This is a genomic window from Micromonospora sp. WMMD987 (assembly GCF_029581435.1).
In the GTDB taxonomy this organism is placed as follows: Bacteria; Actinomycetota; Actinomycetes; order Mycobacteriales; family Micromonosporaceae; genus Micromonospora; species Micromonospora rifamycinica.
On the sequence record NZ_CP120861.1, the window covers coordinates 4,945,684 to 5,002,142 of the forward strand.

At 72.7% G+C, this 56,459-nt stretch carries 54 protein-coding genes (1 of these 54 running past the window's edge); 20 read left to right on the forward strand and 34 right to left on the reverse strand.

The window, feature by feature from the left end; all coding sequences use genetic code 11:
• The first annotated feature begins 4 nt into the window (after positions 1 to 4).
• Entirely contained in the window at positions 5 to 1,687 is a 1,683-nt protein-coding gene (locus tag O7612_RS20750) for a hypothetical protein (RefSeq protein ID WP_282266708.1), read from the forward strand.
• A 101-nt stretch (positions 1,688 to 1,788) separates the two neighbouring features.
• Here the strand turns inward: O7612_RS20750 and pulA are convergent, their stop codons facing one another.
• From pulA to O7612_RS20775, 5 genes are all read right to left on the reverse strand, one after another.
• Entirely contained in the window at positions 1,789 to 7,284 is a 5,496-nt protein-coding gene (gene pulA, locus O7612_RS20755) for a pullulanase-type alpha-1,6-glucosidase (RefSeq protein WP_282266711.1), read from the reverse strand.
• Between the two features lie 123 nt (positions 7,285 to 7,407).
• Positions 7,408 to 8,091, reverse strand: a complete 684-nt coding sequence (locus tag O7612_RS20760) for a cellulose binding domain-containing protein (RefSeq protein WP_282273977.1) — start codon at positions 8,089 to 8,091, stop codon at positions 7,408 to 7,410.
• A 194-nt stretch (positions 8,092 to 8,285) separates the two neighbouring features.
• Entirely contained in the window at positions 8,286 to 9,041 is a 756-nt protein-coding gene (locus O7612_RS20765) for a hypothetical protein (protein ID WP_282266713.1), read from the reverse strand.
• A 137-nt stretch (positions 9,042 to 9,178) separates the two neighbouring features.
• A complete protein-coding gene (locus tag O7612_RS20770) occupies positions 9,179 to 9,568 on the reverse strand; it encodes a hypothetical protein (RefSeq protein ID WP_282266715.1) in 390 nt (129 codons plus the stop codon).
• A 37-nt stretch (positions 9,569 to 9,605) separates the two neighbouring features.
• Positions 9,606 to 10,280: a hypothetical protein gene (locus O7612_RS20775; RefSeq protein ID WP_282266717.1), complete on the reverse strand. Its 675-nt coding sequence runs from the start codon at positions 10,278 to 10,280 to the stop codon at positions 9,606 to 9,608.
• Between the two features lie 19 nt (positions 10,281 to 10,299).
• Here O7612_RS20775 and O7612_RS20780 point away from each other — a divergent pair, with 19 nt between their 5' ends.
• From O7612_RS20780 to O7612_RS20790, 3 genes are all read left to right on the forward strand, one after another.
• Positions 10,300 to 10,482: a hypothetical protein gene (locus O7612_RS20780; protein WP_282274116.1), complete on the forward strand. Its 183-nt coding sequence runs from the start codon at positions 10,300 to 10,302 to the stop codon at positions 10,480 to 10,482.
• A gap of 90 nt (positions 10,483 to 10,572) precedes the next feature.
• The gene (locus tag O7612_RS20785; RefSeq protein WP_282266719.1) at positions 10,573 to 11,298 is read left to right on the forward strand and encodes a hypothetical protein; all 726 of its coding nucleotides are present in this window, start codon (positions 10,573 to 10,575) and stop codon (positions 11,296 to 11,298) included.
• 357 nt (positions 11,299 to 11,655) lie between these two features.
• Complete coding sequence (locus O7612_RS20790; protein WP_282266721.1) at positions 11,656 to 12,312, forward strand: C39 family peptidase; 657 nt, start codon at positions 11,656 to 11,658, stop codon at positions 12,310 to 12,312.
• A gap of 91 nt (positions 12,313 to 12,403) precedes the next feature.
• Here the strand turns inward: O7612_RS20790 and O7612_RS20795 are convergent, their stop codons facing one another.
• From O7612_RS20795 to O7612_RS20805, 3 genes are all read right to left on the reverse strand, one after another.
• Positions 12,404 to 13,060, reverse strand: coding sequence for a DedA family protein (locus tag O7612_RS20795; protein WP_282266723.1), 657 nt, complete (start codon positions 13,058 to 13,060; stop codon positions 12,404 to 12,406).
• Between the two features lie 91 nt (positions 13,061 to 13,151).
• Entirely contained in the window at positions 13,152 to 13,637 is a 486-nt protein-coding gene (locus tag O7612_RS20800; RefSeq protein ID WP_282266725.1) for a YcxB family protein, read from the reverse strand.
• A gap of 34 nt (positions 13,638 to 13,671) precedes the next feature.
• Positions 13,672 to 14,106, reverse strand: a complete 435-nt coding sequence (locus O7612_RS20805) for a VOC family protein (RefSeq protein ID WP_282266727.1) — start codon at positions 14,104 to 14,106, stop codon at positions 13,672 to 13,674.
• Positions 14,107 to 14,334: 228 nt separating this feature from the next.
• Between O7612_RS20805 and O7612_RS20810 the strand changes: the two genes are divergently transcribed.
• Positions 14,335 to 17,202: an aconitate hydratase gene (locus O7612_RS20810; protein WP_282266728.1), complete on the forward strand. Its 2,868-nt coding sequence runs from the start codon at positions 14,335 to 14,337 to the stop codon at positions 17,200 to 17,202.
• A gap of 99 nt (positions 17,203 to 17,301) precedes the next feature.
• Here the strand turns inward: O7612_RS20810 and O7612_RS20815 are convergent, their stop codons facing one another.
• The 4 genes from O7612_RS20815 to O7612_RS20830 form a co-directional block, all read right to left on the reverse strand.
• A complete protein-coding gene (locus O7612_RS20815; protein WP_282266729.1) occupies positions 17,302 to 17,913 on the reverse strand; it encodes an ATP/GTP-binding protein in 612 nt (203 codons plus the stop codon).
• Positions 17,894 to 18,280, reverse strand: a complete 387-nt coding sequence (locus O7612_RS20820; protein ID WP_282266730.1) for a DUF742 domain-containing protein — start codon at positions 18,278 to 18,280, stop codon at positions 17,894 to 17,896. Before O7612_RS20820 ends, O7612_RS20815 begins: the two co-directional genes overlap by 20 nt.
• Positions 18,281 to 18,285: 5 nt before the next feature.
• Complete coding sequence (locus O7612_RS20825; protein WP_282266731.1) at positions 18,286 to 18,708, reverse strand: roadblock/LC7 domain-containing protein; 423 nt, start codon at positions 18,706 to 18,708, stop codon at positions 18,286 to 18,288.
• A 78-nt stretch (positions 18,709 to 18,786) separates the two neighbouring features.
• Positions 18,787 to 21,468 (reverse strand): nitrate- and nitrite sensing domain-containing protein, encoded by a 2,682-nt coding sequence (locus O7612_RS20830; protein ID WP_282266732.1) that lies wholly within the window; start codon positions 21,466 to 21,468, stop codon positions 18,787 to 18,789.
• Positions 21,469 to 21,685: 217 nt separating this feature from the next.
• Between O7612_RS20830 and O7612_RS20835 the strand changes: the two genes are divergently transcribed.
• Positions 21,686 to 21,940 carry a DUF2630 family protein gene (locus O7612_RS20835; protein ID WP_282266734.1) on the forward strand — a complete coding sequence of 85 codons (255 nt, stop codon included), beginning with the start codon at positions 21,686 to 21,688 and terminating at the stop codon, positions 21,938 to 21,940.
• A 46-nt stretch (positions 21,941 to 21,986) separates the two neighbouring features.
• Here the strand turns inward: O7612_RS20835 and O7612_RS20840 are convergent, their stop codons facing one another.
• Both O7612_RS20840 and O7612_RS20845 read right to left on the reverse strand, forming a co-directional pair.
• A complete protein-coding gene (locus tag O7612_RS20840; RefSeq protein WP_282266736.1) occupies positions 21,987 to 22,910 on the reverse strand; it encodes an RIO1 family regulatory kinase/ATPase in 924 nt (307 codons plus the stop codon).
• Positions 22,911 to 23,066: 156 nt separating this feature from the next.
• The gene (locus O7612_RS20845; RefSeq protein ID WP_067304316.1) at positions 23,067 to 23,714 is read right to left on the reverse strand and encodes an HAD-IA family hydrolase; all 648 of its coding nucleotides are present in this window, start codon (positions 23,712 to 23,714) and stop codon (positions 23,067 to 23,069) included.
• 217 nt (positions 23,715 to 23,931) lie between these two features.
• On the opposite strand from O7612_RS20845, the gene O7612_RS20850 reads away from it, so the two are divergent.
• The 6 genes from O7612_RS20850 (at position 23,932) to mug (ending at position 28,352) form a co-directional block, all read left to right on the forward strand.
• Positions 23,932 to 24,504 (forward strand): TetR/AcrR family transcriptional regulator, encoded by a 573-nt coding sequence (locus O7612_RS20850; RefSeq protein ID WP_282266740.1) that lies wholly within the window; start codon positions 23,932 to 23,934, stop codon positions 24,502 to 24,504.
• 119 nt (positions 24,505 to 24,623) lie between these two features.
• Entirely contained in the window at positions 24,624 to 25,562 is a 939-nt protein-coding gene (locus O7612_RS20855) for a TIGR04222 domain-containing membrane protein (protein WP_282266742.1), read from the forward strand.
• Positions 25,559 to 26,377, forward strand: coding sequence for a DUF692 domain-containing protein (locus O7612_RS20860; protein ID WP_282266744.1), 819 nt, complete (start codon positions 25,559 to 25,561; stop codon positions 26,375 to 26,377). The genes O7612_RS20855 and O7612_RS20860 overlap by 4 nt, the downstream gene beginning before the upstream one ends.
• Positions 26,374 to 26,868, forward strand: a complete 495-nt coding sequence (locus O7612_RS20865) for a hypothetical protein (RefSeq protein ID WP_282266746.1) — start codon at positions 26,374 to 26,376, stop codon at positions 26,866 to 26,868. Before O7612_RS20860 ends, O7612_RS20865 begins: the two co-directional genes overlap by 4 nt.
• Before the next feature lie 33 nt (positions 26,869 to 26,901).
• On the forward strand, positions 26,902 to 27,654 hold the full coding sequence (locus tag O7612_RS20870) for an SDR family oxidoreductase (protein ID WP_282266747.1): 753 nt from the start codon (positions 26,902 to 26,904) through the stop codon (positions 27,652 to 27,654).
• A gap of 152 nt (positions 27,655 to 27,806) precedes the next feature.
• The gene (gene mug, locus O7612_RS20875; protein WP_282273978.1) at positions 27,807 to 28,352 is read left to right on the forward strand and encodes a G/U mismatch-specific DNA glycosylase; all 546 of its coding nucleotides are present in this window, start codon (positions 27,807 to 27,809) and stop codon (positions 28,350 to 28,352) included.
• Positions 28,353 to 28,355: 3 nt separating this feature from the next.
• On the opposite strand, the gene O7612_RS20880 is transcribed toward mug, so the two are convergent.
• From O7612_RS20880 to O7612_RS20895, 4 genes are all read right to left on the reverse strand, one after another.
• Positions 28,356 to 28,793 carry a hypothetical protein gene (locus O7612_RS20880; protein ID WP_282266748.1) on the reverse strand — a complete coding sequence of 146 codons (438 nt, stop codon included), beginning with the start codon at positions 28,791 to 28,793 and terminating at the stop codon, positions 28,356 to 28,358.
• Positions 28,794 to 29,026: 233 nt separating this feature from the next.
• Entirely contained in the window at positions 29,027 to 31,009 is a 1,983-nt protein-coding gene (locus O7612_RS20885) for an ABC transporter ATP-binding protein (RefSeq protein ID WP_282273979.1), read from the reverse strand.
• A 143-nt stretch (positions 31,010 to 31,152) separates the two neighbouring features.
• Positions 31,153 to 31,920 (reverse strand): enoyl-CoA hydratase/isomerase family protein, encoded by a 768-nt coding sequence (locus O7612_RS20890; RefSeq protein ID WP_282266750.1) that lies wholly within the window; start codon positions 31,918 to 31,920, stop codon positions 31,153 to 31,155.
• Positions 31,921 to 31,963: 43 nt separating this feature from the next.
• On the reverse strand, positions 31,964 to 32,191 hold the full coding sequence (locus O7612_RS20895; protein ID WP_007072022.1) for a helix-turn-helix domain-containing protein: 228 nt from the start codon (positions 32,189 to 32,191) through the stop codon (positions 31,964 to 31,966).
• A gap of 203 nt (positions 32,192 to 32,394) precedes the next feature.
• Here O7612_RS20895 and O7612_RS20900 point away from each other — a divergent pair, with 203 nt between their 5' ends.
• Positions 32,395 to 33,003, forward strand: a complete 609-nt coding sequence (locus O7612_RS20900) for a cadmium resistance transporter (protein ID WP_282266752.1) — start codon at positions 32,395 to 32,397, stop codon at positions 33,001 to 33,003.
• 60 nt (positions 33,004 to 33,063) lie between these two features.
• Here O7612_RS20900 and O7612_RS20905 read toward each other — a convergent pair whose 3' ends face one another.
• Positions 33,064 to 34,668 (reverse strand): ABC-F family ATP-binding cassette domain-containing protein, encoded by a 1,605-nt coding sequence (locus O7612_RS20905; RefSeq protein WP_282266754.1) that lies wholly within the window; start codon positions 34,666 to 34,668, stop codon positions 33,064 to 33,066.
• A 243-nt stretch (positions 34,669 to 34,911) separates the two neighbouring features.
• On the opposite strand from O7612_RS20905, the gene O7612_RS20910 reads away from it, so the two are divergent.
• Positions 34,912 to 35,829 carry a neutral zinc metallopeptidase gene (locus O7612_RS20910; RefSeq protein WP_282273980.1) on the forward strand — a complete coding sequence of 306 codons (918 nt, stop codon included), beginning with the start codon at positions 34,912 to 34,914 and terminating at the stop codon, positions 35,827 to 35,829.
• An 81-nt stretch (positions 35,830 to 35,910) separates the two neighbouring features.
• Here the strand turns inward: O7612_RS20910 and O7612_RS20915 are convergent, their stop codons facing one another.
• The 9 genes from O7612_RS20915 to O7612_RS20955 form a co-directional block, all read right to left on the reverse strand.
• Positions 35,911 to 36,624 carry an acVLRF1 family peptidyl-tRNA hydrolase gene (locus O7612_RS20915; RefSeq protein WP_282273981.1) on the reverse strand — a complete coding sequence of 238 codons (714 nt, stop codon included), beginning with the start codon at positions 36,622 to 36,624 and terminating at the stop codon, positions 35,911 to 35,913.
• A 155-nt stretch (positions 36,625 to 36,779) separates the two neighbouring features.
• Complete coding sequence (locus tag O7612_RS20920) at positions 36,780 to 37,235, reverse strand: metal-sulfur cluster assembly factor (protein WP_282266755.1); 456 nt, start codon at positions 37,233 to 37,235, stop codon at positions 36,780 to 36,782.
• On the reverse strand, positions 37,232 to 37,708 hold the full coding sequence (gene sufU, locus O7612_RS20925) for a Fe-S cluster assembly sulfur transfer protein SufU (protein WP_282266757.1): 477 nt from the start codon (positions 37,706 to 37,708) through the stop codon (positions 37,232 to 37,234). The genes O7612_RS20920 and sufU overlap by 4 nt, the downstream gene beginning before the upstream one ends.
• Positions 37,708 to 39,012, reverse strand: coding sequence for a cysteine desulfurase (locus O7612_RS20930; RefSeq protein WP_282266759.1), 1,305 nt, complete (start codon positions 39,010 to 39,012; stop codon positions 37,708 to 37,710). The genes sufU and O7612_RS20930 overlap by 1 nt, the downstream gene beginning before the upstream one ends.
• Before the next feature lie 26 nt (positions 39,013 to 39,038).
• Positions 39,039 to 39,812: a Fe-S cluster assembly ATPase SufC gene (gene sufC, locus O7612_RS20935; RefSeq protein WP_204926100.1), complete on the reverse strand. Its 774-nt coding sequence runs from the start codon at positions 39,810 to 39,812 to the stop codon at positions 39,039 to 39,041.
• On the reverse strand, positions 39,812 to 40,156 hold the full coding sequence (locus tag O7612_RS20940) for a non-heme iron oxygenase ferredoxin subunit (protein WP_067304347.1): 345 nt from the start codon (positions 40,154 to 40,156) through the stop codon (positions 39,812 to 39,814). Before O7612_RS20940 ends, sufC begins: the two co-directional genes overlap by 1 nt.
• 1 nt (position 40,157) lies before the next feature.
• Positions 40,158 to 41,354, reverse strand: coding sequence for a Fe-S cluster assembly protein SufD (gene sufD / locus O7612_RS20945; RefSeq protein WP_282266763.1), 1,197 nt, complete (start codon positions 41,352 to 41,354; stop codon positions 40,158 to 40,160).
• Between the two features lie 123 nt (positions 41,355 to 41,477).
• A complete protein-coding gene (gene sufB / locus O7612_RS20950; protein WP_067304352.1) occupies positions 41,478 to 42,908 on the reverse strand; it encodes a Fe-S cluster assembly protein SufB in 1,431 nt (476 codons plus the stop codon).
• Positions 42,905 to 43,732 carry an ArsR family transcriptional regulator gene (locus O7612_RS20955; protein WP_282266766.1) on the reverse strand — a complete coding sequence of 276 codons (828 nt, stop codon included), beginning with the start codon at positions 43,730 to 43,732 and terminating at the stop codon, positions 42,905 to 42,907. The genes sufB and O7612_RS20955 overlap by 4 nt, the downstream gene beginning before the upstream one ends.
• 151 nt (positions 43,733 to 43,883) lie before the next feature.
• On the opposite strand from O7612_RS20955, the gene O7612_RS20960 reads away from it, so the two are divergent.
• The gene (locus O7612_RS20960; RefSeq protein ID WP_282273982.1) at positions 43,884 to 44,849 is read left to right on the forward strand and encodes a COX15/CtaA family protein; all 966 of its coding nucleotides are present in this window, start codon (positions 43,884 to 43,886) and stop codon (positions 44,847 to 44,849) included.
• Between the two features lie 307 nt (positions 44,850 to 45,156).
• On the opposite strand, the gene O7612_RS20965 is transcribed toward O7612_RS20960, so the two are convergent.
• The 3 genes from O7612_RS20965 to O7612_RS20975 form a co-directional block, all read right to left on the reverse strand.
• Positions 45,157 to 46,083 carry a hypothetical protein gene (locus O7612_RS20965; protein ID WP_282266768.1) on the reverse strand — a complete coding sequence of 309 codons (927 nt, stop codon included), beginning with the start codon at positions 46,081 to 46,083 and terminating at the stop codon, positions 45,157 to 45,159.
• Positions 46,080 to 46,412, reverse strand: a complete 333-nt coding sequence (locus O7612_RS20970) for a hypothetical protein (protein WP_067304356.1) — start codon at positions 46,410 to 46,412, stop codon at positions 46,080 to 46,082. The genes O7612_RS20965 and O7612_RS20970 overlap by 4 nt, the downstream gene beginning before the upstream one ends.
• Positions 46,413 to 46,808: 396 nt before the next feature.
• Positions 46,809 to 47,768: a heme o synthase gene (locus O7612_RS20975; RefSeq protein WP_282266771.1), complete on the reverse strand. Its 960-nt coding sequence runs from the start codon at positions 47,766 to 47,768 to the stop codon at positions 46,809 to 46,811.
• A 263-nt stretch (positions 47,769 to 48,031) separates the two neighbouring features.
• Here O7612_RS20975 and tkt point away from each other — a divergent pair, with 263 nt between their 5' ends.
• The 5 genes from tkt to pgl all read left to right on the forward strand — a co-directional run bounded on the left by tkt (position 48,032) and on the right by pgl (position 55,185).
• Positions 48,032 to 50,161 (forward strand): transketolase, encoded by a 2,130-nt coding sequence (gene tkt, locus O7612_RS20980; RefSeq protein WP_282266773.1) that lies wholly within the window; start codon positions 48,032 to 48,034, stop codon positions 50,159 to 50,161.
• Positions 50,162 to 50,177: 16 nt separating this feature from the next.
• Positions 50,178 to 51,356 carry a transaldolase gene (tal, locus tag O7612_RS20985; protein ID WP_282266775.1) on the forward strand — a complete coding sequence of 393 codons (1,179 nt, stop codon included), beginning with the start codon at positions 50,178 to 50,180 and terminating at the stop codon, positions 51,354 to 51,356.
• 262 nt (positions 51,357 to 51,618) lie between these two features.
• Complete coding sequence (gene zwf / locus O7612_RS20990) at positions 51,619 to 53,184, forward strand: glucose-6-phosphate dehydrogenase (protein WP_282266777.1); 1,566 nt, start codon at positions 51,619 to 51,621, stop codon at positions 53,182 to 53,184.
• A gap of 46 nt (positions 53,185 to 53,230) precedes the next feature.
• Positions 53,231 to 54,247, forward strand: coding sequence for a glucose-6-phosphate dehydrogenase assembly protein OpcA (locus O7612_RS20995; protein ID WP_282266778.1), 1,017 nt, complete (start codon positions 53,231 to 53,233; stop codon positions 54,245 to 54,247).
• Positions 54,248 to 54,414: 167 nt separating this feature from the next.
• A complete protein-coding gene (pgl, locus tag O7612_RS21000; protein WP_282273983.1) occupies positions 54,415 to 55,185 on the forward strand; it encodes a 6-phosphogluconolactonase in 771 nt (256 codons plus the stop codon).
• A gap of 195 nt (positions 55,186 to 55,380) precedes the next feature.
• Here pgl and O7612_RS21005 read toward each other — a convergent pair whose 3' ends face one another.
• From O7612_RS21005 to tpiA, 3 genes are all read right to left on the reverse strand, one after another.
• Positions 55,381 to 55,725: an RNA polymerase-binding protein RbpA gene (locus tag O7612_RS21005; RefSeq protein WP_282266780.1), complete on the reverse strand. Its 345-nt coding sequence runs from the start codon at positions 55,723 to 55,725 to the stop codon at positions 55,381 to 55,383.
• A gap of 128 nt (positions 55,726 to 55,853) precedes the next feature.
• On the reverse strand, positions 55,854 to 56,114 hold the full coding sequence (secG, locus tag O7612_RS21010; protein ID WP_067304373.1) for a preprotein translocase subunit SecG: 261 nt from the start codon (positions 56,112 to 56,114) through the stop codon (positions 55,854 to 55,856).
• A gap of 95 nt (positions 56,115 to 56,209) precedes the next feature.
• Positions 56,210 to 56,459, reverse strand: the final stretch of a protein-coding gene (gene tpiA / locus O7612_RS21015) for a triose-phosphate isomerase (protein ID WP_067304376.1). Its footprint extends 542 nt past the window's final position; the window shows 250 of its 792 coding nt (coding positions 543-792); the start codon falls outside the window, past its right edge — the gene reads right to left on this strand; the stop codon is at positions 56,210 to 56,212.

Sequence of the window (56,459 nt, forward strand, 5' to 3'; positions counted from 1 at the left end):
TCCGATGTCCAACTACCTAACGAACAACGAAGCCTCCGCGCGGGCGACGGGGAGCAGGAGCCGTCGCAAGCTCTGGCTCGCCAGTGGCGTCGCCGGGTTGACAGGTGTGGTCAGTCTCGCCGCGGTCGGGTTCGCCGGCAGCGCCGGGGCGGTCGGGGTGAGCGGACTGACGTGGAACACCACTCAGCAGGTCACCAAGGACGGCGACCAGGGTCGCGGCGACGAGCGTCCGGACCGTGGCGGCAAGGACGACCGTGGCGGCAAGGACGACCGCGGCGGCAGGGACCACGAACGGGGAAAGGAGGTGCCCTGCGACACCGACCGGCTCATCCAGGCCATCGTCCTCGCCAACAGCCGCGACGGCGGGGTGCTGGACCTGGCCAAGGGTTGCACCTACAACCTGACCCGCAACCAGGACGGCAACGGCCTGCCGGTGATCACCCAGGACATCACCCTGCGGGGTGAGCACACCACGATCAGCCGGGACGCCACCGCCGACTACTTCCGGATCCTCAACGTGGGTCCGGGTGGTCACCTGAACCTCAAGGGCCTGACCATCAAGGGTGGGCAGACCATCGAGGCGTTGCAGCCGGTGGCACCGGCAGCGGTCTGGGGGGCCTACTCGGACTCCCAGGCGATCGCCGCGCAGGTGAAGGCCGGCACCCCGCTGGCCCAGGCGCTCGCCGCCCGCAAGGCGAACCCGAAGGCCGGCCTGAAGGCCGCGCCGAAGGCCGCCCGCAAGGCCGCCGTGAAGGCCGCGCCGAAGGCGAAGGCCAAGCCGGGCAAGGCCACCACGCTGATCGAGGAGCCGGGCGTCAACGACGGTGCCGGGATCCTGGTGCAGCCCGGTGGCGCCGCCACCCTGTTCGACACCTCGGTCGTGCTGAACCAGTCCGGCGGCAACGGCGGCGGGCTGGCCAACTTCGGCACCACGTCGCTGCGGCACAGCGAGGTCGCCCACAACACCGCCTTCTTCTTCGGCGGGGGCATCTTCAACGCCGGCCTGCTCACGGTCGACGAGTCCACGATCACCGACAACACCGCCATCGTCGGTGGTGGCGGGGTCGCCAACGGCGCCGCGGACATCTTCACCGAGGACGTCGACGGCGGCACCGTCCTGATCGAGAAGTCCAAGGTCACCGACAACGAGACGCTCGGCTTCGGTGGCGGTCTGCTCGACATCGGGGGCAACACCACCGTGCGCTACACCGAGCTGCTGTCGAACACCGCGGTGCTCGCCGGTGGCGGTCTGGCGGCGGCGGACGCCCAGGTCAACGTGCACGACTCGACGGTGGCCAAGAACAGCACCGCCGGTGTCGGCGGTGGCGTGGCCGTCGCCTTCGACAGCGCGGTCACCATCGAGAAGAGCCACCTCAAGGAGAACACCGCCGGCTTCTTCGGCGGCGGGCTGTTCAACGCGGACAGCGTCACCACGGTGCGGGAGTCCGAGATCGTCGCCAACCGGGCGCTCGGCCCGATCGGCGTCGGCGGCGGCATCTTCAACATCTTCGGCGAGGTCAACCTCAACCGGACGAAGGTCGCCAACAACTTCGCCACTCTCGCCCCGGGCGGGGTGTTCTCCTTCGAGGGCACGGTGAACGTGGACAACCGGTCCGCGATCGTCGCGAACCGTCCGACGAACTGCCTGGCCGTGCCGGGCGACACCATCCCGAACTGCTTCGGCTGAGCATCCTCGGATGACGTGCCTCCGGTGACGGCGGCACACCGGGCAGGACGCGAACCGGCCCCCCTCCGCAGCACGCGGAGGGGGGCCGGTCGTCGCCCGGGTCAGCGCTGGACGAAGACCGCCACGCTGCGCGCCGGCACGGTGAAGGTGCCCGCCGCCCGGTCGAACGAGGCGGTCCGCAGCACCGGGTCGGCCGAGTCGGCCAGCACCGGGTGCAGGGTGGTGTCGGTGCCCCTCAGCCCCGGCACCGTCTGCTTCGCCGCCGTCGGGGTGCCGTTGAGGACCACGGTCATCGACCGCCACCGGCCGCCCAGCCCCCGGGCGTCCAGGGTCATGGTGAGCACCCCCGGGGTCTCCTTCACCCCGGACAGCGGGAACGCGACCCGCTGCTGCACCTGCTCGGCGGTGGACAGCCCGAACACCGGCGAGGACCGCCGGATCCGCAGCAGTTCGGCGTACCGGGCGTCGGCCAGGTCGATCGCGGCGCAGTCCGGCACCAGGGCCGGGTCGGCCAGCAGCGGCTTCGCGTACGACCACTTGTCCTGGTTGTCCGCCGCCGGGGGGAGACCCGCGCCGAACCCGTTGCCCTGCGCGCAGTCCCAGCGGATCTGGTTGAACCAGTCCCCGGAGTTGTAGGAGTTGCGGTCCAGCGACTTCGACCGCAGCCGCTCGGATCCGGCCGCCACGAACCCGGTCCCCTGCCCGAGGACGGTGGTGGCCAGGGCCAGCACCTGCATCCGGGCCCGGTCCGTCGCCGAGGTGCCGGTCGGCAGCTTGTACGCCAGCGCGTCGTACAGGATCTCGTTGTCGTGCGCGTCGACGTAGGTGACCGCCTCGCCGGGGGCGGCGGTGTAGCCGGCCGGCGAGCCGTTGTAGTCGACCTGCGCCCCGGTGACCTTCCGTCCGGTGGAGTCGGTGAACCGGTAGCCGCGCAGGTTGCCGGTCAGCCCCACCTTGATCAGGTCCTGCTGGTGGCGCAGCCGGGCCTGCTGCTCGGCGGCGGTGCCGTTGACCGGGTCGCCGTTGGGGTCGGTGTAGAGGCCGGAGGCGAAGCCCTGCACCCGCGGGTTGCCGTCGAACGGGCCGCCGCCGCGGACCGCGTCGCGGAGCCGGTCGTTGAAGGTGCCGATCCCGGTGCCGGCCATGTTGGCCTGGGTGGCCTGCACGAACCGGGCGTCGTCGGCGACCTCGCCGAAGTTCCAGCCTTCGCCGTAGAGCAGGATCTTCTTCCCGTCGACGCCGTCGCGGGCCAGGGTCAGCCGGTCCAGCGCGGCCCGGACGGCCAGGATGTTCGCCTTCGGGTGGTGGCCCATCAGGTCGAACCGGAAGCCGTCCACCTTGTACTGCTTCGCCCAGACGACCAGCGAGTCGACCACCAGCTTGCCCATCATGGCGTGCTCGGGGGCGGTGTTGGCGCAGCAGGTCGAGTTGGCGACGGTGCCGTCGTCGAGCAGCCGGTGGTAGTAACCGGGCACCACCTGGTCCAGCACCGACTTCGCGTCGGTGCCGGCGGCGGAGGTGTGGTTGTAGACCACGTCGAGCACCACCCGCAGGCCGGCGCCGTTGATCCCGGCGACCATCCGGCGGAACTCGGTGGTCCGCCGCTCCCCGTCCGGGTCGACCGCGTAGCCGCCCTCCGGGACGGTGTAGTGCAGCGGGTCGTACCCCCAGTTGTAGCCGTCGGTGTCGGCGACCGCCGCGACGCACGCCTGCTGCCGGTCGGAGTCCGGCGGCAGCGCCGCCAGGTCGCAGTCGGGCTGCCGCTGGTCGGCCCGCTTCTCGGGGATGGTGGCGAAGTCGAACACCGGCAGCAGGTGCAGGTAGTTGACCCCGGCGTCGCCGAGCGCCCGCAGGTGCTTCATGCCGGCCGTGTCCGGGTCGGTGAAGGCCAGGTAGGTGCCCCGCCGGTCGGCCGGCACGGTGGTGTCGGCGATGGAGAAGTCGCGTACCGACAGCTCGGAGATCTGTGCCTGCGACGCGGGCGGCGCGGCCGGCTTGCGCAGCCCGGACCAGCCGGGCGGGGCGAGCGCCGGGTCGGTCAGGTCGACGATCCGGCTGTGCGTGGAGTCCGCCGCGAGCGCCACCGAGTAGGGGTCGGTGACCGACGCGGTGACGACCTTCTGGGCGGCCGGCTGCCAGGCTTCGACCCGGTAGCGGTAGTACCGGCCGGTCCAGTCGCGGCTGCCACGGACCGACCAGACGCCGGTACGGTCGTCACGGCGCATCGCCACCGTGCGCGGCTGCGCCGACGGCGTGTCGGACAGTTCGAGCGCGACGGTCCGGGCGGTGGGCGCCCAGACCGCGAGGGTGGGCACCCTGCCGGCGAAGGTGACGCCGAGCGTGGCGTCGGTGGCGGGCCGGTACACGTCGTCGAGCACGCCGGGGATCTGCACCCCGGTCGCGCCGAGCAGGGTGCCCCGGGCGTCGCGTTCGGTCACCACGAGCTGCCCACGCAGCGCCGCCGGCACCTTCGCCAGGTCGGCCCGGTCGAGGCGGAACGCCTGGTGGGACCACAGGTGCGGGAAGGCCGCCCGCTGGGCCTCGGTGAGCCCGTTGCGCTGCGCCCGCAACGGCAGCGTGGTGTACGTCCCGAACAGCTCGCCGTCGACCACGCCCAGCCCGCCCGCCGGTGCCGCCACCAGGGCGTACGCCTTGCCGTCGGTCGGGCCGGTCGGCCAGGCGACGGTGGCCCGGTCGATCCACTTCGCCTGCTGTTTCGTGATGTCGACGTGCTTCGCGGGGCCGACGGCCGAGGTGGGCAGCAGCCGGCCGGGCACCCCGCCCAGCAACCAGACCTCGTGGCCGACCCCGGTCAGGTCGAGGCGTTGGTCGTCGGGCTGGTCCTTGGTGTCGCCCCGGTGGATGATGTAGTTGAGTCCGGTCGCGCCGGCGGCCAGCGGCACCCGGAACAGCGCGCCGAAGGAGTCCACCTTCTCGGGCGGCAGCGGGCTGGCCCACTCGGTCGGGGTGGCCGCGCCGTCCCACACGTGCAGGCCCCAGCCGGCGTAGTCGTTGTCGGCCTTGCGCCAGTGGATGAGCGCGGTGCCCGGGTCGACGGGCGGATCGGGTTCGCCGGTGGCGGCCTGCCGGGTGGGATAGAGCGCCGGGTCGCCCTGCTTGACCCAGACCTCGCCGGTGGTGGTCACGTCGACGGTGCGGTCGTCGGCGACGTCCTTGGTGCCCGCCTTGTCGACCACCAGGAACCCGACAGACTTCGCGCCGGGCTTGAGCTTGACCCAGGCGAACCGGCCGTACGGGTCCTCCCCGGCGAACGGCTGCCCGGCCGGCCACTGCGTGACGTACGCCGGGTCGAGGTCACCCCAGGCGTAGAGCCCCCAGTCGGCGTAGTCCCCGGCGGGGCGCTGGTAGTGCACCACCAGCCAGTCCCGGGACGCGCCCTGCGCCGGGGTGCCGACCACCCCGGCCGACCGGGTGGCGGTGGTGCGCCCCTTCCCGTCGCGGACCACCGCCTTGTACTCGACCCGGGTGCCGCCGGCCAGCCCGGTCAGGTCGTGGTGCACGGTGTACGGCGCGGTGTGCGCGCTGCCCAGCAGGGTCCACTTCCCGCCCGCGACCCGGGCGGCGACGGTGACGGTGGCCAGCGGGTCACCGGTCACCCGCGCGGTGACGGCGGCCCGGGTGGCGACCGGGTCGCCACCCGGCTCGGTGAGGGTGACGGTCGGTCTGGCGGTGGCCTGCGGGACGGGCCGGGCGGCCCGGAGCACCACGGCCGAGCCGGCCGGCACGGTCAGGCTCAGTTTTCCGTCGGTGCCGGTGGCCGAGGTGGCCGTGCCGCCGTAGATGCCGGTGAAGGTGGTGCCGGGTGACCAGGTGTCCACCCGGACAGTCTGCGGGGTGTCGGCGTTGTTCACCGCCACCAGGTACTCGGTGCGGTCGGCCGGGGAGATCCGGGAGAAGGCGAAGACGCCCGGCCCGTCGGCGGCGTACCGGGTGACCTGCACGCCGTCGCGCAGGCCGGGGTGCGCGGCCCGGAGCCGGCCCAGCTCGGCGATGGTCCGGTAGAGCGGGTGGGTGGTGTCGAACTGGTCGCTGGTGTGGGTGCGGGTGGTGCCGATCAGGTCGTCGTCGAGGTAGTCCGCCGTCCGGCTGGCGAACATGTCCTGCCGGGCGTCCTTGTCCCCGCCCGGCCCGGTGAAGCCCTGCTCGTCGCCGGAGTAGACCACCGGCTGCCCCCGGGTGAGGAACATCAGCTGGTGGGCGAGCCGGTCCCGGCCGAGCTGGCGGGCGTCGTCACCCCCGGCGGCGGCGATGAACGAACCGATCCGGCCCATGTCGTGGTTGCCGAGGAAGGTGGGCAGCCGGCCGGCATCGGTGTCCCGGGCGGCGTACAGCGGGTCCTTGGCGTAGACGTCGGCCAGCGCCTTCGCCGATCCGTCGGCGGCGACGTAGCCGCGGGCCGCCTCCTGGAAGGAGAAGTCGAGGGTGGCCGGTAGTCCGCCGCGCCGCACGTAGGTGGAGGTGACCTCCTGGTCGGCGCTGTAGACCTCGCCGAACATGAAGAAGTCCTTCTTCCCCGCGGAGTCGGCGGCGCGCTTGATGCCCTGGCTGAACTGCGGCCAGAAGTCGAGGTTGACGTGCTTGACGGTGTCCAGCCGGAACCCGTCGACGTCGGTGCTGGCGATCCAGTCGCCGTACGCCTTGGTCAGGCCCTTGACCACCTCGGGCCGCTCGGTCCACAGGTCGTCGAGGCCGAAGAAGTCGCCGTACTCGCTGTTCTCGCCGGTGAAGGTGGAGTCGCCCCGGTTGTGGTACATCGTGGGGTCGTTGAGCCAGGCCGGCACCTTGACGCCCGCGTCGGCGGGGCTGGCGAAGGTCGGCGTGTACGGGCCGGCGTCGGCGGTCACCCTCGGGAAGTCCCGGGTGCCGTCGGCGTAGTTGCGGTCCTCGAACTCCCGCCCCTGCGCGTCGGTGTACGGCGACGTCTTCTTGTCGATGTACGCGTACTTGCCCTCGGCGTAGGAGATGACGTCGGCGGTGTGGTTGACGATGACGTCGAGGTAGACCCTGATGCCCCGCTGGTGGGCCAGCTTCACCAGCCGCTTCATCTCCTCGTTGGTGCCGAAGTGCGGGTCGACCTGGGTGAAGTCGGTGATCCAGTAGCCGTGGTAGCCGGCCGAGACGTCCGCGCCGCTGCCCTGCACGGGTCGGTTCTTGAACACCGGCGCGAGCCAGATGGCGGTGGTGCCGAGCCCCTGGATGTAGTCGAGTTTGTCGATCACGCCCTTGAGGTCGCCGCCGTGGTAGAAGCCCTTGTCGGTCGGGTCGAGGCCGGTCCGCAGCCGGTCGCCGGTCAGACCGCCGGTGTCGTTGCGGCGGTCGCCGTTGGCGAACCGGTCCGGCAGGACGAAGTAGAACTGTTCGGCGCGGCCCCGGCCGGTGCCGGCGGCGAGCAGCGCCTCGGTGGCGGGTTCGGCGTCCCACTGGGCGGCACCGGCCGCGGCGAGATCCTCGACGGTGGACGGCCGGTCGGTGGCGTCGGCACCGAGCTGGTGGACGGCGACCGGGAGGCCGACGAGGGCGAGGGTGAGGGTGGAGACCAGGGCGAGCAGCGCCTTGCGCGGCAGCGGGGGTTTCATCGACGGCCTTCCTATGGTCGTGATTCGCCCGCACGCTAGCCCTTGCTGAAACGTTCTGCAATACCTTGCAAACCAAGTCGCAACAAAGCAGCAACCTTGCAGAGACCCGGGCGGCGTCGCGCCTCAGAGACCGGAGCAGGCCACCCCGTCGACCGTGCAGCGTGACGGTCGGATGCTGCCACCGGTGTGCTCGAAGTGGAACCGCAACGGCACCGACGCGCCCGGCCCCACGTTCACCCCGCTGGTGTACGTGAACACCCCGCCGGACATCCGGGAACTGCCCTGCGGCGCACCCTCCACCCACGAGGTGACCAGCCGGCTACCGGGCGGCGGGACCAGCCGGACGGTCCACGGGCGGGACACCCGGTCCCGGTTGTACAGCAGCACCTCACCGATGAACGCCTCGTTGTTCCAACTGTCCAGCACGCGGAACCGGCCACTCATCGGCGACGACGGCGGCGGGGGCGGTGGAGGCGGCGGGGGCGGAGGTGCCGTGGTCGGCCCGGCCGGCGCGGTCTGCGCCACCGGCGGCGCGACGACCCCGCCGGCCGGCGGCGGAACCGCCTCGCCACCGGTCGACGGCACGTCCGGCACCACGTCGTCGGGCGGTCCGCCCGGGGGCGGATCGGTGCGGCGGGGCGTCAACCCGGGGACGACCGGTTCGGGCAGGTTCGCGGCCACCCGCGCCGGATTGGTGGCCGTCGACTCGGACAGCGGGTAGGGGGGTGCCGGGTCGACCGGTCGGGCGTCGAAGCCCGGCCCACGGCTGCGGTACGACGCCAGCGCCACGATCAGGAGCACGACCATCACCAGGACACCCGTGCCGACCACCACCCATGGCGACGACGCCAACGCACCCGCTCCGTGTGCCCGCGGTTGCGCGCGACGCATGCCGGACATGACCCTCCCTGGTCGGCCCCGTCCGAGAAGAGTAACGATTCAGGCGATTGCCGGAAAGTACCCAACGTCCGGAGTTTGTCCTAACCGGACAGTTCGCCGGATCAGCCGCGAACCCGCAGCGCGTCCACCTGGAAGTAGACGCCGTTACGCTTCACCGCCCAGATGGTGTACCGCCCGCGGGGCAGGTCCCGGACGCTGAAGACCGTCTGCTGCGGCAGGTACCGGTCCGCCCGCGCGCTCACCCGCTGCTGTCGCACCGGCCGACCACCCGCGTCGACGACCCACACGTCGGCGTCCCCGTACTCGGGATCCCGCGAGGTGACGTAGTCCAGCCCGGTGCCGGTGAACGTGAAGCTGAAGGAGTCCCCGTCGTGCACCGTGTAGTGCACGTCGTCACGATGGTCGCCGTACGGCCGCCCCCGCGACACCGCCCACCGGCCCCGGTACGAGATCCCCGGGTCGTCGTCGTTGAGCAGCCGGGTCGGCCCCGGCGAGGGGGACGCGGTCGACGGCGACACGGACGCCGACGCCGACGGCGACGCCGACCGGGACGCGGCGGGCGGACGCCCGGCCGGGGGTGCGGCACCCGGCCAGCCACCGGACTCCCGCCTGCTCCGACTGGGCGACGGCGACGGCAGCACCGACGCGGTCGCCACCGGCACTCCGGGCACCATGACGGCCTCGCTGCGCGAACCGGGACCGTGCTCGGCGTAGCGGTCGTGGCCGAAGACCGCCACCATCGCCGTCACCAGCAGGAAGATCAATACGATCACCGCGGTCGAGGCGAGTATCCAGGGGAGCACCGCGACCACCTGCGGCACCCGAGAGGTCCACCGCGTCCAGCGCGTGCCCGGCATGATCCTCCTCGGTCGGCCCCGTGCCCAGAGACTAGCGACCGTCCAGTACAGATGATCACAGGGGTCCGGGACACCGGTCACCGTGCCGGTCAGGTGGTCACCGGTGCCGGCCACCCGGCCGGGACGGCCGCCGCCGGTCAGCCGGTCCGGATGACGGTGCAGATCGCCGGACCGTCCTCGGTGCCGCGCAGCAGGTACCGGTAGCGCTCCCCGGGCACCGACCGCCCCTCGCTGTCCAGGAACTCCCACCGCACGGCGACCATGGTCAGCAGGGCCGAGACCGGCTCCACCTGCTCGATCAGCGCGTGCGCCGCGACCAGTCGCCGCTGCTGGTAGTCGGGCGCGGCCCCGACGAAGGAGAGCGCGACGGCGGCCATCGTGCTGAACGAGAAGCTGTACGTGTCGGCGACCACCAGCCCCGGCAGGGCGTAGCAGCCGGCGATGGCGGGCACGTCGCCGGTGGTGAGCGCCACCCCGTACCGGTCGAAGAAGTCGCTCAGCGTGTCGAGATCGGTGGAGGCTCTCACGGCGTCACCAATTGCCGTCCCCGGCCGTCGGCAAACCTCAGCGGGGCGGGACGTGCACCTCGATCTCCTTGCCGAGCCGGGCGTCACCGGTCAGGTCGAGGTCGTCACCGCTCCAGAACCGGCCGGGGTCGTACCAGTTCGGCCGCCGGCCGGCCGGCAGCAACCCCATCGCCTCGTAGGTCACCGCCACCACCTCGGCGCAGTACGCGGTCTCCAGCGCACGGTCCCCGACCGGCCGGTCGGTCCGCCCGCCGCCCCGGTCCCGTCGCCCCGGCACCGGCAGTCGCAGGTGGGGCACCCGCCCCTTGGCCCACCGCAGGGCCAACTGGGCGGTGGACGGGAACGGGGTGCCGTCGAGCCGGGCCACCGTCCGCAGCACCGCCTGCTCCATCGCCGGGTCGGCCGACGGTTCGAGCTGCCGCAGCCAGGCCCGCTGGCCGTACCGGTTGGCCCAGACGCAGACCGCGTCCCGCAGGTCGTGCAGCTGCACCCCGCGCTGGTGGCTGCCGGTCCACATGTCCCGCAGCGACCGCCCCAGCTCGGCGTGCCACATCAGCGGCGGCATGTCGTCCAGGACGACCGCCATGCCGACGTGGTTGACGGGGCTGTTGGTGGTGAACTGGATGGCCCGGTCCGGCACGCTGCGGCCCCGGAACACCCACACGTCACCGGTACGGGTCAGGTCGACGGCCTCGTCCAGGCTGATGCTCATGGGCGTCTACCCTAGGCCGATGCGGCAACGGATGCAGTGGTGGAAGGTCCTCGGGCTGGCGGGTCTCGCGGGGGTCGCCGCGACCGGGGTGGTCGTCGCCCGCGCCGAACGGCGGCGTCGCGCGTACACCCCGGAGGAGATCCGGGACCGGCTGCGCGAGCGGCACGCCCAGGCCACGAAGTCCGGCGACGACCCGGCCTGACCGCTGCCCGGGACCGGCCGACCGGGTCCGGTGTCCACGATGGCGTCGACGGGGCGGTCGGACGGGCCGGGGGCGGTTAGGCTCCCCGGCATGGACGATGCCGTCGAGCAGCAGCCCTTCGTGTTGTCCCCGCCCACGGCGCCGGCGGAGCGGCACGACCGGGTCGACCTGCACCTGCCGACCGGCACCGGTCCACACCCCGTCGTGGTGATCGTGCACGGCGCCCCGCTGCCGCCGGGTGCACCGGACCCCCGGGACTGGCTGCTCTACCGGGGCTACGGTGCGCTCCTCGCCGAGCAGGGCCTGGTCGCCGCCGTCGTCAGCTACCGGGTGACCGACCTGGCCGGGCTGCCCGCCACCGCCGACGAGATCGCCGGCCTGGTCGAGGCCGTCCGGGCCGATCCCCGGGTGGACGCGCAGCGGGTGGTGCTCTGGTTCTTCTCCGGCGGGAGCCTGCTGTCGGCCGACTGGCTGCGCGCCGCGCCGGCCTGGGTACGGGGGATCGCGTTGACCTATCCGCTGCTCGTCCCGCTGCCCGGCTGGGAGGTGCCGCCCCGGTTCCTGCCGGTCGACGCCCTCGACGCCGGTTCGACGACGCCGGTGGTGCTGACCCGGGCCGGCCAGGACAAGCTCCCCGGTCTGCTGGCCGGCATCGCGGCGTTCCTCGACACCGCCGCCCGGATCGGGCGACCGGTGCGGCTGGTGGAGGTGCCGGACGGCCAGCACGCCTTCGACATCCTGGACCACACCGCGCAGTCCCGCGACGCCGTCCGGGCCGCGCGGGACGCGGTGGTCGACCTGATCCGCGCCGACTGAGCGGTTTCCCCGCCGCGCGCGCCGGATCCGGTGCCCGGCCGGATGTCCGGATCGTCCCGGAGGGCACGCACCGGACAGACCGGTTCGTGCCAGATCGTCCCGTGGCCGGGGCCACCCCCACGGCGGAATCGCCGCCGGGGGCGGGGCGTTGTATCTGGCATACCACCGCCACTCCCCCGCCGCCGGGGGACGGCCCTGGACCCCCGATCGCGGAATGCGGTCGCCACCGGGTCGGTTACACCTCCCCCGGACGCCCGAGCAGGTCCCCCCGACCGCCGGGCGATCCCCCGAGCTTCCGGCCGCGCCCCACCCCCTGTGGGCGTGCGCCACACCCCCGATGCAGAGGAGCACGCGACCATGCGTACCGATCTGATCCGCAAGACCGCTCTGACCGCTGCCGGCCTCGCCTTCACCACCGGCGCCATCGCCGGCCCGCTGACCGCCGCCTACGCCGTCGAGGCCCGTACCGGCGCACCCGCCTCCGTGCAGGCCGAGCGCCGGCCGGCCGGCGAGCGTGAGCTGAAGGTCGACTACCAGGCGCAGCCGAACTTCTACTACTGCGGCCCCGCCGCCACCCGTAACGCCCTGTCCGTGCAGGGCAAGAAGATCGACGTCGACGCCATGGCCAAGGAGATGCGTACCACCGAGGACGGCACCGACAGCATCAACGACATCACCCCCGTCCTGAACAAGGAGACCGGCCGCAAGGCGTACGAGAGCACCGAGATCCGCAGTGCCAGGGCCGACGACAGGCAGACCGACGAGCTGCGCGCCGACATCGTGCGTACCGTCGACGACGGCCGGGCCGTGGTGGCCAACATCGCCGGCACCGCGGTGGACACCGACGGCAACGCCCACGCCTTCGAGGGTGGCCACTACATCAGCGTCATCGGCTACCGCGACGGTGGGAAGACCGTGACGATCGCCGACTCGGCCGACCCGGACACCGCCACCTACCGGATGAGCGTGGACAACCTCGCCGACTGGATCGCCACCCGCGGCTACTCGTCCTGACCCCCGTACACCGAGCGGGCCGACCCCCATCCGGGTCGGCCCGCTCGTCGCGCTGCCGCCGGCACCCGCGCCCGGCGGCCGACCGTGCGGTTCAGCGGTCGGTGCCGGCCCCGACCGGCTCGGCCTCGTCGGCCGTGGTGGTCGACTCCAGCCGGCGGGCGCGGCGGCGCAACCACCAGGTGCTGACCAGCCCGCCGAGCACGGCCAGCACCAGCCCGGCCCAGGAGATGTCCTTGAGCCAGTGCTCGGCCGCCCGCCCGAGGCTGTAGAGCAGGTAGGTCGTGCCGAAGGCCCAGACCAGACCGCCGGCCGCGTTGGCCACCAGGAACCGCCGGTACGGCACGTGCAGCGCACCCGCCAGCGGCCCGGCCAGGATGCGCAGCAGGGCGACGAACCGGCCGAAGAAGACCGCCCAGACGCCGTGCCGGGCGAAGCTCTGCTCGGCGCGGGCGATCTGCGCCGGACCCAGGTGTTTCGGGAAGCGCCGCCCCAGCCGGGCCAGCAGCGGACGGCCGCCCCGGCGACCCACCGCGTACCCGACGGAGTCGCCGACGATCGCGCCGAACGCCGCGGCGGTGGCGACCCAGTGCGGTTCGACCACTCCGGTGGCGGCCAGCAACGCGGAGCTGACCAGCACGATCTCGCCGGGCAACGGGACACCCATGCTCTCGACGCCGATCACCCCGGCGACGATCAGGTAGACCACGCCCGGAGGAAGCGCGGAGAGCCAGTGCTGAACGTCGACCACTACGCACCCCTTCCGACCCGGCCTCGAACCCTACCCGCGCCGGACCGGGTGGGGCAGCCGTCGGCCGGGTGCCGGCCGGCGACGGTACGGCTCAGCGGGGCTGGAGCAGACCGCGGGCGGCCATGAAGGCGCGCAGCGTCTCGGCGTCCCCGGCCGACATCAGCCAGCGGGGGATCACCGTCGCCGGCATCCGGCCGACGTACACGATCCAGAAGTCGCCGGCCTCCCGCACCTGGGCCACCCCGTCCCAGGCGATGCCGCCGGACTCCGAGCCGCTGCGCATCATGATGTTGTCGTCGGTGATGTCGTAGCCGCCCTCGACCGCGTAGTCGTCGGAGCGGCGGCGGGCCCGCCAGCGCACCCAGGGCGCGTAGAGCATCGACAGCAGCCCGCCCACGAGCAGCACCAGCCACAGCGACGAGAGCCGGCCGCCCCGGGAGACCAGCAGACCCGCCGCCCCGGCCGCCGCCAGCGCCGCGCCGATGAGGGTGAACCGGCGCAGCCGGACGCTGCTGAGCGCGGCGGCCACCCGGCCCGGGTAGGCGGGGTCGGCGGGGACGTCGAAACGGATGTGCACGGCGGAAACGATAGTGCGACGCGCTGCCGGGCGTTCAGTCGAGGCAGAACTCGTTGCCCTCGACGTCCTGCATCACCAGGCACGACTCGTTGAACCCGTCGGCGGTCAGCAGACGTACCCGGGTCGCGCCCAGGGCCAGCAGCCGGGCGCACTCGGCCTCCAGCGCGGCCACCCGCTGCTCGCCGACCAGCCCGGTGCCGACCCGCACGTCGAGGTGCAGCCGGTTCTTGGCCATCTTGCCCTCGGGCACCCGCTGGAAGAACAGACGGGGACCGACCCCCGTGGGGTCGACGCAGGCGAAGGCGGAGCCCTGCCGTTCCGGCGGCAGCGCACGGTCGAACGCGGTCCAGTCGGCGAACCCCGGCGGTGGTGGCGGCACGACGTACCCCAGCACCTCGCACCAGAAGCGGGCGACCCGCTCCGGGTCCGCGCAGTCGACGGTGACCTGGAACTGCCTGACCGGTGCCATCGCACGACCATAGCGTCCGCCGGCTGCGGCCCCGGCCGACGGTCGCGCGACCCACCGGACCGACCCCGGCGGTCGCCGCCCGTCCCGAACCCTGGCACCAGGTTGCGTCAATAGCAAGACGGACGTACGGTTTTGTTGAAGCCGACGAATCGGCGGTAAGTGTTACCTAACCTGGGCGACGTTCCGCCCGGTGCGACAGACTGCTCAGGACTACTCACGGTCGCTGGTGTGAAGGAGTACGACGTGGCGAGCCTCGACACCTTCGGTGCGAAGACCCAGCTACGCGTCGGAGACGCGAGCTACGAGATTTTCAGGATCGGCCAGGTGCCGGGGCACGACCGACTGCCCTACAGCTTGAAGATCCTGCTGGAGAACCTGCTGCGGACCGAGGACGGCGCGAACATCACCGCCGACCACATCTCCCAGCTCGGCGCGTGGGATCCCACCGCCGACCCGAGCGTGGAGATCCAGTTCACCCCGGCGCGGGTGCTGATGCAGGACTTCACCGGCGTACCGTGCGTGGTCGACCTGGCCACCATGCGCGAGGCGGTGCGCGAGCTGGGCGGCGACGCCACCAAGGTCAACCCGCTCGCCCCGGCCGAGCTGGTCATCGACCACTCGGTCATCGCCGACCTGTTCGGCCGCGAGGACGCCTTCGCCCGCAACGTCGAGCTGGAGTACGAACGCAACAGGGAGCGCTACCAGTTCCTGCGCTGGGGCCAGAGCGCGTTCAACGAGTTCAAGGTCGTCCCGCCCGGCACCGGCATCGTGCACCAGGTCAACATCGAGTACCTGGCCCGCACGATCATGGCGCGAAAGGGACCCGACGGGAGCCAGACAGCCTACCCGGACACCGTCGTCGGCACCGACTCGCACACCACCATGGTCAACGGTCTGGGCGTGCTGGGCTGGGGCGTCGGCGGCATCGAGGCCGAGGCCGCGATGCTCGGCCAGCCGGTCAGCATGCTGATCCCCCGGGTCGTCGGCTTCAAGCTGTCCGGCGAGATGCCGGCCGGCACCACCGCCACCGACCTGGTGCTCACCATCACCGAGATGCTGCGCAAGCACGGTGTGGTCGGCAAGTTCGTCGAGTTCTACGGCCCCGGCGTCAGCGCCGTGCCGCTGGCCAACCGGGCCACCATCGGCAACATGTCCCCCGAGTACGGCTCCACCGTCGCGATCTTCCCGATCGACGCCGAGACCGTCCGCTACCTGGAGCTGACCGGCCGGGACGCCGCCCAGGTGGCGCTGGTCGAGGCGTACGCCAAGGAGCAGGGCCTCTGGCACGACCCGGACCACGAGCCGGCGTACTCCGAGCGCCTGGAGCTGGACCTGGGCACCATCGAGCCGTCCCTGGCCGGGCCGAAGCGGCCGCAGGACCGGGTGCCGCTCGGGGCCGCCAAGACGCTGTTCCGCTCGGCGCTGACCGACTACGTCGCCGACGACTCCGCCGGTGAGCGCGACCTCAAGCCCGGCGTGGCCCGCGAGCAGCTCCCCCGGGGCGCGAACGGCCCCGCCGACGAGGCCAGCGCTGAGTCGTTCCCGGCCAGCGACCCGCCCGCCAACGACTTCAGCGACCCGGCCGACGAGCCGCGCGACCTGGAGACCGCCGCCGTCGGTGCCGGCGGCCGGGCCAGCAACCCGGTCCGGGTCACCGGCAGCGACGGGGTGGAGTACGAGCTGGACCACGGCGCGGTGGTGATCGCGGCGATCACCTCCTGCACCAACACCTCCAACCCGCAGGTGATGATCGGGGCCGCGCTGCTGGCCCGCAACGCCGTCGACAAGGGCCTGAGCCGCAAGCCGTGGGTCAAGACCACCCTGGCCCCCGGTTCCAAGGTCGTCATGGACTACTACGAGCGCGCCGGGCTCACCCCCTACCTGGACAAGCTCGGCTTCAACCTGGTCGGCTACGGCTGCACCACCTGCATCGGCAACTCGGGCCCGCTGCCGGAGGAGGTCTCCGCCGCGGTCAACGACAACGACCTGGCCGTCGTGTCGGTGCTGTCCGGCAACCGGAACTTCGAGGGCCGGATCAACCCGGACGTCAAGATGAACTACCTGGCGTCCCCGCCGCTGGTGGTGGCGTACGCGCTGGCCGGCACGATGGACATCGACCTGGCCAACGAGCCGCTCGGCGAGGACACCGAGGGCAACCCGGTGTTCCTGCGCGACATCTGGCCCAACACCGCCGAGATCCAGGACGTCATCGCCGCCGCGATCGGCGCGACCGGGTTCAGCGCCGCGTACGCCGACGTGTTCGCCGGCGACGAGCGCTGGCAGTCGCTGCCCACCCCGACCGGCGACACCTTCGCCTGGGCGGACGACTCCACCTACGTCCGCAAGCCCCCGTACTTCGAGGGCATGGCGAAGGACCCGCAGCCGGTCCGGGACATCGCCGGTGCCCGGGTGCTGGCCAAGCTGGGCGACTCGGTGACCACCGACCACATCTCCCCGGCCGGCGCGATCAAGGCCGACTCCCCCGCCGGCCGGTACCTCGCCGAGCACGACGTGCCGCGCCACGAGTTCAACTCGTACGGCTCCCGTCGCGGCAACCACGAGGTGATGATCCGGGGCACCTTCGCCAACATCCGACTGCGCAACCAGCTCGTCCCGGGTGTGGAGGGCGGCTTCACGGTCAACCACCTGACCGGCGAGCAGACCACCATCTACGACGCCTCCACCGCCTACCAGGCCGCCGACGTGCCGCTGGTCATCCTGGCCGGCAAGGAGTACGGCTCCGGCTCGTCGCGGGACTGGGCGGCCAAGGGCACCATGCTGCTGGGCGTCAGGGCGGTCATCGCCGAGTCGTACGAGCGGATCCACCGGTCCAACCTGATCGGCATGGGCGTGCTGCCGTTGCAGTTCCCTGTGGACACCACCGCCGAGTCGCTCGGTCTCACCGGCACGGAGACCTTCTCCGTCACCGGGGTGACCGCGCTCAACGACGGCGACACCCCGCGTACGGTGCGGGTCAGCACCGACACCGGCGTGGAGTTCGACGCCGTGGTCCGGATCGACACCCCCGGTGAGGCGGACTACTACCGGCACGGCGGCATCCTGCAGTACGTGCTGCGCCGCATGATCGCGAGCTGATCCACGGGCAGCGAAACGGGCCTCTCCCACCGGGAGAGGCCCGTTTCGCCTACGACGGCCGGCCGGGTCCGGTCAGCGGCCGCCGGACGAATCCGCCGCTCAGCGGCCGCCGGCCGGGCGGCGTCGGGAGTCCCGGGTCTTCATGGCGTGCTCCAGCAGGGTGATCAGCACGTCCCGGCCGGACTCCCGCAGCCGGGCGTCGCAGAGCAGCAGCGGCACCTCCGGGTCCAGGTCCAGCGCGGTGCGCACCTCGTCGAGGCCGAACCGCCGGGCGCCCTCGAAACAGTTCACCGCCACCACGAACGGGGTGCCCCGCCCCTCGAAGTAGTCGATCGACGGGAAGCAGTCGGCCAGCCGCCGGGTGTCGGCCAGCACCACCGCGCCGAGCGCGCCCACCGCCAACTCGTCCCAGAGGAACCAGAAGCGGTCCTGCCCCGGGGTGCCGAAGACGTAGAGCACCAGGTCGTCGCTGATGGTGATCCGGCCGAAGTCCATCGCCACCGTGGTGGTGCTCTTGCGTTCCACTCCGGACAGGTCGTCGACGCCGATGCCGGTCTCGGTCAGCACCTCCTCGGTACGCAGTGGACGGCTCTCGCTCACCGCGCCGACCAGTGTCGTCTTGCCCGCCCCGAACCCGCCCGCCACCAGAACCTTGAGCGCGGTGGGCAGCACCCGCGCCCCCGCCGGACGTTCAGAGTGCCCGTAGTCCATTGATCACCGCCTCGTAGATACTCTCGTCCTTCACACCGGACGGCTCCCGGGGCTCCTGTACCCGGACCAGGTCCCGCGCCACCAGGTCACCGAGGAGCACCCGGACGGTGCCCACCGGCAGGTCCAGCCGGGCGGCCACCTCGGCCACCGACTGGATGCGCTGGGTCAGCGCCACTATCGCCACGTGCTCGGGCCCCAGCCCGCCCTCTTCGGCGACGGTCGTCCGGGTCGCCGTGACCAGGGAGATCAGGTCGAACGAGCCGGTCACCGGGCGGGCCCGACCCCGGGTCACCGCGTACGGGCGCACCACCGGACCCGCGTGCTCGTCGACCCACCGCTCGTCCCCGGTGTCGCCCTCACCCGCCATCGCGGTCAGTTCCCGCCGGAGGGCTGGTCGACACCCCGGGCCGGGGACGCCACGTACTTGCCCACCCGGGCCACCAGCATCGCCATCTCGTACGCGATCAGGCCGACGTCGGCGTCCGTGCCGGCCAGCACCGCCAAACACGCGTTCGGGCCGGCCGCGGTGACGAACAGGAACGAGGACTCCATCTCGATGATGGTCTGCTGGACCTGCCCGCCGCCGAACCGCTTGCCGGCGCCCCGGGCCAGGCTCTGGATGCCGGCGGCCATCGCGGCGAGGTGTTCCCCGTCGTCCCGACCCATGCCCTGGGAGGCGGCCATCAGCAGGCCGTCGGTGGAGAGCGCGACAGCGTGCTCGGCCTGCTTCACCCGGCCGACCAGATCGTCCAGCAACCACGTCAGGTCGGCACCGGATGCCGTCGTCTGCCCCACTCGTCGTCCTCTTCCCCGGCGGTTCCGCCGTGCTCGGTTGTCGTACCCGTCGGCGGCGTCGCATGGGCCGCGACGCCGTCAGGTCGTCGGGTCGTCTCCGTCGTCCGACCGGTCGCCGGCGCGACTGCCCTCCAGCAGCCGGGCCGCGTCGGTCCGCCCCCGCCGGGTGCCCGACTGGTAGGCGCTCATCATCTGGCGCACCTGCTCGGGTGCCCGCCGGACCGCACCGCCGGCCCCGGCCTCCCCGCTGGTCGGGAGCGTCCGCAGCTCGGGGGCCAGGTTGGCCTGTCGCACCCGCACCGGCAGACCGGCGTCGGTCACCGACCCCTCCACAGTAGGCGACGGCGGACGGTCACCGTCGTCCACCGTCTGCCCCTCGGGGGTCGTCTGGTCGGCCGGGACCGGCCCGGCCGACCGGTTCGGAAGCGGGACCGTGGCGTCAGCGTCCGGCCCGTCCACGGGCTGCCCGGGCGCGGCACCACCGTCGGTCGACGGACCGGAGGCGGCACCACCGTCGGTCGACGGACCGGAGGCGGCACCACCGTCGGTCGACGGACCGGGCGCGGCACCGTCGCGGGTGGGCGCCCCGTCGTCGGTGGGCGGTGGTGGGTCCGTGACCGGGCCGTCCGGGGCGTGCGGGCGGGGACGGGTCACCGGTAGGCCGGTCGGGACGGTCGGCGCGTGCAGGGCGTCCTGCGACACCCGCCGCTTGCGGGACCGGGTCGGCAGACCGGCCGGGCTCAGCACCCCCGACGGCGGTGCCGCCGCCGGAGCCACCGGCGGCGCGGCGGGTGCGGAGACCGGATCGGGGGCGGCCGGCGGGGGCTCGGGGACGGCCGGACGGCCGGTGACGACCGGCAGCGCACCGGACGGGCTCGGGTCCGCCGGCACGACCAGCTCCGCCGGGATCAGCACCACGGCGGTGGTGCCCCCGTAGGCCGACTCCTTGAGCTGCACCCTGACCCCGTGCCGCTCGGTCAGGCGGCTCACCACGTACAACCCGAGCCGGGCGGCATCGGCCAGGTTCAGCTCGGACCGGTCCACGATACGACGGTTGGCGGCGACCAGTTCCTCCCCGGTCAGGCCCAGGCCCCGGTCCTCGATCTCGATGACGTACCCGGCGGTCACCAACCGGCCCCGCACCTCGACGGTGGTCTGCGGCGGCGAGAAGGACAGCCCGTTCTCGATCAGCTCGGCGAGCAGGTGGATCACGTCGCCGACCGCCCGGCCGGCGAGCGCGACCGGCCCGAGCGGCAGCACGTCCACCCGGGTGTAGTCCTCGACCTCGGCGACCGCGCCCCGCACCACGTCCACCATGGGCACGTTGCGCCGCCAGGCCCGGCCCGGGGTGGCCCCGGAGAGCACGATCAGGTTCTCCGCGTTGCGCCGCATCCGGGTGGCCAGGTGGTCGACCCGGAACAGGTCCTCCAGCTCCTCCGCGTCGTGTTCCCGCCGCTCCATCGCGTCGAGCAGGGTGAGCTGGCGGTGCACCAGCGCCTGGGTCCGCCGGGCCAGGCTGAGGAACACCGCCCGGACGTTGCGGCGCAGCTCGGCCTGTTCCACCGCGGTGCGTACCGCGGTCTCCTGGACGGCGTTGAAGGCCCGGCCGAGCTGGCCGATCTCGTCGTCGCCGAAGTCCAGCGGTGGGGCCTCCCGGGCCACGTCGACGTCCTCGCCACGGCCGAGCCGGTCCACCACGCCGGGCAGCCGTTCGTGGGCCAGCCGCAGCGCGGCGTCCCGCAGCCGGGCGAGTTGGCGGACCAGGTGCCGGGCGGTGCTGATCGACACCACGATGGAGGCGATCACGGCGATCAGGCCCAGGCCGGCGGCGAGCACCAGCCGGACGATGACACCGACCGCGACCGGGGTGGCCCGGTCGATGAGCGCGTCGCCGACGGTCACCGCGAAGTCCACCTGGGCCTGCATCGCCGGCCCGACGGTCGACTGCCACTCCTCGGTGGTCGTCGGCAGGGCGGTTCCCGACCGGGACTGCTGGATCACCCGGTCCTCCAGCACCCGGAACCGGGCCACCGCGTCCGAGCCGGCGAGCTGGTCGTAGCGGACCCGGTCGGCCGGCGACAGCTCGGCGGCCGCCTCCGCGGTCTGGTAGCGCTGGGCACCGACCAGCTGGGCGAAGCGGGCGTACTCGTCACCGGTCATCCGGCCCGCCGCGAGCACGCCGGTGATCAGGGCATCCTGTTGGGAGATCAGCTCCCGCACCTGGTAGAGGTCGACCAGGGTCTCGCTCTCCGCGGCGATCCGCGCGTCGTCGAGCTGACCGAGCGACCCGTACATCCGTAGCACCGCGGCGAGGATCGCGGTGTACGCGTCGGACGCCTCGGCCCGGTTCACCCCGGCGTCGCGGACCGACTCGCGTACCCCGGTCAGGCCACTCAGGCCGGTCAGCACCTCGTCCACCCGACGCCGGGTGTCCTCACCGGTGGCCAGTTCCGCCTGCCAGCTACCCACCGAGGTGCCGAAGTCGTCGGCCACCTGGTCGGTGCGCTGCCACTGGGTGGTCAACGCGTCGAGTTGCCGCTGGCCGCGCTCGCCCAGGTAGGCGTTGGCGAGCCGACGCTCGTCCTGGAGCGCGGTGAGCAGCGACTCCCCCGGGTCGGCCACCCGGCTGTTGAGGGTCTGGACCCAGAGCAGGTTGAAGCCGTCCCGGACGGTGACCCAGGCGGCGAAGGACCAGAGCGCGACGAGCGAGGTGAGCAGGGCGACGATTTTGGTACGCAGACGCGTGCTGCCGGAACCCATCACACCGCCCCCGGGCCGGACCGTGGCCGCCGGACGCCCGACGCGTCACGGCACACCTGAACCCGGCGCACGCTAGCAGCCGGTACCACCATCGCTCAAGCTCAGCTGATCATGGCGACAGGGCCGGGTGACGCAGGTCCGACGGTGGTGGTGAGGCCCGTGGCCGGTGCCGGCCGACCCCGAACACGGGCGTAGCCGCCCCCGCTGTGCCAGGCTCATGCACATGGACGACAAGACCATCCTGCACCGGATCTCGGAACTGGTCGACGAGGAGCACCGGCTCCGGTCGACCGCCCAGGCCCACGAGTCCGGCACCGACGACGAGGCCAGGGAACGACTGCGTGCGCTGGAGGAGTCGCTGGACCAGTGCTGGGACCTGCTGCGTCGCCGCCGGGCGGCCCGCGAGGCCCACGGCGACCCGGAGGCCCAGGGTGCCCGACCGGTGTCGGAGGTGGAGCGCTACCTCCAGTGAGCACCGGTGCCGCCCCGGACGGTGGGTCGTCCGGGGCGGCACCCGGTCAGCGCACCCCCGCCTCGCGTAGCAGCATCGCGGTCAGCTCGGCCGGGTCGGTGTCGACGGCGGGCAGCCCCCGGGCGGTGAACCAGGTGGCCACCACCCGGACGTCCCGGGCCAGGAACTCCGGCCCCTGCGGGTTGGCCACCACGTCGACCACCTGCGGCAGGTCGATCACGACGAGCTGCCCCGAGCGCACCAGCAGGTTGTACGGCGACAGGTCGCCGTGGGCGTAACCGGCGCGGGCCAGCACCACCAGGGCGTCGACGAGCTGTGCCCAGAGTGAGCGCAGTTGCGCCAGGTCGGGCCGTTCCTGGGCCAGCCGGGGTGCGGCGGTCCCCTCGTCGGGGTCGCCGACGAACTCCAGCATCAGCTCGGTGCCGAGCAGCTGCACCGGGTACGGCACGGCGATCCGCCCGGATGCGGCACCGATCTCCCAGAGCCGGGACAGCGCGGAGAACTCGGCCGCGGCCCACTGGCCGGCGATCAACTGCCGGCCGAACGCGGTCCGACCGGCCATCGCCCGGTTCTCCCGGGACCGGCGTACCCGGCGTCCCTCCAGGTAACCGGCGTCGCGGTGGAAGAGCCGGTGCTGGGCGTCCCGGTACCGCTTGACGGCCAGCAGGCAGGACCGGTCGGTGTCGGGCACCGCCCGGCGGACGAGGTGGACGTCCGCCTCCTTGCCGGTCTTGAGCACACCGAGGTCGGTGTCCCGGGCGGCCAGCTCGGTGACCAGCCACGGCGGGTGGGGTTCGGGTCCGTGGACGGCCTCGCCCCAGGAGGACCACTGGTCCGCCGGATCGGGTTCGTCGTCGGGGGCGGTACGGGCCGGCTGGCGGCCGTACGTCAGGAAGGGTGTCTCGTCGTCGTCGAAGCGGCTCTTGCCGCGGCCACGGCGCTGCGGCGCCGGGAGGTCGTGGTCACGCACGGTGCTGGTGATCCCTTGGTCGAGGCTGATGGAGGCAGGTGGTACGACCCTGCGAAGACGGTCATGACCGACCTCCTCTCCTCGACCGGGCACCGCCCGGTCACGCGCGTCCGTGTGGCCCCATGCTGGCGGATCCCCCCGACCGGCACCACCGATTTATCCGCCGGCCAGCACGACCGAGACCGCCGCGATCAACGAGTCGACGGTACGGGTCGGGGCGAACCGGGTGTCGGTCCAGCTCCGCCCGCGGTGCAGCCAGACGCTGGGCAGACCGACCGCGGCGGCCCCGCCGATGTCCGCCTCCGGGCTGTCCCCCACCACCCACGCCCCGCGCAGCGGCAGCCGGGCACGTTGGGCGGCCAGCGCGAAGATCCGCGGGTTGGGCTTGCTGACCCCGGCCTCCTCGGAGATCACCCAGTCGGCGACGTAGCGGTCCAGGCCGGTCTGCCGGATCTTGGCGTCCTCCAGCCGGACCGACCCGTTGGTGACCACCACCGGTAACCACCCGGCGTCGTCGGCGATCCGCAGCGCGCAGGCGACCAGCGGGTCCAGCCGGGTGTATCCGACCACCCCGTCGTACAGCTCCTCGACCAGGTCGATGGAGGGGATGCGCAGCGCGTACCGGTCCCGGATGGCGTCGGCGATGTCCCACCGGTCGGTCAGGCCGTCGGCGTCGATGGACAGCAGCCAGTCGATGTCGGTCGCCGGCGCACCGATCTCGGCCAGGAAACCCTCGGCCCAGGCGCGGAACGGCCCGGCCCGGTCGAGCAGGGTGTTGTCCAGGTCGAGCAGGAGCAACGGCACTGAGGCACCTTACGGGAGAGGGGACGGCCGCCGACAGGGCCGAGCTACCCGCCGACGACCGTCGGGCAGCAGGCGGCGGGCGGGTAAGGGGAGGTGACCGGGGCTGTCGGCATCGGCCGATCCTAACCGGACGGGCGTCCTGCAGCCGGGGCGACGGGCAAATAGCAAGCCGTACGTACGGTTTGCCTCGCGGAGGGTCACCTGCGACGATCGACCCGTGCCCAGAGTAAGTCAGGACCAGCTCGACGCCCGCCGGCAGGAGATCCTCGGCGCGGCTCGGGCCTGTTTCGCCCGGCACGGCTACGAGGGGGCCACCGTGCGCCGGCTGGAGGAGGCCACCGGGCTGTCCCGGGGGGCCATCTTCCACCACTTCCGTGACAAGGACTCCCTCTTCCTCGCCGTGGCCGAGGACGACGCCGCCGCGATGGTCTCCACGGTCGCCCGCAACGGCCTGGTCCAGGTGATGCGGGACCTGCTGGCCCGCGCGGTCTCCCCGGACACCACCGGCTGGCTGGGCAGTCAACTGGAGGTCTCCCGCCGGCTGCGCACCGACCCCGCCTTCGCCCGGCGCTGGGCGGAGCGCTCCGCCGCCATCGCCGAGGCCACCCGGGACCGGCTGGTCCGGCAGCGCGAGGCCGGGGTGCTCCGCGAGGACATCGACATCGACGTACTGGCCCAGTTCCTGGAGCTGGCGTACGACGGTCTGGTGCTGCACCTGGCCATGGGGCGGCCCGCCGGTGACCTCGGGCCCGTGCTGGACCTGGTCGAGGAGGCCGTCCGGCGGCACTGACCCGGCCGCGTGGACGGGACCGGGTCTCGGCTCGGTAACTCGCCCACCGCCCCCGTGCCGGCGTGGCGGGGCTGCCCCACAATGGGGCCGCGATCCCCCTCGCGCGACAGGAGCAGCCGATGAACAACTTCGCCGCGCCGGGCGACACCTGGGGCATCCCCGGCCCGCTCTTCCTCAAGCTCTACCTGATGGTGGCCGTCGTCGCCGTGGTCGGCACGCTGCTGCACCGCCGCCGGACCACCGCCGGTCCCCCCGACGCCACCGGCACCGACCAGCTCGGACCCCAGCAGGTCGCCTACCTCAACGGCGGTGACCAGCTCGCCGTCTGGGCGGCCCTGGGCGGCCTGCGCGCGGCCGGCGCGATCGACGTACGGTCGGACCGCCGGTTGATCGCCGCCGGACCGACCCCCACCGGTGTCACCCCGCTCGACCACGCGATCCGGCACGCCGCCCGCCGGCCGGTCGCCGCCGGGAAGCTGGTGCGGGATCCCGGCGTGGCCCGCGCCCTGGAAGAACTGCGTCGCGGGCTGGAACAACACGGCCTGCTGATCGACGCCGACGGGGTCCGGGCACTGCGTCGAGGGCGCAACCTGCTCCTGGTGCTCCTGGCCCTGGGGGTGGTGCGGCTGGTCGCCGGCCTGGTCAACGGACGGCCCGTCGGCTGGCTGCTGCTCGCCCTGGCCGGGCTCGGCGTGGCGTTCGCCCTGCTGGCCCGGACGCCCCGCCGGACCAGGACGGCCAACGTCGCGCTGCGTCAGCTGCGCAGCAGCAGCCACCACCTCTCCCCCGACACCTCCCCCGCCTACGCGACCTACGGCGCGGCCGGCGCGGCGATGGGGGTGGCCCTGTTCGGCACCGCCTCCCTCTACGCGCTCGACCCCGGCTTCGCCGCGCAGGCGGCCATCCAGCGGCAGGCGTTGAACGCCGGCAGCGGCAGCAGCTACTCGGGTTCCTCGGGCACCTCGTGCGGCGGCAGCACCTCGTCCTGTAGCGGCGGCTCGTCCTCCTCCTGCGGCGGTGGCGGCGGCGGGTGCGGGGGCGGCGGGTGCGGCGGATGACCGGCCCGCACGGGGTGGGCATCGGCTGGCGGCCGGAGATCGCGGGTTTCGTCGCCGGGCTACCCGGGCTGCGCTTCGTCGAGGTGGTGGCGGAGTCGGTCGCCCCGGCCGGTCCGCTCCCGCCGGGTCTGGCCGCGCTCCGGGAGGCCGGCGTCACCGTCGTACCGCACGGGGTGCGGCTCTCCCTCGGCGGTGCGGAACCGGTCGACCCGGCCCGGGTGACGCACCTGGCCCGGGTGGCCGAGCTGGTCGACGCGCCTCTGGTCAGCGAGCACATCGCCTTCGTCCGGGCCGGCGGCCTGGAGGCCGGGCACCTGCTGCCGCTGCCGCGCACCCGGGAGGCGGTGGCGGCGGTGGTGGCCAACGTCCGGCGGGCGCAGGCGGAGCTGCCGGTGCCGCTGGCGTTGGAGCCGATCGCCGCGCTGTTCGACTGGCCCGACGACGAGCTGGACGAGGCCGACTTCCTCACCGAGATCCTCGACGCCACCGGGGCGGGGCTCCTGCTCGACGTGGCCAACGTCTACGCCAACGCCCGCAACCGGGGTGAGGATCCACGGCTCCTGCTCGACCGGCTGCCGGTGGAACGGATCTCCTACCTGCACGTGGCCGGCGGGGCGGAACGCGACGGGCTCTACCACGACACCCACACCGATCCGGTGCCCGAAGAGGTGTTGGCGCTGGTCGGCGCGCTCTGCGCCGGTCGTCGGCCACCCCCGCTGCTGCTGGAACGCGACGGCCACTACCCGCCCGCCGCCACCCTGCGGGCGGAACTGGACGCCCTCGCCGCCGTCTCCGGCCACCCGGTCGTCACATGACCGGGCCCCGCCCGGCCGCACCGGCCCCCGCGCGCGGTGCCACCGGGCCGACCGGGCTGGCCGCCCGGCAGGCCGCGCTGGTCGCGGCCCTGGTCGCGGGTGCCCCGGTGCCGGCCGGCTTCGCCACCGACCGGGTCGACGCCGCCCGGGCGGCCCTGCTGCGCAAGCGGGCCGGCGAGGTCGCCCGGCACTGGCCGCTGCTCGCCGCCGGCCTCGGCGACGCCTGGTGGGCCACCTTCCGCGACTGGGCGGCCGACCGACCCACCGCCGGTTCGCTACGCGACGGCTGGGACCTCGCCCGCGAGCTGCGGGACCGGGCGGCACTTCCCCCGCTCGGCGCGGAGGAACTGGTCGTCCGGGAGGCCGCCCACCGCTACGACGGTCGGCGGCCGCCCCGGCACCGCCGGTTGCCGGCGTTCGCCCGCGTCGGTGACGCCGTCGCCCTCCAGCTCGCCGGTCGGGTACGCCTGCTGCGTCCGGCCCGCCACTGACCCCACCGGCCCGGATACGGCAGGATCGCGGGTATGGATCTCGAACTGACCGGCCGGGTCTACGTGGTGACCGGCGCGTCCCGGGGGCTCGGCTTCGCAACCGCACGGTGCCTGGTCGACGACGGGGCGAGGGTGGTCCTGTCGGCCCGGACGCCGGAGCGGGTCGCCGAGGCGGTCGACCGGCTGGGTGGACCCGACCACGCGATCGGCCTGGTCGCCGACCTGGCCGACCCGGATGCCCCCGACCGGCTGGTGGCCGCCGCGCACGGGCACTTCGGCCGGCTCGACGGTGCGCTCGTCTCGGTCGGCGGGCCGCCCCCGGGCACCGCCGCGCAGGTCAGCGACGCGCAGTGGCGGGAGTCCTTCGAGACGGTCTTCCTGGGCACGGTGCGCACCGCCCGGACGGTGGCCGCCGCGCTCACCGACGGCGGCGCGATCGGCCTGGTGCTGTCCACCTCGGTCCGGTCGCCGATCACCGGCCTCGGCATCTCCAACGGTCTGCGGCCCGGCCTGGCCGGGGTGGCCAAGGACCTGGCCGACGAGTACGGCCCGTACGGCGTCCGGGTGCTGGGTCTGCTGCCGGGGCGGTTCCTGACCGACCGCAGCCGGGAACTGCTCGGCGACGACGAGGCGGCCCGGTCCCGGGTGGAGGCCGGCATCCCGCTGCGCCGCATCGGCGACCCGGCCGAGTTCGGCCGGGTCGCCGCCTTCCTGCTCTCCCCCGCCGCCGGCTACGTCACCGGGGTCAGCGTGCCGGTCGACGGCGGCGCCCTGCGCAGCCTGTGACCCCGGCCCGCAGCGCCCCCGAGCCGACCGACCCCACCCCACACCCGACCGGCAGCGCCCCCGAGCCGACCGACCCCACCCCCGCCGGTGGGTTCGGGGGTGCGGTCGGCCGTGCCCGCGAGCCGGTCGCCTGGCGACCGGACCGGGCGGCGTTGGCCGCGGCGGCGGACCGGACCATCCCGGACGTGCTCGGCCCGGGGCTGACCGTGCTCTTCGTCGGGATCAACCCCGGCCTCTGGTCGGCGGCGACCGGGTGGCATTTCGCCCGGCCCGGCAACCGCTTCTGGCCGGCCCTGCACCGGGGCGGCTTCACCCCGCGCCAGCTGCATCCGAGCGAACAGGACACGCTGCCCGGGTACGGGCTGGGCATCACCAACATGGTGGCGCGGGCCAGCGCGCGGGCGGACGAGCTGACCCCGGCGGAGCTGGTGGCCGGGGCGCGGACGCTGACCGACAAGGTGGCCCGCTACCGACCGGCCTGGGTGGCGGTGGTCGGGGTGACCGCCTACCGCATCGGGTTCGCCCGGCCGAAGGCCGGCTTCGGCCCGCAGCCGGAACCGTTGGCCGGCGCGCGGCTGTGGGTGCTGCCCAACCCGAGCGGTCTGAACGCCCACTTCACCCCGCGGACGCTGGGGGCCGCCTTCGGTGAGCTACGCGCGGCCGTCACCGGCCAGCCGCCCCCGGCCGCCGCCGGCTGACGGTCAGAAGTACACCGTCCTGGACTTCGTGTAGGTGGTGTACTGGTTGCCCGGGTAGAAGGTGGATCCGGAGACGGTGATCTGCGCATTGGCGAATCCGTAGCTGGAGACCAGGTCGCCGCTGAAGGTCTCGCAGTTCTGGTAGTAGACGGTGTGGCTGACGGAGGCCGATCCACCCTGAATGGTCACCCGGGAACTCGGGTACGTGCTCTGTCCGCACAGTGTCACCGAGTAGCTCGCCTGGGCGCTTCCCCCTGTTCCCGTCACGGTGCCGGTGGCGGTGCCGAGGGACTGGGTGTTGTTGTACCCGCCGGTGACCGAGACGGTGAACGGGGCCGTGGCCGCCTGGGCGCTGGCCATCGGGAGCACGGCCACGGCGGCCACACCGGCGGTGGCCGCGGCCAGCAGACGGACGAAGCGGGAAGAACGGACGTGCGGCATGCCTCACTCCAGACATAAAGAGGGAAATACGCTATCGACCGGCGGTCGACGACCCACCAATCGTAAGACAATCGCCACTCGAAAGCACGCTCGAAATTGAATTCCATCAATAGCAGAACAATGTGTGGTACTGCAATCTCCTACCTCAATGTCACCATTTACACGACACCTCGGGAACGGACGACCCGACGGCCGGGGCCACGGCGGCCAGGCGGTTAGTTGGCCACAGCCGGCTAGTTGGCCACGGCCGGGGGCAGCGGTTCCTGGGCGACGTAGGTGCCCATCGGCACGGTGGTGACGATCGGCTCGGGCTGATCCGGCTCCCCGTACGGGGCCGGCGAGTCGGCGACGGCGAACTGGGTGCGGTACAGCTCGGCGTAGAGTCCGCCCACCGCGACCAGTTCCTCGTGCCGGCCCCGCTCGACGATCCGCCCGTCGTCGAGCACGAGGATCTGGTCGGCGTCCCGGACGGTGGAGAGCCGGTGCGCGATCACCAGCGCGGTACGCCCGGTCAACGCCACGGACAGGGCGCGCTGCACCGCCGCCTCACTCTCCGAGTCGAGGTGCGCGGTGGCCTCGTCGAGGATCACGATCGACGGGGCCTTGAGCAGCAGCCTGGCGATGGCGATGCGCTGCTTCTCGCCGCCGGAGAACCGGTACCCGCGCTCGCCGACCGTCGTCTCCAGCCCGTCGGGCAGGGACCGCACCAGGTCGGCCACCTGCGCGCCGGCCAACGCCGTCCAGATCTCGTCGTCGGTGGCGTCCGGCTTGGCGTACCGCAGGTTCTCGGCGATCGTCTCGTGGAACAGGTGGGAGTCCTGGGTGACCACGCCGATCTCGTCGCGCAGCGAGGCGAGGGTGGCGTCCCGCACGTCGACCCCGCCGACCCGCACCTCGCCGTCGGTGACGTCGTAGATCCGGGAGACCAACATGGACAGGGTGGACTTGCCCGCACCGGAGGGCCCCACCAGGGCCACCATCTGCCCCGGTTCGACGCTGAACGAGACGCCCCTGAGCACCGGCTCGTTGGCCGTCCGGTCGAGGGTGGCGACCTCCTCCAGGGAGGCCAGCGAGACGTCGGCGGCGGCCGGATAGCGGAACCGGACGTCACGGAACTCCACCCGCCCGGCCCCCCGGGGCACCGGCACCGCGTCGGGCTTCTCCTCGATGCCGGGGCGCAGGTCGAGCACCTCGAAGACCCGGTCGAAGGAGACCAGCGCGCTCATCACGTCCACCCGGACGTTGGACAGCGCGGTCAGCGGACCGTAGAGGCGGGTGAGCAGCAGGGCGAGGGTGACGACGGTGCCGGCGCTGACCGCGCCGGTGACCGCCAGCCAGCCGCCGAGCCCGTAGGTGAGCGCCTGGGCCAGCGAGGCGACCAGCAGCATCGCCACGAAGAAGGTACGGGAGTACATCGCCGACTGGATGCCGATGTCGCGGACCCGCTCGGCCCGCCCGGCGAACCGGTCGGCCTCCACCTCGGGCGAGCCGAACAGCTTGACCAGCAGCGCGCCGGCCACCCCGAACCGCTCGGTCATCGTGGCGTTCATCTTGGCGTCGAGGTCGTACGACTCCCGGGTGATCTCGGCCAGCCGCTTGCCGACCCGTCGCGCCGGAATCACGAAGATCGGCAGGAGCACCAGCGAGAGGGCGGTGATCTGCCAGGAGAGGGTGAACATCACCCCGGCGGTGAGCACGAGCTGGATGACGTTGCTGACCACCCCGGACAGGGTGGAGGTGAACGCCCGCTGGGCGCCCATCACGTCGTTGTTGAGCCGGCTGACCAGCGCACCGGTCTGGGTCCGGGTGAAGAACTGCAACGGCATCCGCTGCACGTGGTCGTAGACCCTGGTGCGCAGGTCCAGGATGATCCCCTCACCGATGCGGGCCGAGTACCACCGCTGGGCGAGGGAGAAGAGCGCGTCGGCCACGGCCAGCGCGCCGATGATCAGGGCGAACCGGACGACGGTGGCACCGGCCTCCGGGCCGCCCCCGCTGATCGCGTTGATCACGTGGCCGGCCAGCACCGGGGTGGCCACCCCGATCACGGCGGCGATCACCACGGTCACCAGGAAGACGACGATGTCCCGCCGGTACGGGTGCGCGAAGGCCGTGATCCGCCGGGCGGTGCCGCGCTTGAGCCGGTGCGCGGAGACCTCGTCGTCCTGGCGGATCGACCGGAGCATGCTCCAGCCCGCCATGTTGCCGCCCGCCATCGGGTTGGACATCGGACACCTCCGCGTCGTGGGCGGCACACGCCGTCGGGACTGATTCTCCCGACGACTACGACAACCTCGACGGTCACCCGGTGCTTCCCGAGCGGCGCCGCCTGGTCGCCCCGGCCCGCGAGCGGCGCCGCCTAGTCGCCCCGGCCCGCGAGGTCGCGCAACCGGCGGGTCTGCGCCTCGCGCTCGGCCCGCTGCTGATCGGCGTGGGAACGGCCGGCGGCCCCGGCGAGCAGCGCCTTGATCTCCACCACCGCGTCCCGGTTCCCGGCGAGCAGGCCGGCGGTCAGGTCCCGTACCGCGTCGTCCAGCTCGGCGTTCGGCACCACCAGACTGGCCAGCCCGATCCGGTCGGCCTCTGCGGCGTCCATCCGCCGGCCGGTGGCGCACAGCTCCAGGGCGCGGGCGTAGCCGACCAGCTCGACCAGCCGTTTCGTACCGGCCAGGTCGGGGACCAGGCCGAGGGTCACCTCGGCCATCGAGAAGTGGGCGTCCTCGGCGAGCACCCGCAGGTCGCAGGCGAGCGCGAGCTGGAAGCCCGCGCCGATGGCGTGACCCTGCACGGCCGCCACCGAGATCACGTCCGGTCGGTGCAGCCAGGTGAAACCCTGCTGGTAGCCGGCGATGCGGTCGGCGCACTCCTGCTCGGGCAGGGTGGACAGCTCGGCGAACGAACCCGGCCCCTGGGCACCGGCCACCGACAGGTCGAGGCCGGCGGAGAACGACCGCCCCTCGCCGCGTACCACCACGACACGCACGTCGCCGGGCAGGTCGCGGGAGAAGTCACTCATCGCGCGCCACATCGCCGGGGTCTGGGCGTTGAGCACGTCGGGCCGGCACAACGTCACCGTCGCGACCGGCCCGGCACAGTGCAGTCGCACCCCGGCGGTCTCGACGGTCACCGGACCGCCCCGGGTGCACTCATGGACGACGCTGGTGGGCGGGTCACGCCTTCTTGCGACGTCGGGCACCGCCGCGCTGACGCAGCTGCACGCCGGACTCGGTGAGCACGCGGTGGATGAACCCGTAGGATCGCCCGGTGGACGCGGCGAGCGCACGGATGCTCTCCCCACCGGTGTACCGCTTTACCAGGTCCTTGGCGAGCGTCTGACGCTCGGCTCCGACGATCCGGCGACCTTTCTCAGTGCTGGTGGCTGTGCCAGTGGCTGCCATGCTGATTCCTCACGTCCCAGACTGTGCGCTTCGGATACGGTCATACCTATTAGACCGCCTCGAACGATCATGCGCCAGATATCAACTCTTCGCCAACCGACACGCTATGTATTGTCGCCAACCCGATAGAGTGACCCTCCGGACGGTCGTCGACCCACCCCGCCCCGTGTCGACCCGGGTGGACGGCCCGTAACCTGCCCGTCGTGACCGACCTGTGGGGCACCGTGAGCGCGGCGACGGCCGTCTTCGCCGCCACCAACCTCGACGACATCGTGGTGCTGACCGTACTCTTCGTGGCCGCCCGCGGCACCGGGCGACCCCGCCGGTGGCAGATCGTCACCGGTCAGTACCTGGGCATCACCGCCCTCGTCGCGGCGGCCGTGGTGGTCGCCGCCGGGCTGCTGGTGGTTCCCGACCCCTGGACCGGCCTGCTCGGGCTGCTGCCGATCGCGCTCGGCGTCCGGGCGCTGCGCCGCCGCCCCCGCGCCGACGAGGACCCGCCACCGCCGGTGGTCGGCGGCCTGCTCGGGATCGCCGGGGTGACCGTCGCCAACGGCGCCGACAACATCGCCGTCTACGTCCCGGTGTTCCGCACCCTCGACCCGGGCGCCGGGGCTGTCTACCTGGTGGTCTTCGCCGCTCTGGTCGGCGTCTGGTGCGGGGTCGCCACCCTGCTCGGCGGGCACCGACGGGTGGTCGGGCTGGTCGGACGGATCGACCACTGGCTGGTCCCGGCGATCTTCGTCGCCATCGGCCTGGTGATCCTGATCGGCTCGGGCGTCCCCGGCCGGCTGGTCGACCTGGCCGGGTGACCGTGGCACCCGGCCGGCTGGCCTGATCCGCGCCGGCCGACCGTGGCACCCCGGCGCGGATCAGGCCAGCTCGACCAGTTCCAGCAGGTCGTCGCTCCAGGCGTCCTCGTCGCCGTCGGGGAGCAGGATCGCCCGGTCGGGCTTGAGGGCGAGCACCGCACCCGGGTCGTGGGTGACCAGCACGATCGCGCCGGGGTAGTTGGCGATGGCGTCGAGCACCTGCTCGCGGCTGACCGGGTCGAGGTTGTTCGTCGGCTCGTCGAGCAGCAGCACGTTGGCGCCGGAACAGACCAGGGTCGACAGCGCGAGGCGGGTCTTCTCGCCACCGGAGAGCACCCCGGCGGGCTTGTTCACGTCCTCTCCGGAGAACAGGAAGGCACCGAGGATCTTGCGCAGGTCGGTGTCGGACTGCTCGATCGCCGCCGCCCGCATGTTCTCCAGCACCGTCCGCTCCACGTCCAGCGTCTCGTGCTCCTGGGCGTAGTAGCCCAACCGCAGGCCGTGCCCGGCGTGCACCTCGCCGGTGTCCGGTGGGAGCAGCCCGCCGAGCATCCGCAACAGGGTGGTCTTGCCGGCGCCGTTGAGCCCGAGGATGGCCACCCGGGAGCCCCGGTCCACCGCGACGTTCACGTCGGTGAAGATCTCCAGCGAGCCGTACGACTTGGACAGGCCGGTCGCGGTCAGCGGGGTCTTGCCGCACGGCGCGGGGTTGGGGAAGCGGACCTTCGCCACCTTGTCGGAGACGCGTACCTCCTCCAGGCCCGCGATCAGCTTCTCGGCCCGGCGGGCCATGTTCTGCGCCGCCACGGTCTTGGTGGCCTTGGCCCGCATCTTGTCGGCCTGCGCCATCAGCGCGCCGGCCTTCTTCTCGGCGTTGGCCCGCTCCCGGCGACGCCGCCGCTCGTCGGTCTCCCGGGCCTCCTGGTACGCCTTCCAGCCCAGGTTGTAGACGTCGACCACGGACCGGGTGGCGTCGAGGAACCAGACCTTGTTGACCACCGACTCCAGCAGCGAGCCGTCGTGGGAGATCACGATCAGCCCGCCCTTGTGGTTGGCGAGGAAGCCGCGCAGCCAGGTGATGGAGTCGGCGTCGAGGTGGTTGGTGGGCTCGTCGAGCAGCAGGATGCCACCACCGTTCTCACCGGCGTCCCGGAACAGGATCCGGGCCAGTTCGATGCGGCGGCGCTGACCGCCGGAGAGGGTGCCGATGGTCTGGGCGAGCGCCCGGTCGGGTAGCCCCAGATTGGCGCAGATCCGGGCCGCCTCGGCCTCGGCGGCGTACCCGCCCAACGAGGCGAACTGGTCCTCCAGCGCGCCGTAGCGGCGGACGAGCTTGTCGTCGACGCCCTCGGCGAGCCGCTGCTCGATCTCCTTCATCTGGGCCATCAGCACGTCCAGCCCCCGGGCGGAGAGCACCCGGTCCCGCCCGGTGACCTCCAGGTCGCCGGTACGGGGGTCCTGGGGCAGGTAGCCGATGGCGCTGCGCCGGTCGATCTCCCCGCTGTACGGCTGCCCCTCGCCGGCCAGCACCTTGAGGGTGGTGGTCTTACCCGCGCCGTTGCGGCCGACCAGTCCGATCCGGTCACCGGGCTGTACCCGCAGGGTGGTGTCGGACAGTAGGATCCGGGAACCAGCACGCAGTTCCAGGCCGGTGACACTGATCATTTCCGGTACTCGCTCTCGGGGTCTGAAGGGCTGACTCAGGGCACGCGAAAGCGCCGGCGGGTCCATGGTTCCCGTCGGCGCGGGGCGATTCAGCCTTCGCAGCGCAGCACCCGACCAGTGTACCGGGCGGCCCGGCGCGCACCGCCCGGATTACCGGGCAAGATCATCGGGTACCGGAAACGCCGTCCGGACCCGTCCGGTACCACAGCCCTCAGACGTGACGAATCGGTGATCGGGGTCAACATGGAGCTGAACGAGAACGCGCGGATCGACACCAGCCAGGTGGACGACCGGCGGGGGTCCGGCGGGGGCGGCGGGGCGGGCATCCCGATCCCCCTGCCGGGCGGCGGTGGGCGCGGCGGCATCGTCGGGCTCATCATCGCCGTGCTGGTGGCCCTGGTGGGGGGCGGGTTCGGGCTGAACGCCATGAACGGTGGCGGCGCCGAGTCGGGCGACAACACGGCGCTGGAGCAGAAGTGCGCGGCCGACGACGCGCTGAAGCAGCTCGACTGCCGCAACACCCTGTACGTCAACTCGATCCAGGCGTACTGGCGCACCGCGCTGCCGGAGCGGTTCGGTCAGCAGTACCAGCCGTCCAAGACGGTCTTCTTCAGCCAGGGCGTCAGCACCGGCTGCGGCCAGGCCGACTCCGGCGTCGGGCCGTTCTACTGCCCCGCCGACGACCAGGTCTACATCGACCTGACCTTCTACCGGACCCTCGCCGACCAGCTCGGCGCCCAGGGCGAGTTCGCCCAGCCGTACGTGCTCGCCCACGAGTACGGCCACCACGTGCAGGACCTGCTCGGCACCGAGGCGCAGATGCGCCGTCAGCAGCAACGTGACCCGGGCAGCGCGAACGCCCTCTCGGTCAAGCTGGAGCTCCAGGCCGACTGCTACGCCGGCGCCTGGGCCAAGAACGCCACCGGGACCGCCGACGAGCAGGGACAGAAGATCTTCAAGAGCATCACCGAGCAGGACATCGCGCAGGCGATCGACACCGCCGAGAAGATCGGCGACGACGCCATCTCCAAGCGGGCCGACCGGCCGGTGAACCCGGAGGAGTTCACGCACGGCTCCTCCGAGCAGCGCAAGCAGTGGTTCACCAAGGGCTACACCAGCGGTGACCCGAAGACCTGCGACACCTTCGGCGGCAGCCTCTGACCGGCACCCCACCGGCAGCCCCGCGGCGGTCGGCCGGGTTCGCGCCCGCCGGCCGCCGCCGTCGTCGTCGTCCGACCGGTCTCAGGCCGGATCGCGGAGCAGGACGTGGACCGCGCGGGCGGCGGTGACCGCGCCGACCAGCACCGTGTGCCGTGGCTCGGGCACGTCGAGCAGCCGCGCGGCACGCCGGGCGGCGAGCGGGGCCAGCCGCCGGTCGGCCAGCACCGTGTCGACGGCCCGCCGGTCGCCACCGCAGACCAGCGTCGCCAACGTCGCCGCCTCCGGCAGCAGCAGCCGTACGGCCAGCTCGGCCGCGTCACCCAGGGCCGCCTTCGCCTGGTTGTCCCGCCGCCGGGCGAACCGCTGCTGGGACCAGCCCCCGGCGGCGGTCCGGCCCTGCACGTAACGGGTGTCCACCTTGGAGGTCAGCAGCTTCCCGCCGACCGCCACGCCGACCGCCACCGCGCCCTTGCGGGCCAGCAGCAGCCCGATCCGGCGTGGCGCGGTGGCCGCGTCGACGAACCCTGGCAGGTCCGCGACCTGTCGGGACGCGCGGCCGGCCGCCACCGCCGCGTCGTGCCCCCGTGCGGGTTCCCCGCGAGCGCCGCCGTCAGCGCCCGGCGGGAGGTGCAGCTCGGCGGTCGTGCCGTCTCCGGCGGTGAGCAGCAGCCCGTACGCCTGCGGGGACACGACGGGCGGACCGTGCCGGTCGGCGAAGCCCTCGACCCAGCGGGCGACGCGGGCCGGATCGACCTCGATCCACCGGCCGCCACCGGCTGCGGGTCGGCTGCTCACCACCCGACCGTACGGCACGGCGGCCGACACCACCCGCCAGCCCCGGTGCCGACGGCAGGGCACCTGCCCGAGCACGACGGGCACGGCACCCGGACGAGGGTGCCGTGCCCGCTGCGAACCGAAACCGGTCGGACGACCGCCGCGACCGGAAACGGTCAGACGTTGAAGCCGAGGGAGCGGAGCTGGTCCCGACCCTCGTCGGTGATCTTGTCGGGGCCCCACGGCGGCAGCCAGACCCAGTTGATCCGGATGTCGTCGACCAGTCCGCCGCCGGGACCGGTGGTCAACGCCTGCCGGGCCTGGTCCTCGATCACGTCGGTCAGCGGGCAGGCCGCCGAGGTCAGCGTCATGTCCAGGGTGGCGACGTTCTGGTCGTCCACGTGCACGCCGTACACCAGGCCGAGGTCGACCACGTTGATGCCCAGCTCGGGGTCGACGACGTCCTTCATCGCCTCCTCGATGTCGGCGAGGGCCGCCCGGCCACCCGCCGAACCGGCGGCCTCCGTCGTGCCGGCGGCCCCCTCGGCGGCCGGCGGCGTCACCGCGGCGGGCGGCGTGGTGTTGGCGTCGCCGGTCTCCGGCGTCGCCGCGGTAGCGGTGTCCTCGCTCATGCCTCAACCTCCGTCGGGCTCATGCCCACCCCCGCGCGTGCCGCGGCGTCCTTGAACGCCATCCACGGCAGCAGCGCGCACTTGACCCGGGCCGGGTAGCGGGCGACACCCGCGAACGCCACCCCGTCACCGAGTAGTTCCTCGTCCGGCGTGACCTGGCCACGGCCGGACATCAACTCCACGAACCCGGCGTGCACGGCGGCGATCTCCCCCGTGCGCCGGCCGGAGAGCCGGTCGTACAGCACACTCGCCGACGCCTGACTGATCGAACAGCCCGCGCCGTCGTACGAGATGTCCACCATGACGTCGCCGACGGCGGCCACCCGCACGGTCACCTCGTCACCGCAGGTCGGGTTGACGTGGTGCGCCTCCGCCACCTGGGCGGCGGGATCGTCGGCGTCGCGCAGACCGCGTCCCTGCGGACGCTTGTAGTGGTCCAGGATGATCTCCTGGTAGAGCTGGTCCAGCTGCATCAGTCGAAGATCCTCCGCACCTGTTCGAGACCCGCCACCAGGGCGTCGATCTCCTCCGTGGTGGTGTACAGGTAGAACGACGCCCGGGTCATCGCCGGCACCCCGAACCGGGTGCAGACCGGCTTGGCGCAGTGGTGGCCCACCCGCACCTGCACCCCCAGCGAGTCGAGGACCTGCCCGACGTCGTGCGGGTGCACGTCGCCGAGCGCGAACGAGATGGTGCCACCCCGGCCGACCGGCACCGTCGGACCGAAGATCCGCAGCCCCGGCACGGTGGTGAGGGCGTCCAGCGCGTACGCGGTCAGCTCCTTCTCGTGCCACTGGATCGCCCGCATCCCGACGCCGGTGAGGTAGTCGACCGCCGCGCCGAGCGCGACGGCCTCGGCGATCGGCGGGGTGCCCGCCTCGAACCGGGCCGGCGGCGCGGCGAACGTGGACCGGGCCATCGACACGGTCTCGATCATCGAGCCCCCGCCCATGACCGGAGGCATCGCGGCGAGCAGCTCGCCCCGGCCCCAGAGCACACCGATGCCGGTCGGCCCGCACATCTTGTGCCCGGTGAAGACGATGAAGTCGGCGTCCAGGTCGACCACGTCCACCGGCAGGTGCGGCACCGACTGCGAGCAGTCGAGCAGCAGCAGCGCCCCCACCTGCCGGACCCGCCGGGTGATCCGGGAGGTGGCGTTGACCGTGCCGAGGATGTTGGAGGTGTGCACCAGCGAGACGATCTTCGTCCGCTCGGTGACCAGCTCGTCCAGCCCCGACTCGTCCAGCCGGCCGGTGTCGGTGACCGGGAACCAGCGCAGGGTCGCGCCGGTCCGCTCGGCCAGCAGCTGCCACGGGACGATGTTCGAGTGGTGCTCCATCTCGGAGATCACGATCTCGTCGCCGGGGCCGAGCCGGAACCGCTCGTCGGCGTCCGCGCGCAGCGAGGCGTTGGAGAACGCGTACGCCACGATGTTGATCGCCTCGGTGGAGTTCTTGGTGAACACCACCTCGTCCACGCTGGGGGCGTTGACGAACGCGGCGATCTTCGCCCGCGCCCCCTCGTACGCCTCGGTCGCCTCGGTGCCCAGGGTGTGCACCGAGCGCGACACGTTGGCGTTGTGCATCGCGTAGTGCCCGGTGAGCACGTCGAGCACCTGCCGCGGCTTGTGCGAGGTGTTGGCGCTGTCGAGATAGACCAGCCGGTGCCCGTTGACCTCCCGGTCGAGGATCGGGAAGTCGGCCCGCACCGCGGCCACGTCGAAGCGCGGCACGTCGTCGTACTGCGGCATCCCGTCCGGGATGGCGATGGTGGTCATCTCAGCAGGCCCCTGTCCGTGTGAGTTCAGGCCCGCGCCGCGCCGGCCCCGGCGACGTACCGCTCGTAGCCCTCGTCCTCGAGCTTGTCGGCCAGCTCCGGGCCGCCCTGCTCGACGATCCGACCGGCCACGAAGACGTGCACGAAGTCGGGCTTGATGTAGCGCAGGATGCGGGTGTAGTGGGTGATCAACAGCAGGCCGGTGTCACCGGTGTCACGGACCCGGTTGACCCCCTCGCTGACCACCCGCAGCGCGTCCACGTCGAGCCCGGAGTCGGTCTCGTCGAGGATGGCGATCTTGGGCTTGAGCAGCTCCAGCTGCACGATCTCGTGCCGCTTCTTCTCACCACCGGAGAAGCCCTCGTTGACGTTGCGCTGGGCGAACGCCGGGTCCATCTGGAGCTTCTCCATCGCGCCGCGCAGCTCGCCGCCCCAGGTGCGCAGCTTCGGGGCCGCGCCGTCGATGGCGGTCTTGGCGGTGCGCAGGAAGTTCGCCACCGAGACGCCGGGCACCTCGACCGGGTACTGCATGGCCAGGAAGAGGCCGGCACGGGCCCGCTCATCGACGGTCATCTCCAGCACGTCGACGCCGTCGAGGGTCACCGAGCCGCCGGTGATCTCGTACTTGGGGTGACCGGCGACCGAGTACGCCAGGGTCGACTTGCCGGAGCCGTTCGGTCCCATGATCGCGTGGGTCTCCCCCGACCGGACGGTCAGGTCAACGCCGGACAGGATCGGCTTGAGCTCACCCTCGGGCAGCTTGACCGACACCTTCAGGTCGCGGATCTCCAGGGTGCTCATTATCGGGTCACTCCATTGCTCGGCGTCGGGCGGCCGTCGGCGCCCACGGGAAGATAGATGTCGCCGTCGCGTACCTCGACGGCGTAGACCGGGACCGGTTCGGTGGCGGGCAGCCCGCTGGGCTCACCCGTCCGCAGGTCGAACCGGGAACCGTGCAGCCAGCACTCCAGCGTGCAGCCCTCGACCTCACCCTCGGAGAGGGCGACCGAGGCGTGCGAGCACTCGTCGTGCACGGCGTAGAACCCGCCGTCGGTGCCGTGCACCACGGCGATCTGGGTGCCGTCGACGTCGGCGCTGATCACGGTGCCCTTCGGCACGTCCTCGGTGGAGCAGATCCGGATCATGTCAGGCTCCGGCCCCGACGGCGGCGTCTCCGCCCACGGGTGCGGGGCTCGCGAACTCACTGTTCCCGCTCGCCAGCCGGACCTCGATCGCGTCCCCCAGCCGCTCGCGCAGCGCCTCCACCGGGATCTTGTTGATCACCTCGGCGAAGAAGCCCCGGACCACCAGCCGGCGGGCCTCGCCCTCCGGGATGCCCCGGGCCATCAGGTAGAACAACTGCTCGTCGTCGAACCGGCCGGTCGCGCTGGCGTGCCCGGCACCGGCGATCTCGCCGGTCTCGATCTCCAGGTTGGGCACCGAGTCCGCCCGCGCGCCGTCGGAGAGCAGCAGGTTCCGGTTGATCTCGTAGGTGTCGGTGCCGGTCGCCTCGGCCCGGATCAGCACGTCGCCCACCCAGACGGTGTGCGCCTGCTCGCCCTGCAACGCGCCCCGGTAGCCGACGTAGCTGCGGCAGTCCGGCACGTTGTGGTCGACGAGCTGACGGTGCTCCAGGTGCTGGCCGCCGTCGGCGAAGTAGACGCCGTACAGCTCGGCCTCGCCGCCCCGGCCGGTGTACTCGACCGTGGTGTACTGGCGGACCAGGTCACCGCCCAGGCTGACCTGGACGTGCGACACCTTGGCATCCCGGCCGAGCCGGACCTTCAGGTGCTGGGCCTGCACCGCGTCGGCGTCCCAGTCGGCCACCGTGACCAGGGTCAGCTTCGCCCCGTCGGCCACCGCGACCTCGACGTTGTCGGCCAGCGTCGCCGCCCCGACGTGCTCCAGCACCAGCACCACCTCGGCGAACCGGCCCACGTCGACGAAGGTGTGCCCGAAGGCCAGCCCGGCGGCGTCCTCGCCGACCACCCGCACGGTCACCGGCGCGTCGACCACGGCGTCGGCCGCGACCTCGACCAGCAGCGCCTGCCCGGCCCCGCCGTACGCCAGCGCGCTGACCCGGTCGACCGGGGTGAGCACGCTGCCCACCCGGGGGTCGTCCCGGTCGATCCGGCTGACGGTGACGCCGGCCGGCAGGTCGGCGTACTCGTGGCGGACCGTGGCGGTGGCGGCCGGCGCTCCCCCGGTCAGCCCGCGGAGCCGCTTGAGCGGGGTGAAACGCCACTCCTCCTCCAGGCCGGTCAGGGCCGGGAAGTCGGCGACGTCGTACGAGCGCAGCGCCTGCGACTTGGTGCTCGGCGGCGCGGAAGCCTGGATAGTCATCTCTTCCTTGGTCTGTCTGTCCGTGACGACGGTGTCATTGGTGGGAGGGCGGTCCGGCCGGACGGCGGCCGGACCGCGACCGCGGCGGGCGGGTCGGTACCCGATGCGGCCCGACGGACGGCGTCAGCCGACCGCGCCCTCCATCTGGAGTTCGATCAGGCGGTTGAGCTCCAGGGCGTACTCCATCGGGAGTTCCTTGGCGATCGGCTCGATGAAGCCCCGCACGATCATCGCCATCGCCTCGTCCTCGCTCAGCCCCCGGCTCATCAGGTAGAAGAGCTGGTCGTCGCTGATCTTGGAAACGGTCGCCTCGTGCCCCATCGACACGTCGTCCTCGCGGATGTCGACGTAGGGGTAGGTGTCCGAGCGGGAGATGGTGTCGACCAGCAGCGCGTCGCACTTGACCGTGCTGCGGCTGTGGTGCGAGCCCTCCAGCACCTGCACCAGGCCCCGGTACGAGGTACGGCCGCCGCCCCGGGCGATCGACTTCGACACGATGGTGCTGCTGGTGTGCGGCGCGGCGTGCACCATCTTGGCCCCGGCGTCCTGGTGCTGGCCCTCGCCGGCCATCGCCACCGAGAGCACCTCGCCCTTGGCGTGCTCGCCGGTCATGTAGACCGCCGGGTACTTCATGGTGACCTTGGAGCCGATGTTGCCGTCGACCCACTCCATGGTCGCGCCCTCGTGGCACACGGCCCGCTTGGTGACCAGGTTGTAGACGTTGTTCGACCAGTTCTGGATGGTCGTGTAACGGCACCGGGCGTTCTTCTTGACGATGATCTCGACGACCGCGCTGTGCAGCGAGTCGGACGAGTAGAGCGGCGCGGTGCAGCCCTCGACGTAGTGCACGTACGCGCCCTCGTCGACGATGATCAGCGTCCGCTCGAACTGGCCCATGTTCTCGGTGTTGATCCGGAAGTACGCCTGGAGCGGGATCTCCACGTGCACGCCCTTCGGCACGTAGATGAACGAGCCGCCGGACCACACGGAGGTGTTCAGCGCGGCGAACTTGTTGTCGCCGACCGGGATCACCGTGCCGAAGTACTCCTTGAAGATGTCCTCGTGCTCCTTGAGGGCGGTGTCGGTGTCGAGGAAGACGACACCCTGCTCCTCCAGGTCCTCACGGATCTTGTGGTAGACCACCTCGGACTCGTACTGCGCGGCGACCCCGGCGACCAGCCGCTGCTTCTCCGCCTCGGGGATGCCCAGCCGGTCGTAGGTGTTCTTGATGTCCTCCGGCAGGTCCTCCCAGCTGGTGGCCTGCTTCTCGGTGGAGCGCACGAAGTACTTGATGTTGTCGAAGTCGATCCCGGTGAGGTCGGCGCCCCAGGACGGCATCGGCTTGCGGCCGAACAGCCGCAGGCCCTTCAGCCGCAGGTCGAGCATCCAGGCCGGCTCGTTCTTCTTCGCCGAGATGTCCCGCACCACCGCCTCGTTGATGCCGCGCTGGGCCGCGGCCCCGGCGACGTCGGAGTCGGACCAGCCGTACTCGTAGCGACCGAGGGCGGCGAGCTGCTCTTCCTGGGTCAAGGGCTGGACGATCTGCTCGGTCATCTATCTGTCCTCACAGTGGTGACGGTGTTACCGGACTGGGCGCGCGGCTGGGTCGGAATGTGCGTGGTGCACACCCCGTCGCCGTGCGCGATGGTGGCCAGGCGCTGCACGTGGGTGCCGACCAGACGGGAGATGACCGCCGTCTCGGCCTCGCACAGCTGGGGGAACTCGGCGGCCACATGCGCCACCGGACAGTGGTGCTGGCAGAGCTGCCCGCCGGAGGCGATCGTGGACGCGTTGGCAGCGTAACCCTCGGCGGTGAGCGCGCCGGCAAGTGCCTCGGAACGGGCGAGCGGATCGTCGCCGGCGTCCTCCATGGCGGCCCGGCAGCGGGCCTCCAACGCGGCGACCTGGTCGGCGGCGAACGCCTCGACCGCGTCGGGGCCGCCGTTGCGGGCGATCCACCGCAGCGCGGCGGTCGCCATGTTGTCGTAGTGGTGGGTGCCACAGCGCACCCGGGCCGCGTCGGTGAGCAGGAAGACCTTCGCCGGTCGACCCCGACCCCGGCTGCCCCGCACGGTCTGTTCCCGGGCGAGCACGTCGCCGTCGGCGAGCATCGCGTCGAGGTGCCGGCGGATCGCGGCGGGGCTGAGGCCGAGCGCCGAGCCGAGCTGACCGGCCGTCGTCGCCCCCTGCGCCAGCAGGAGCTGGGTCACCCGGTCCCGGGTGGAAAGATCGGTGGACGCGGCCGACGTCGACTGCGCCGCGGCCCGTCGCCCGACCTCCGGCCCCGCGGAGCGGCCGGCACGCCGGGACCGGGAACCCGCCCCGACGGCCGGACCGGCCATCGGCGGGTGCCCGGAGAGCGCCGCCGCGTTTTTCACAACGCCAACGTTACGTAATTCGCCGGGGGGCCGCAAACGAGACCCCGGTGATTCCGCCCACCGCAGCGGCGGAGTCACCCGATCGGGCTCCACTACGGTGCGTAGGATTCGCGGCGTGAAGCGATCCGTCCGGTTCCCGGTCCCCGCCGCGCTGGTCCGCCTGCCCGACCGGTATCCGGTCTCCACCACCCTGCTGCGCCGTCTCGCGTACGCCTCGATCGTGGCGAACGTGGCCATCGTGGTGACCGGCGGGGCGGTCCGGCTCACCGCGTCGGGGCTCGGCTGCCCCACCTGGCCCCGGTGCACCGACGCGTCGTACACCACCACGGCCGAGATGGGGGTGCACGGTGTGATCGAGTTCGGCAACCGGCTGCTCACCTTCGCCGTCGGGGCGATCGCCCTGGCCACCCTGCTGGCCGTGCTGGCCCACCGGCCCCGGCGCACCGGGCTGCTCCCGCTGGCCGTCGCCGTGTTCCTCGGCATCCCGGCGCAGGCCGTGCTCGGCGGGATCACCGTGCTGACCAACCTCAACCCGTGGGTGGTCGGGCTGCACTTCCTCGCCTCGATGGCGGTCATCGCGGCGGCGTACGCCCTCTGGCGGCGGGTGGTCGACCCCGACGGCCCGGCGGTGCCGGTCGTGCCCGGGCCGCTGCGCACGCTGGCCCGGCTCACCACCGTGGTCAGCGTCGCGGTGCTGGTGGTCGGGACCTGGGTCACCGGCAGCGGCCCGCACGCCGGCGACCACGGCGCGGCCCGCAACGGGCTGGACCCGGAGACCGTCTCCCAGGTGCACGCCGACGGGGTGTTCCTGCTGATCGGCCTCTCCGTCGCCCTGGTCCTGGCGTTACGGGCGGTCGGCGCGGCCGGCCCGGCCCGCGCCGCCCTGGTGCTGGTGGCGGTGGAGCTGGGACAGGGCGTGATCGGCTTCGTGCAGTACTTCACCCACCTGCCCGGCGTGCTGGTCGCCGCGCACATGCTCGGCTCCTGCCTGGTGCTGCTGGCCACCCTGGCGGTGCTCTGGTCGACCCGGGAGCGTCGGCAGCTCCCGACCACCGGTCCGCCCCGGACCGGTCCGCCCCAGACCTCAGCCGGGGACCGGATCCCGGCCTCCGTCTGAGCACCCCTCCCCGACCCTCCGCCCCGGCACGCCCGCGCCCGCGCCCGCGCCCGCCGGACCATGCCGCAAGATCGCGCTCGAACCATGTTGTAGTGGCATCCTCAGCGCGGAAGGCCACTACAACGTGGAAGTAGCACGATCTTGCCCGGCAGGCGTCCGCGGGACAGCCCGAGCGGGAGGAAGGCGGCGGCCCGGACCGGCAGGCGTCCGCGGGACGGCCCGACCGGGCGCCGGGCGGGGCGGCCCGGAAAGGTGGGACGGCCGGGGCGGGGTCAGCGGCCGGAAAGGTGGGACGGCCGGGGCGGGGTCAGCGGCGGGCGAGGTGGGTCAGCACGGCGTCGGCGAGGCGGGCGGGGGCGCCGTCGGCATGGCCGAGGAACAGTGACGGCTCGGTCAGCTCCAGCTCGATCAGCAGGGGTGCGCCGTCCGGCCCCGGGATCAGGTCGACCCGGGCGTAGAGCAGCCGTCGCGGGCCGCCCGGCACCTCGGCCAGCACCCGCGCGGCGACGGCCAACTGCTCGTCCGTGGCGGTGCGCGGGCTGATCCGTTCCGGCTTGTACAGCCCCTCGACACCCGGGTCCGGGCCGTCGAGCATGGCGCCCTTGCAGATGGCGTGGCTGAACTCCAGGCCGTCCGGGCCGGCGAAGAAGAGCAGCGCGGTCTCACCGACGGCGTCCACCGCCGCCAGGTACGGCTGGACCATGGCGACCCGGCCGGCGGCGGCCAGCCGGCGGACGTGCCCGACGGCCAGGTCCCGGTGCCCCGGGTCGGCCAGGTCGTAACGGCCGGTGTCCTGGCTGCCGACGCTGACCGCCGGCTTCACCACGTACTCGCCCGACGTGGCGGGTGGCTCCCACGGGGTTCCCGGCTCGATCCAGGAGGTCGGCACGGTGGGCGCCCCGGCGTCGGCGAGCGCGCCGAGGTAGCGCTTGTCGGTGTTCCACTCCACCACGTCGGCCGGGTTGACCAGGGTCGGCACCCGCCGCGCCCAGCCGACGAACTCGTCGCGGCGGGGCACGTAGTCCCAGGGCGAGCGGAGCACGACCAGGTCGTAGCGCCCCCAGTCCACCCGCGGGTCGTCCCAGACGGCGGCCTCGACGGTGACGCCCCGCGCGGCCAGCGGACCGACCACGAGCCGGTCGTCCGGGTAGAGGTCGGCGAAGCGGGAGCAGGTGACGAGAGCGACCCGGGGTTCCCCCCGGGTCGGCTGGTGGGTCGGGTGGTGGTCTGTCAACGGGACATCGTGCGTCGGGCCATCGACCGCCAGAGGTCGTTGCTCGGCCGCATCTGGTCCATCAGTTCACGCTCCCAGGCGTTCTCGACGGTGACGCCCGCCTGGGCGCACGCCTCCCGGGCGGTCACGGTGTCCTCGGCGAACTGGTCGCCCCACACACCGTCCGCACCGACCAGGACGATCCGTGCGCCACGCTTGCCGACGTACTCGATGACCGCCTTCGCGCCGCCGTGTCCGGCGGCGAAGGACCTGAGGCCCGAGACCAGCCCGGTGGGGGCCGGCTCGGCGGTCTGTTCAGCCGTCAGCGTCGTATCGGAACCTTCTGCCATGCGCGAAGCCTAAGCAGACCGACCCCGCTACGCGCGAGAATCATGAACTATTTGTGATACCAATTACCCGAGGGTTTATCGCAAAGACCGGTGGATATTGCCCGGACATGTCGGATAAATGCGGTCGTAATAGTCGGGGTGCATCGTCCCCATGCGTCCAGCTTGTCCCGGCTTGCCGCCCGTGAAGAAAATCTCACCATCCGGACATGATTTCCGACGACCGCCCGGATCCGGACTCCGCGCCACCGACCCGGCACGAACCCGGGTCGGACGCCCCACAACGCCGCCCGGACTCTGTTCGCCACCCCGGACGCCCCACAACGCCGCCCGGACGCCCGCTCGCCCGCGCCCGGTCCGGAGGAACGACGGCTCCCCCACCCCGACGCCCCGCGCCGGTCAGAGCAGCGCGTCGAGGGCCACGGCGGCGAAGACGATGGTCAGGTAGGTGGTCGACCAGTGGAACAGGCGCATCGGCTTGACCGGCTCGCCCCGGGTCACCCGTCGGCAGAGCCTGTGCGCCTCGACCAGGAAGACCGCGCCCACCACCGCGGTCGGCACCCCGTAGACCGCGCTCATGCCCAGCGGCCACAGCGCCAGCGAGGTCGCCACGGTCAGCCAGGCGAAGACCAGGATCTCGGCGTTGACCCGCCGGGCCGAGGCCACCACGGGCAGCATCGGGATGCCGGCGCGGGCATAGTCGTCCTTGTATTTCATGGCCAGCGGGTAGAAGTGCGGCATCTGCCAGAAGAAGACCACCGCGAACAGCGCCCAGGCCGGCGCCGCCAACGACCCGGTCACCGCGGCCCACCCGATCAGTACCGGAGCCGCCCCGCACGCCCCGCCCCAGAAGGTGTTCGCCGTCGTGGTCCGCTTGAGCCACAGCGTGTACACCAGGTCGTAGTAGGCGATCGCGGCCAGCGTCAGCGCGGCGGCCAACAGGTTGGTGAACGTCGCCATCAGCGCGACCGACACCGCCGCCAGCACCAGCCCGAAGACCAGGGCGCTGCGGGGCGAGACGGTGTGCGCCGGCAGCGGACGCCGCTTGGTCCGCCGCATCAACTGGTCGATGTCCCGGTCGATGTAGCAGTTCAGCACGCTCGCCGCACCGGCGGCCAACGAGCCGCCCACCAGCACCACGGCCATCAGCCACAGCGACGGCAGGCCACCGTCGGCGAGCATCATCGCCGGCACCGTGGTCACCAGCAGCAGCTCCACGATGCGCGGCTTGGTGAGCGTCACGTAGGCGGACACCACCGCCCGCACGTCCCGCCGGCCCGTCGCCGGCTCCCGGCTCACCGTGCGCACCGGCGGCTGCCCGGCAGGATTGCTGACGGGGCGCTCGGTGATCATGCTCACGGATTGCCACCTTCCGGCGTCGCCAGGGGAGATTCGGTCCGGCGGAACCCACCGGGTCCGCACACCGCACCACACACTACGCGTCGTCGTTTTCGCTGCCCGGCCGACCCGACAACGGTGCGGGCCGTCACACCTGGCGGGTGACCGAACGATCCGGCCCGCCCGTACGTAACTGCCTGCTGAGATCCCCGGGCGGACGTTTAGACCCGCTCGATAGGGTCACCACTGAGGGTTCCGCCCATCTGCCGAGGAGCACAACCATAGTGGCTGCCAACCGACCCGCACTCAACTGGACCGACCTCGACCGCCGGGCCGTCGACACCGTCCGCGTCCTGGCCATGGATGCCGTGGAGAAATCCGGCAACGGCCACCCCGGCACCGCGATGAGCCTCGCGCCCGCGGCGTACCTGCTGTTCAACCGGGTGATGCGGCACAACCCGGCCGATCCGAACTGGCCCGGCCGGGACCGGTTCGTGCTGTCCGCCGGGCACTCCAGCCTGACGCTCTACATCCAGCTCTTCCTCTCCGGCTACCCGCTGAGCCTGGACGACCTGAAGTCGCTGCGGCAGTGGGGCTCACTCACCCCGGGCCACCCGGAGCACGGGCACACCCCGGGTGTCGAGACCACCACCGGCCCGCTCGGGCAGGGTCTGGGCAACGCGGTCGGCATGGCCATGGCGGCCCGCCGGGAGCGCGGCCTGTTCGACCCGGAGAGCGAGCCGGGCGCGTCGGTCTTCGACCACCAGATCTGGTGCATCGCCTCCGACGGCGACATCGAGGAGGGCATCAGCCACGAGGCGAGCGCGCTGGCCGGACACCAGCAGCTCGGCAACCTCACCCTGATCTACGACGACAACGAGATCTCGATCGAGGACGACACCCGCATCGCCAAGAGCGAGGACGTGGCGGCCCGCTACGCGGCGTACGGCTGGCACGTGCAGACCGTCGACTGGCGGGCCGGCGACGCCGACCAGGGCGACTACCACGAGGACGTCGAGGCGCTGTACCAGGCGCTGCTGGCCGCGAAGGCGGAGACCGGCCGCCCCTCGTTCATCGCGCTGCGCACCATCATCGGCTGGCCCGCGCCCAACAAGAAGAACACCGGCAAGATCCACGGCTCGGCGCTCGGCGCCGACGAGGTGAAGGCCACCAAGGAGATCCTCGGCTTCGACCCGCAGCAGAGCTTCCAGGTCGACGAGGACGTGCTCGCCCACGCGCGGGGGGTGCTGACCCGCGGCGACGAGGCCGAGCAGGCGTGGACCGGCGAGTTCGACGGCTGGGCGCAGGCCAACCCGGAGCGCAAGGCGCTCTACGACCGGATCGCCGGCCGGGTGCTGCCGCAGGGCTGGACGGACGCGCTGCCGACCTTCCCCGCCGACGCCAAGGGCGTGGCCACCCGGGCCGCCTCCGGCAAGGTGCTGGAGGCGCTCGCCCCGGTGCTGCCGGAGCTGTGGGGCGGCTCGGCCGACCTGGCCGAGAGCAACAACACCACCATGAAGGGCGAGCCGTCGTTCATCCCGGCCGCCCACGCCACCAAGGACTTCCCGGGCCACGAGTACGGCCGCACGCTGCACTTCGGCATCCGTGAGCACGCCATGGGCGCGATCCTCAACGGCATCGCCCTGCACGGCGGCACCCGCCCCTACGGTGGCACCTTCCTGGTGTTCAGCGACTACATGCGCCCCTCGGTACGGCTCGCCGCCCTGATGAAGCTGCCGGTGACGTACGTCTGGACGCACGACTCGATCGGCCTCGGCGAGGACGGCCCGACCCACCAGCCGGTGGAGCACCTGACCGCGCTGCGCGCCATCCCCGGCCTGGACGTGGTCCGGCCCGCCGACGCCAACGAGACCGCCTGGGCCTGGCGGCAGGCGCTGGAGCACACCGACCGGCCGACCGCGCTGGCGCTGAGCCGGCAGCCGCTGCCGACCCTGGACCGCCAGACGTACGCAGGCGCGGAGGGCACCGCCAAGGGCGGCTACGTGCTGGCCGAGGCGTCCAACGGCAAGCCGCAGGTGATCATCGTGGGCACCGGTTCCGAGGTGCAGCTCTGCCTCACCGCCCGGGAGCGGCTGGAGGCCGACGGCACCCCCACCCGGGTCGTCTCGATGCCCTGCCAGGAGTGGTTCTACGAGCAGGACGAGGCGTACCGCGAGTCGGTGCTGCCGCGCGGGGTCAAGGCCCGGGTCAGCGTGGAGGCCGGCATCGGGATGTCCTGGCGGGGCATCGTCGGTGACCTGGGCGAGAGCGTCAGCCTGGAGCACTACGGCGCGAGCGCCCCGCACACCGTGCTGTTCGAGCAGTTCGGCTTCACCCCCGACCGGATCGTGGCCGCCGCGCACGCGGCGCTGACCCGGGTGGGCGACATCACCGGTTTCACGACCGGCAACTGAGGGGAGCGTGGACGACATGACGGACAGACTGGGTGACCTCACCGCCGCCGGAGTGGCGGTCTGGCTCGACGACCTTTCCCGGGTACGACTGAGCTCCGGCGGGCTGGACCGGCTCCGCCGCGAGCAGCACGTGGCCGGGGTGACCACCAACCCGACCATCTTCGCCAAGGCGCTCAGCGACGCCGACGAGTACAACTGGCAGCTGAAGGACCTCGCCACCCGGGGCATCGAGGTGGAAGAGGCGGTCCGGATGCTCACCACCTACGACGTGCGCTGGGCGTGCGACGTGATGCGGCCGTCGTACGACGGCAGCGACGGTGTCGACGGCCGGGTCTCCATCGAGGTCGATCCCCGGGTCGCCCACGACACCGACAGGACGGTGGCCGAGGCCAAGGCGCTGTGGTGGCTGGTGGACCGGCCCAACCTGTACATCAAGATCCCGGCGACCGAGGCGGGGCTGGCGGCGATCACCGCGACCCTGGCCGAGGGGATCAGCGTCAACGTGACGCTGATCTTCGGGCTGGACCGCTACTCCGCGGTGATGGAGGCGTTCCTGACCGGTCTGGAGCAGGCCAGGGCCAACGGGCACGACCTGTCCGCCATCGGCTCGGTGGCCTCGTTCTTCGTCTCCCGGGTCGACTCCGAGATCGACAAGCAGCTCGACAAGATCGGCTCCGAGGAGGCCAAGGCGCTGCGCGGCAAGGCGGCCGTGGCCAACGCCCAGCTCGCCTACGAGCGGTACACCGAGGTCTTCTCCTCCGCGCGCTGGCAGGCCCTGGCCGACGCCGGCGCCCACCCGCAGCGCCCGCTGTGGGCGTCGACCTCGACCAAGAACCCGGACTACCGGGACGTGATCTACGTGGAGGAGCTGATCGCCCCCGGCACCGTCAACACCATGCCGGAGTCGGTGGTCCAGGCGTACGCCGAGCACGGGGAGACCCGGGGCGACACCGTCACCGGCGCGTACGACGCCGCCCGGCAGGTCTTCGCCGACCTGGCCGCCGTCGGCATCGACATGGACTCCGTGATCGCCACCCTGGAGCGGGAGGGCGTGGAGAAGTTCGAGGCGAGCTGGAGCGAGCTGCTCGACGGCGTACGCAAGTCGCTGGCCGCCGCGGCGCAGGGCACCGGCACCCCGAACGAGGCCGCGAAGGGCAACGCCGAGGCGGCCCAGCGGGCCGGGGGGAACGCGTGACCGACGGCGTCGCCGGCGTCGCGGGGCCGGGCCGCCCCGCGACGCGCCACGTCGGCGTCACCGCGGCACCGGCGGCGACGTGAGTGACCTGCCGACCGGCCCGGCCGACACCGCCGCCGGTCCCGCGGTGCCCGGAGCGGACGTGGTCGAACCGACCGCGTCCGCTCCGGCGCCGGCTGCCCTGTACGCGCAGGGCCTCCCGGTGGCACCATCCGACCGGGACCTTTCGGCGGCCCCCGGCCGTGCTGACGGTGACCGGACGATGGCGGACGTGACGATGGACGACATGGACCAGACGGAGCGAGGAGGCGGCGTGAATCCGCTGCGCGACGCGCAGGACCGAAGGCTCCCCCGGATCCCGGAGCCGTGCGCCCTGGTGATCTTCGGAGTGACCGGTGACCTGGCGCGCAAGAAGCTGCTGCCGGCGGTTTACGACCTGGCCAACCGGGGGCTGCTGCCACCCGGTTTCGTGGTGCTGGGCTTCGCCCGTCGGGACTGGGGCGACGGCGACTTCGAGGCGCTGGCCCACGAGTCGGCGAAGAAGCACGCCCGGACCCCGTGGCGGGAGGAGGTGTGGTCCCGGCTGGCCGGCAACGTCAAGTTCGTCGGCGGCTCGTTCGACGACGACGCCGCCTTCGACAAGCTCGCGGCGACCCTGGACCAGCTGCGCGAAAGCCACGGCATCCACGGCAACGCCGCGTTCTACTTCTCCATCCCCCCGACCGCCTTCCCGGTGGTGCTCAAGCAGCTGGCCCGCACCGGCATGGCCGACAACGAGAAGTGCGGCGGCTGGCGGCGGGTGGTGGTGGAGAAGCCGTTCGGCAACGACCTGCCGTCGGCGAAGGAACTCAACGATCTGGTCGACGACGTGTTCACCCGGCAGGACGTCTTCCGGATCGACCACTACCTGGGCAAGGAGACGGTCCAGAACATCCTCGCCCTGCGCTTCGCCAACAACCTCTTCGAGCCCCTGTGGAACTCGAAGTACGTCGACTCGGTGCAGATCACCATGGCCGAGGACGTCGGCATCGGCTCCCGGGCCGGTTTCTACGACTCGGTCGGCACCGCCCGCGACGTGCTCCAGAACCACCTGCTACAGCTGCTCGCCCTGGTCGCCATGGAGGAGCCCACCAGCTTCGACGCCGACGAGATCCGGGCCGAGAAGCTGAAGGTGCTCAAGGCGATCACCCTGCCGAAGGACGTCGCCCGGGGCACCGTCCGCGGCCAGTACCTGCCCGGCTGGGTGGGCGGCGAACGGGCCGTCGGCTACCTCGACGAGGACGGCGTCCCCGGTGACTCCACCACCGAGACGTACGTCGCCGTGGAACTGGGCATCCAGAACCGCCGCTGGGCGGGGGTGCCGTTCTACATCCGGGCCGGCAAGCGGCTGCCCCGGCGGGTGACCGAGGTGGCCATCATGTTCAAGAAGGCCCCGCACCTGCCGTTCAACCCCGCCGACATGGAATCGCTGGGCAACAACCAGCTGGTCATCCGGGTGCAGCCGGACGAGGGCGTGGTGCTCAAGTTCGGTTCGAAGGTGCCCGGCACCACCATGGAGGTCCGCGACATCGCGATGGACTTCCAGTACGGCGAGGCGTTCACCGAGTCCAGCCCCGAGGCGTACGAGCGGCTCGTGCTGGACGTGCTGATCGGCGACCGGACGCTCTTCCCGGACGCCTCCGAGGTGGAACAGAGCTGGGCGGTGGTGGACCCGTTGGAACACGCCTGGGAGGGCACCAAGCCGGAGCCGTACCGTTCCGGCGAGTGGGGCCCCCGGGCCGCCGACGAGATGCTGGCCCGCGAGGGCCGCGCCTGGCGGCGGGCGTGAACGGCCACGAGGGCAGCAGGCACAGCGGGCGGACCGGGAGGCACCAGTGATCGGGCTGTGGGACACCACCGGCAACGAGGTGGTCAAGGCACTCGCCGCCGAACGGCGGAGCGCGGGCGGGGTGGCCAGCGGGATGGCGCTGACCCTGATCGTGGTGGTCGACGAGAAGCGGGTCCGGGACGCGGAGGCGGCGGCCACCATCGCCGCCGCCGCCCACCCCTGCCGGCTGCTCGTGGTCGTCCGCGCCGACGTGGAGCGGGAACGCAACCGGCTGGACGCGGAGATCGTGGTCGGCGGCCGGTTGGGGCCGTGCGAGGCGGTGGTGACCCGGATGTACGGCCGGCTCGCCCTGCACGCCGAGTCGGTGGTGATGCCGCTGCTGGTGCCGGACGTGCCGGTGGTCACCTGGTGGCACGGCGAGCCACCGGCGGAGATCGCCACCGACTTCCTCGGGGTGGTCGCCGACCGGCGGATCACCGACTGCGCGCAGGCGGTCGACCCGATCGAGGCGCTGCGGGAACGGGCCCGGGACTACGCCCCCGGCGACACCGACCTGGCCTGGACCCGGATCACCCCGTGGCGCACCCTGGTCGCCGGGGCGTTCGACACCACCGAGGCCCGGGTCACCGAGGCGACGGTGGTGGCCCCGCGCCGCGATCCGACGGCGGCGCTGATGCGGGGCTGGCTGGCCGCCCGGCTCGGCATCGAGCCGCAGTGGCAGCACACCGACGACCATCCGAGGATGCGTCAGGTGCAGCTGCGCTGCGCCAACGGCGACGAGCTGACGCTGACCAGGGACGACAGCCTGGCCACGTTCCGGCGTACCGGCCAGGACGACCGGGTGCTGCCGCTGGTACGTCGCCCGCTCGGTGACGAACTCGCCGAGGAGCTGCGCCGGCTCGACGCCGACCAGGTGTACGCCGAGGCGTTGGGCGCGGCGGCCGGCCTGTCCGGTCTGGAGCAGCGCCCGTCGCAGCGGGTGCACGTCTGGAAGGACCCGGCCACCGCGCGGCGGGCGGAGGCGGGCGTGAGCACGCACGCCGGCACCAGCGCGGCGTCCTAGACCGTAGGCCGGTGGGCGGTCCTGGCGGGCCGCGCACCGGCCGGTCGGGGCAGCGGCGGGTCGACCACCCGCCCCGGCACGACGCGCTGGTGACAGCCGGCACCCGGCGGGCCGACCGGTCCCGCCACGACGACCAGGACCGCGCGGAGCGGTCGGGAAAGGCCAAGATGAGTGAGGCGAGTGTCGCCGTACACGCCGACGCCGACCTGCTGGCGCAGGCGGTGGCGGCCCGGCTGGTGGTGAAGCTGCTCGACGCGCAGGCGGAGCGGGGGGCGGCGTCGGTCGTGCTGACCGGCGGCCGGATCGCCGCGGCGGTGCACCGGGCGGTGGTGGCCCTGCCCGCCCACGACGCGGTCGACTGGTCCCGGGTGGACGTCTGGTGGGGCGACGAGCGCTTCCTGCCGGCCGGCGACCCGGAGCGCAACGAGACGCAGGCCCGGGCCGCGCTGCTGGACCTGGTGCCGCTGGACCCGGCCCGGGTGCATCCGATGCCGGCCACCGACGGTCCCACCGGCGACGACCCGGAGGCCGGTGCCGCCGCGTACGCCGAGGAACTCGCCCGGGCGGCCCGGCCCGGTCACGCCGCGCTGCCCCACTTCGACGTGCTGATGCTGGGCGTCGGCGAGGACGGGCACGTGGCGTCGGTCTTCCCCGAGCACCCGGTGCACCACGACAGCCGGCCGGTCAGCGCGGTGCGGGGCAGCCCGAAGCCACCGCCGGTGCGGACCACCCTGACCCTGCCGTCGATCAACACCGCCGAGGAGGTCTGGCTGGTCGCCAGCGGGGCCGACAAGGCGCGGGCGGTGGGGATGGCGCTGGCCGGAGCCGGCCCCAAGCAACTGCCGGCGGCCGGGGTGCAGGGCGTCTCGCGGACCCTCTGGTTGCTCGACCGGGCGGCGGCGGCCGACGTGCCGCCCCGGCTGCGCAGCCTGCGCTGAGCCCCGGGGCGACCCGGCCGCGCTGAGCCGCAGCGACCCGGCCCTCCGGACCAGGTAGAGCCGCAGCGACCCGGCGGTGCGGGCCGGGTCAGCGCGCCCGCGCCGGCGGGGTCGTGTCCGGCCGCCGCGGCGGCGCAGCGGTCGTTCCCGACGGCGGGGCCGTAGTGGTCGTTCCCGACCGTGGGGGCGCCGGGGTCACTCCCGGCCGCGGCGACGGCGCAGCGCGGCCAGCGCCTCGTTCAGCAGCGCCTCCCCCTCCTGCGGGGTACGTCGCTCCTTCACGTACGCCAGGTGGGTCTTGTAGGGCTCGGGGCGGGTGCGTCCAGGGGGGTTCTGGGCGTCCCGACCGGCCGGCAGGCCGCAGCGCGGGCAGTCCCAGACCGCCGGCTCCTCGGCCTCCAACGCCAACCGGATCTCGGTGACGTGGTCGTTGCGGCACCAGTAGGTGACCGCGCGGCGGGGGGCCGGCTCGTGCCGTTCGGTGGGACGCTCCGGTGCCGACCCGATTCGTGAACCGCGGATGACGTTGCCACTGGCCACTGTTGCTCGCTCCTGTCGTCGGAGGGGACCCGCCGCCGGAGGCGGGCGACGGGCGACGGGACGGAGAAACAAAACTGCGCGCGGTCCGTGACGGACCGCGCGCAGATTGTACGACCTGATCGAGTCGCTCAGGCCCCGCTGTTGAGCTGGAGCCGGAGCCAGAGGCCGAGCCCGACGATGCAGGCGAACCAGACGATGCTCACCAGGACGGTGTAGCGGTCCAGGTTCTTCTCGGCCACCGACGAGCCGGCCAGGCTGGAGCTGACCCCGCCGCCGAACATGCTCGACAACCCGCCGCCCTTACCCCGGTGCAGCAGGATGAGCATGGTGAGCAGAACGCTCGTGATGACCAGCAACACGATCAACGTGTATGCGAACCAGATCGGCATGGCTGGGGTCAGTCCTCTCGTTACGATCCTCGCCCGGACAGATCGGGCACGGCGGCACCGACCGGTGGACGGGCGGAGTCAAGAATAGCGAGCGATCAGGCGACCGTGTGCTCCGGGAAGCGGCAGATCTTCGCGAACTCCTCGGCGTCGAGGCTGGCCCCGCCCACCAGCGCCCCGTCCACGTCCGGCTGGGACATGATCGATGCGACGTTGGACGACTTCACCGAGCCGCCGTAGAGGATCCGGACCTGGTCGGCGGTGCCCTGGTCGTAGGTCTCGACCAGCCGCTTGCGGACCTCCCCGCAGACCTCCTGGGCGTCCTCGGGGGTGGCCGTCTTGCCGGTG

Bases quoted from the DNA above. Each gene is read 5' to 3' on its own strand.
- sufU (WP_282266757.1), bottom strand. From the start codon at position 37,708: ATGCAGCTGGACCAGCTCTACCAGGAGATCATCCTGGACCACTACAAG.
- O7612_RS20835 (WP_282266734.1), top strand. From the start codon at position 21,686: ATGCACATGGACGACAAGACCATCCTGCACCGGATCTCGGAACTGGTC.
- O7612_RS20865 (WP_282266746.1), top strand. From the start codon at position 26,374: ATGACCGGGCCCCGCCCGGCCGCACCGGCCCCCGCGCGCGGTGCCACC.
- O7612_RS20820 (WP_282266730.1), bottom strand. From the start codon at position 18,280: ATGGCGGGTGAGGGCGACACCGGGGACGAGCGGTGGGTCGACGAGCAC.
- O7612_RS20815 (WP_282266729.1), bottom strand. From the start codon at position 17,913: ATGGACTACGGGCACTCTGAACGTCCGGCGGGGGCGCGGGTGCTGCCC.
- O7612_RS20750 (WP_282266708.1), top strand. From the start codon at position 5: ATGTCCAACTACCTAACGAACAACGAAGCCTCCGCGCGGGCGACGGGG.
- tal (WP_282266775.1), top strand. From the start codon at position 50,178: ATGACGGACAGACTGGGTGACCTCACCGCCGCCGGAGTGGCGGTCTGG.
- O7612_RS20775 (WP_282266717.1), bottom strand. From the start codon at position 10,280: ATGAGCATCAGCCTGGACGAGGCCGTCGACCTGACCCGTACCGGTGAC.
- O7612_RS20895 (WP_007072022.1), bottom strand. From the start codon at position 32,191: ATGGCAGCCACTGGCACAGCCACCAGCACTGAGAAAGGTCGCCGGATC.
- sufD (WP_282266763.1), bottom strand. From the start codon at position 41,354: ATGACTATCCAGGCTTCCGCGCCGCCGAGCACCAAGTCGCAGGCGCTG.
- O7612_RS20860 (WP_282266744.1), top strand. From the start codon at position 25,559: ATGACCGGCCCGCACGGGGTGGGCATCGGCTGGCGGCCGGAGATCGCG.
- O7612_RS20920 (WP_282266755.1), bottom strand. From the start codon at position 37,235: ATGAGCGAGGACACCGCTACCGCGGCGACGCCGGAGACCGGCGACGCC.
- O7612_RS20930 (WP_282266759.1), bottom strand. From the start codon at position 39,012: ATGACCACCATCGCCATCCCGGACGGGATGCCGCAGTACGACGACGTG.
- O7612_RS20765 (WP_282266713.1), bottom strand. From the start codon at position 9,041: ATGCCGGGCACGCGCTGGACGCGGTGGACCTCTCGGGTGCCGCAGGTG.
- O7612_RS20780 (WP_282274116.1), top strand. From the start codon at position 10,300: ATGCGGCAACGGATGCAGTGGTGGAAGGTCCTCGGGCTGGCGGGTCTC.
- O7612_RS20880 (WP_282266748.1), bottom strand. From the start codon at position 28,793: ATGCCGCACGTCCGTTCTTCCCGCTTCGTCCGTCTGCTGGCCGCGGCC.
- secG (WP_067304373.1), bottom strand. From the start codon at position 56,114: ATGCCGATCTGGTTCGCATACACGTTGATCGTGTTGCTGGTCATCACG.
- O7612_RS20970 (WP_067304356.1), bottom strand. From the start codon at position 46,412: ATGGCAGAAGGTTCCGATACGACGCTGACGGCTGAACAGACCGCCGAG.
- O7612_RS20805 (WP_282266727.1), bottom strand. From the start codon at position 14,106: ATGGCACCGGTCAGGCAGTTCCAGGTCACCGTCGACTGCGCGGACCCG.
- O7612_RS20870 (WP_282266747.1), top strand. From the start codon at position 26,902: ATGGATCTCGAACTGACCGGCCGGGTCTACGTGGTGACCGGCGCGTCC.
- zwf (WP_282266777.1), top strand. From the start codon at position 51,619: ATGGCGGACGTGACGATGGACGACATGGACCAGACGGAGCGAGGAGGC.
- O7612_RS20940 (WP_067304347.1), bottom strand. From the start codon at position 40,156: ATGATCCGGATCTGCTCCACCGAGGACGTGCCGAAGGGCACCGTGATC.
- sufB (WP_067304352.1), bottom strand. From the start codon at position 42,908: ATGACCGAGCAGATCGTCCAGCCCTTGACCCAGGAAGAGCAGCTCGCC.
- O7612_RS20885 (WP_282273979.1), bottom strand. From the start codon at position 31,009: ATGGCGGGCGGCAACATGGCGGGCTGGAGCATGCTCCGGTCGATCCGC.
- O7612_RS20905 (WP_282266754.1), bottom strand. From the start codon at position 34,668: ATGATCAGTGTCACCGGCCTGGAACTGCGTGCTGGTTCCCGGATCCTA.
- pulA (WP_282266711.1), bottom strand. From the start codon at position 7,284: ATGAAACCCCCGCTGCCGCGCAAGGCGCTGCTCGCCCTGGTCTCCACC.
- pgl (WP_282273983.1), top strand. From the start codon at position 54,415: ATGAGTGAGGCGAGTGTCGCCGTACACGCCGACGCCGACCTGCTGGCG.
- sufC (WP_204926100.1), bottom strand. From the start codon at position 39,812: ATGAGCACCCTGGAGATCCGCGACCTGAAGGTGTCGGTCAAGCTGCCC.
- O7612_RS20760 (WP_282273977.1), bottom strand. From the start codon at position 8,091: ATGGTCGTGCTCCTGATCGTGGCGCTGGCGTCGTACCGCAGCCGTGGG.
- O7612_RS20830 (WP_282266732.1), bottom strand. From the start codon at position 21,468: ATGGGTTCCGGCAGCACGCGTCTGCGTACCAAAATCGTCGCCCTGCTC.
- O7612_RS20910 (WP_282273980.1), top strand. From the start codon at position 34,912: ATGGAGCTGAACGAGAACGCGCGGATCGACACCAGCCAGGTGGACGAC.
- O7612_RS20790 (WP_282266721.1), top strand. From the start codon at position 11,656: ATGCGTACCGATCTGATCCGCAAGACCGCTCTGACCGCTGCCGGCCTC.
- O7612_RS20855 (WP_282266742.1), top strand. From the start codon at position 24,624: ATGAACAACTTCGCCGCGCCGGGCGACACCTGGGGCATCCCCGGCCCG.
- O7612_RS20785 (WP_282266719.1), top strand. From the start codon at position 10,573: ATGGACGATGCCGTCGAGCAGCAGCCCTTCGTGTTGTCCCCGCCCACG.